Source organism: Kluyvera sp. Awk 3 (assembly GCF_028069715.1).
Classification (GTDB): Bacteria; Pseudomonadota; Gammaproteobacteria; order Enterobacterales; family Enterobacteriaceae; genus Kluyvera; species Kluyvera georgiana_A.
In genome coordinates this window covers 1-57,671 of record NZ_JANEWH010000010.1, presented here as the reverse complement: position 1 = coordinate 57,671, position 57,671 = coordinate 1, and the positions used below count along the sequence as shown (strand labels likewise).

Annotated in this window: 48 protein-coding genes (1 of these 48 running past the window's edge); 16 read left to right on the top strand and 32 right to left on the bottom strand. The window is 56.2% G+C overall.

Annotated features, from left to right (window positions below; genetic code table 11):
- Together NNN71_RS04180 and rof are read left to right on the top strand one after the other, a co-directional pair.
- A protein-coding gene (locus tag NNN71_RS04180) for a YaeP family protein (RefSeq protein ID WP_064547602.1) crosses the window boundary here: on the top strand, positions 1-133 show its 3' portion. It extends 68 nt beyond the left edge of the window; 133 of the gene's 201 nt are visible here — the last part of the coding sequence; its start codon lies off the left edge, out of view; the stop codon is at positions 131-133.
- Positions 120-380 (top strand): Rho-binding antiterminator, encoded by a 261-nt coding sequence (gene rof, locus NNN71_RS04175; RefSeq protein WP_163447294.1) that lies wholly within the window; start codon positions 120-122, stop codon positions 378-380. The genes NNN71_RS04180 and rof overlap by 14 nt, the downstream gene beginning before the upstream one ends.
- A gap of 16 nt (positions 381-396) precedes the next feature.
- Here rof and tilS read toward each other — a convergent pair whose 3' ends face one another.
- The 21 genes from tilS to rpsB form a co-directional block, all read right to left on the bottom strand.
- The gene (gene tilS, locus NNN71_RS04170; RefSeq protein WP_271457935.1) at positions 397-1,704 is read right to left on the bottom strand and encodes a tRNA lysidine(34) synthetase TilS; all 1,308 of its coding nucleotides are present in this window, start codon (positions 1,702-1,704) and stop codon (positions 397-399) included.
- Positions 1,705-1,761: 57 nt separating this feature from the next.
- Positions 1,762-2,151, bottom strand: a complete 390-nt coding sequence (locus NNN71_RS04165; protein ID WP_271457931.1) for a VOC family protein — start codon at positions 2,149-2,151, stop codon at positions 1,762-1,764.
- Between the two features lie 62 nt (positions 2,152-2,213).
- Entirely contained in the window at positions 2,214-4,352 is a 2,139-nt protein-coding gene (locus NNN71_RS04160; protein ID WP_163447290.1) for a lysine decarboxylase LdcC, read from the bottom strand.
- Positions 4,353-4,429: 77 nt separating this feature from the next.
- Positions 4,430-6,199 carry a glycoside hydrolase family 19 protein gene (locus NNN71_RS04155; protein WP_271457930.1) on the bottom strand — a complete coding sequence of 590 codons (1,770 nt, stop codon included), beginning with the start codon at positions 6,197-6,199 and terminating at the stop codon, positions 4,430-4,432.
- A gap of 180 nt (positions 6,200-6,379) precedes the next feature.
- Positions 6,380-7,339, bottom strand: a complete 960-nt coding sequence (accA, locus tag NNN71_RS04150; RefSeq protein WP_163447286.1) for an acetyl-CoA carboxylase carboxyl transferase subunit alpha — start codon at positions 7,337-7,339, stop codon at positions 6,380-6,382.
- 12 nt (positions 7,340-7,351) lie between these two features.
- The gene (dnaE, locus tag NNN71_RS04145) at positions 7,352-10,834 is read right to left on the bottom strand and encodes a DNA polymerase III subunit alpha (RefSeq protein WP_163447284.1); all 3,483 of its coding nucleotides are present in this window, start codon (positions 10,832-10,834) and stop codon (positions 7,352-7,354) included.
- A gap of 36 nt (positions 10,835-10,870) precedes the next feature.
- Positions 10,871-11,467 (bottom strand): ribonuclease HII, encoded by a 597-nt coding sequence (gene rnhB / locus NNN71_RS04140; RefSeq protein ID WP_163447282.1) that lies wholly within the window; start codon positions 11,465-11,467, stop codon positions 10,871-10,873.
- The gene (gene lpxB, locus NNN71_RS04135; protein WP_271457929.1) at positions 11,464-12,612 is read right to left on the bottom strand and encodes a lipid-A-disaccharide synthase; all 1,149 of its coding nucleotides are present in this window, start codon (positions 12,610-12,612) and stop codon (positions 11,464-11,466) included. Before lpxB ends, rnhB begins: the two co-directional genes overlap by 4 nt.
- Positions 12,612-13,400 (bottom strand): acyl-ACP--UDP-N-acetylglucosamine O-acyltransferase, encoded by a 789-nt coding sequence (lpxA, locus tag NNN71_RS04130; protein ID WP_064547588.1) that lies wholly within the window; start codon positions 13,398-13,400, stop codon positions 12,612-12,614. Before lpxA ends, lpxB begins: the two co-directional genes overlap by 1 nt.
- Before the next feature lie 3 nt (positions 13,401-13,403).
- On the bottom strand, positions 13,404-13,859 hold the full coding sequence (gene fabZ / locus NNN71_RS04125) for a 3-hydroxyacyl-ACP dehydratase FabZ (RefSeq protein ID WP_052285413.1): 456 nt from the start codon (positions 13,857-13,859) through the stop codon (positions 13,404-13,406).
- A 103-nt stretch (positions 13,860-13,962) separates the two neighbouring features.
- Positions 13,963-14,988 (bottom strand): UDP-3-O-(3-hydroxymyristoyl)glucosamine N-acyltransferase, encoded by a 1,026-nt coding sequence (gene lpxD / locus NNN71_RS04120; RefSeq protein ID WP_064547586.1) that lies wholly within the window; start codon positions 14,986-14,988, stop codon positions 13,963-13,965.
- Positions 14,989-14,991: 3 nt separating this feature from the next.
- Positions 14,992-15,477, bottom strand: coding sequence for a molecular chaperone Skp (gene skp / locus NNN71_RS04115; protein ID WP_065356564.1), 486 nt, complete (start codon positions 15,475-15,477; stop codon positions 14,992-14,994).
- Positions 15,478-15,601: 124 nt separating this feature from the next.
- Complete coding sequence (gene bamA, locus NNN71_RS04110) at positions 15,602-18,013, bottom strand: outer membrane protein assembly factor BamA (RefSeq protein WP_065356563.1); 2,412 nt, start codon at positions 18,011-18,013, stop codon at positions 15,602-15,604.
- A gap of 31 nt (positions 18,014-18,044) precedes the next feature.
- Positions 18,045-19,397: a sigma E protease regulator RseP gene (gene rseP, locus NNN71_RS04105; protein WP_163447278.1), complete on the bottom strand. Its 1,353-nt coding sequence runs from the start codon at positions 19,395-19,397 to the stop codon at positions 18,045-18,047.
- An 11-nt stretch (positions 19,398-19,408) separates the two neighbouring features.
- The gene (cdsA, locus tag NNN71_RS04100; RefSeq protein ID WP_271457928.1) at positions 19,409-20,266 is read right to left on the bottom strand and encodes a phosphatidate cytidylyltransferase; all 858 of its coding nucleotides are present in this window, start codon (positions 20,264-20,266) and stop codon (positions 19,409-19,411) included.
- A 12-nt stretch (positions 20,267-20,278) separates the two neighbouring features.
- The gene (ispU, locus tag NNN71_RS04095) at positions 20,279-21,037 is read right to left on the bottom strand and encodes a (2E,6E)-farnesyl-diphosphate-specific ditrans,polycis-undecaprenyl-diphosphate synthase (protein WP_163447274.1); all 759 of its coding nucleotides are present in this window, start codon (positions 21,035-21,037) and stop codon (positions 20,279-20,281) included.
- Between the two features lie 237 nt (positions 21,038-21,274).
- The gene (gene ispC / locus NNN71_RS04090) at positions 21,275-22,471 is read right to left on the bottom strand and encodes a 1-deoxy-D-xylulose-5-phosphate reductoisomerase (RefSeq protein ID WP_223803279.1); all 1,197 of its coding nucleotides are present in this window, start codon (positions 22,469-22,471) and stop codon (positions 21,275-21,277) included.
- An 88-nt stretch (positions 22,472-22,559) separates the two neighbouring features.
- Positions 22,560-23,117 (bottom strand): ribosome recycling factor, encoded by a 558-nt coding sequence (gene frr / locus NNN71_RS04085; protein WP_163447270.1) that lies wholly within the window; start codon positions 23,115-23,117, stop codon positions 22,560-22,562.
- Positions 23,118-23,268: 151 nt separating this feature from the next.
- Positions 23,269-23,994 (bottom strand): UMP kinase, encoded by a 726-nt coding sequence (pyrH, locus tag NNN71_RS04080; RefSeq protein ID WP_000224567.1) that lies wholly within the window; start codon positions 23,992-23,994, stop codon positions 23,269-23,271.
- A gap of 169 nt (positions 23,995-24,163) precedes the next feature.
- Positions 24,164-25,015 (bottom strand): translation elongation factor Ts, encoded by an 852-nt coding sequence (gene tsf, locus NNN71_RS04075; RefSeq protein WP_064547572.1) that lies wholly within the window; start codon positions 25,013-25,015, stop codon positions 24,164-24,166.
- Between the two features lie 135 nt (positions 25,016-25,150).
- A complete protein-coding gene (gene rpsB / locus NNN71_RS04070) occupies positions 25,151-25,876 on the bottom strand; it encodes a 30S ribosomal protein S2 (RefSeq protein WP_064547569.1) in 726 nt (241 codons plus the stop codon).
- A gap of 332 nt (positions 25,877-26,208) precedes the next feature.
- Between rpsB and map the strand changes: the two genes are divergently transcribed.
- From map to NNN71_RS04050, 4 genes are all read left to right on the top strand, one after another.
- Positions 26,209-27,003, top strand: a complete 795-nt coding sequence (gene map, locus NNN71_RS04065; protein ID WP_163447268.1) for a type I methionyl aminopeptidase — start codon at positions 26,209-26,211, stop codon at positions 27,001-27,003.
- Positions 27,004-27,062: 59 nt separating this feature from the next.
- Entirely contained in the window at positions 27,063-29,735 is a 2,673-nt protein-coding gene (glnD, locus tag NNN71_RS04060) for a bifunctional uridylyltransferase/uridylyl-removing protein GlnD (RefSeq protein ID WP_167576713.1), read from the top strand.
- Between the two features lie 33 nt (positions 29,736-29,768).
- Positions 29,769-30,593, top strand: a complete 825-nt coding sequence (dapD, locus tag NNN71_RS04055) for a 2,3,4,5-tetrahydropyridine-2,6-dicarboxylate N-succinyltransferase (protein WP_052285401.1) — start codon at positions 29,769-29,771, stop codon at positions 30,591-30,593.
- A 108-nt stretch (positions 30,594-30,701) separates the two neighbouring features.
- Positions 30,702-31,082: a DUF3461 family protein gene (locus NNN71_RS04050; protein ID WP_065356560.1), complete on the top strand. Its 381-nt coding sequence runs from the start codon at positions 30,702-30,704 to the stop codon at positions 31,080-31,082.
- 110 nt (positions 31,083-31,192) lie between these two features.
- Here NNN71_RS04050 and cdaR read toward each other — a convergent pair whose 3' ends face one another.
- From cdaR to dgt, 3 genes are all read right to left on the bottom strand, one after another.
- Complete coding sequence (gene cdaR / locus NNN71_RS04045) at positions 31,193-32,350, bottom strand: DNA-binding transcriptional regulator CdaR (protein ID WP_163447264.1); 1,158 nt, start codon at positions 32,348-32,350, stop codon at positions 31,193-31,195.
- Positions 32,351-32,509: 159 nt separating this feature from the next.
- Complete coding sequence (degP, locus tag NNN71_RS04040; RefSeq protein WP_163447262.1) at positions 32,510-33,955, bottom strand: serine endoprotease DegP; 1,446 nt, start codon at positions 33,953-33,955, stop codon at positions 32,510-32,512.
- A gap of 135 nt (positions 33,956-34,090) precedes the next feature.
- The gene (gene dgt, locus NNN71_RS04035) at positions 34,091-35,605 is read right to left on the bottom strand and encodes a dGTPase (protein WP_167576717.1); all 1,515 of its coding nucleotides are present in this window, start codon (positions 35,603-35,605) and stop codon (positions 34,091-34,093) included.
- An 83-nt stretch (positions 35,606-35,688) separates the two neighbouring features.
- On the opposite strand from dgt, the gene mtnN reads away from it, so the two are divergent.
- The 3 genes from mtnN to NNN71_RS04020 are packed head-to-tail and all read left to right on the top strand — an operon-like array spanning position 35,689 to position 37,818.
- A complete protein-coding gene (gene mtnN, locus NNN71_RS04030) occupies positions 35,689-36,387 on the top strand; it encodes a 5'-methylthioadenosine/S-adenosylhomocysteine nucleosidase (protein WP_065356557.1) in 699 nt (232 codons plus the stop codon).
- Positions 36,380-37,180 (top strand): vitamin B12 ABC transporter substrate-binding protein BtuF, encoded by an 801-nt coding sequence (gene btuF, locus NNN71_RS04025; RefSeq protein WP_271457927.1) that lies wholly within the window; start codon positions 36,380-36,382, stop codon positions 37,178-37,180. The genes mtnN and btuF overlap by 8 nt, the downstream gene beginning before the upstream one ends.
- A gap of 14 nt (positions 37,181-37,194) precedes the next feature.
- Positions 37,195-37,818, top strand: coding sequence for a TRIC cation channel family protein (locus NNN71_RS04020; RefSeq protein ID WP_064547555.1), 624 nt, complete (start codon positions 37,195-37,197; stop codon positions 37,816-37,818).
- A 57-nt stretch (positions 37,819-37,875) separates the two neighbouring features.
- Here the strand turns inward: NNN71_RS04020 and erpA are convergent, their stop codons facing one another.
- Both erpA and clcA read right to left on the bottom strand, forming a co-directional pair.
- A complete protein-coding gene (erpA, locus tag NNN71_RS04015; RefSeq protein WP_064547553.1) occupies positions 37,876-38,220 on the bottom strand; it encodes an iron-sulfur cluster insertion protein ErpA in 345 nt (114 codons plus the stop codon).
- A gap of 82 nt (positions 38,221-38,302) precedes the next feature.
- A complete protein-coding gene (gene clcA / locus NNN71_RS04010) occupies positions 38,303-39,721 on the bottom strand; it encodes a H(+)/Cl(-) exchange transporter ClcA (RefSeq protein ID WP_249022297.1) in 1,419 nt (472 codons plus the stop codon).
- 181 nt (positions 39,722-39,902) lie between these two features.
- Between clcA and hemL the strand changes: the two genes are divergently transcribed.
- On the top strand, positions 39,903-41,183 hold the full coding sequence (gene hemL / locus NNN71_RS04005) for a glutamate-1-semialdehyde 2,1-aminomutase (RefSeq protein ID WP_163447253.1): 1,281 nt from the start codon (positions 39,903-39,905) through the stop codon (positions 41,181-41,183).
- A 157-nt stretch (positions 41,184-41,340) separates the two neighbouring features.
- Here the strand turns inward: hemL and fhuB are convergent, their stop codons facing one another.
- From fhuB to hrpB, 6 genes are all read right to left on the bottom strand, one after another.
- Entirely contained in the window at positions 41,341-43,323 is a 1,983-nt protein-coding gene (gene fhuB / locus NNN71_RS04000; RefSeq protein ID WP_271457926.1) for a Fe(3+)-hydroxamate ABC transporter permease FhuB, read from the bottom strand.
- Positions 43,320-44,210: a Fe(3+)-hydroxamate ABC transporter substrate-binding protein FhuD gene (gene fhuD / locus NNN71_RS03995; RefSeq protein WP_271457925.1), complete on the bottom strand. Its 891-nt coding sequence runs from the start codon at positions 44,208-44,210 to the stop codon at positions 43,320-43,322. Before fhuD ends, fhuB begins: the two co-directional genes overlap by 4 nt.
- Positions 44,210-45,007 carry a Fe3+-hydroxamate ABC transporter ATP-binding protein FhuC gene (fhuC, locus tag NNN71_RS03990; protein WP_223803286.1) on the bottom strand — a complete coding sequence of 266 codons (798 nt, stop codon included), beginning with the start codon at positions 45,005-45,007 and terminating at the stop codon, positions 44,210-44,212. Before fhuC ends, fhuD begins: the two co-directional genes overlap by 1 nt.
- Positions 45,008-45,055: 48 nt before the next feature.
- Positions 45,056-47,299: a ferrichrome porin FhuA gene (gene fhuA / locus NNN71_RS03985; RefSeq protein WP_271457924.1), complete on the bottom strand. Its 2,244-nt coding sequence runs from the start codon at positions 47,297-47,299 to the stop codon at positions 45,056-45,058.
- Between the two features lie 226 nt (positions 47,300-47,525).
- Positions 47,526-50,060 carry a bifunctional glycosyl transferase/transpeptidase gene (gene mrcB / locus NNN71_RS03980; RefSeq protein ID WP_167576724.1) on the bottom strand — a complete coding sequence of 845 codons (2,535 nt, stop codon included), beginning with the start codon at positions 50,058-50,060 and terminating at the stop codon, positions 47,526-47,528.
- 162 nt (positions 50,061-50,222) lie between these two features.
- Positions 50,223-52,655 (bottom strand): ATP-dependent helicase HrpB, encoded by a 2,433-nt coding sequence (hrpB, locus tag NNN71_RS03975; RefSeq protein ID WP_271457923.1) that lies wholly within the window; start codon positions 52,653-52,655, stop codon positions 50,223-50,225.
- 73 nt (positions 52,656-52,728) lie between these two features.
- On the opposite strand from hrpB, the gene thpR reads away from it, so the two are divergent.
- The 6 genes from thpR (at position 52,729) to folK (ending at position 57,513) form a co-directional block, all read left to right on the top strand.
- Positions 52,729-53,259, top strand: coding sequence for an RNA 2',3'-cyclic phosphodiesterase (gene thpR / locus NNN71_RS03970; RefSeq protein ID WP_271457922.1), 531 nt, complete (start codon positions 52,729-52,731; stop codon positions 53,257-53,259).
- A gap of 13 nt (positions 53,260-53,272) precedes the next feature.
- Positions 53,273-53,995 carry a DNA/RNA nuclease SfsA gene (gene sfsA, locus NNN71_RS03965; RefSeq protein WP_271457921.1) on the top strand — a complete coding sequence of 241 codons (723 nt, stop codon included), beginning with the start codon at positions 53,273-53,275 and terminating at the stop codon, positions 53,993-53,995.
- Positions 53,996-54,151: 156 nt separating this feature from the next.
- Positions 54,152-54,607, top strand: coding sequence for an RNA polymerase-binding protein DksA (gene dksA / locus NNN71_RS03960; protein ID WP_001155227.1), 456 nt, complete (start codon positions 54,152-54,154; stop codon positions 54,605-54,607).
- 68 nt (positions 54,608-54,675) lie between these two features.
- On the top strand, positions 54,676-55,572 hold the full coding sequence (gluQRS, locus tag NNN71_RS03955; RefSeq protein ID WP_271457920.1) for a tRNA glutamyl-Q(34) synthetase GluQRS: 897 nt from the start codon (positions 54,676-54,678) through the stop codon (positions 55,570-55,572).
- Positions 55,573-55,627: 55 nt separating this feature from the next.
- Positions 55,628-57,025, top strand: a complete 1,398-nt coding sequence (gene pcnB, locus NNN71_RS03950) for a polynucleotide adenylyltransferase PcnB (RefSeq protein ID WP_271457934.1) — start codon at positions 55,628-55,630, stop codon at positions 57,023-57,025.
- Complete coding sequence (gene folK, locus NNN71_RS03945) at positions 57,022-57,513, top strand: 2-amino-4-hydroxy-6-hydroxymethyldihydropteridine diphosphokinase (RefSeq protein WP_271457919.1); 492 nt, start codon at positions 57,022-57,024, stop codon at positions 57,511-57,513. The genes pcnB and folK overlap by 4 nt, the downstream gene beginning before the upstream one ends.
- The last annotated feature ends 158 nt before the right edge of the window (positions 57,514-57,671 follow it).

The window sequence follows — 57,671 nt, the reverse complement described above, 5'->3', positions numbered from 1 at the left end:
CCCGGATGCGCTAGGCTGTGTACTGAAAGTTTTGAACGAAGTTGCGGCGGATGACGCCATTTCTGAGTCAGTCAGGGAAAAAGCCGCGTATGCGGCGGCAAACTTACTGGTGAGCGATTATGTCAATGAATGATACTTATCAACCCATCAACTGTGATGACTATGACAATCTTGAGCTTGCCTGCCAGCACCACCTCGTCCTCTCGCTGGAGCTGAAAGATGGCGAAGTGCTGCAAGCCAAAGCTCACGACCTGTTATCACGCAAGAACGTGGAATATCTGGTTGTCGACAGCGCGGGCGATCTGCGCGAGCTACGTCTTGATCGGATAACCAGCTTCAGCCACCCGCAAATCGGCACCGTGGTGGTCAGTGAATCATAATTAAGAAACGGGCAGCTTAGCTGCCCGTTTTCTGCCAGCCCAGACGTACCCCTTCTCCCGCTTCACAGCTACCATCTCGTGTGACAAATCGCCCTGCGGCGGCAATCAGCGTATCGCCGTAAAACAGCAGCGGTGTGGTATCACGCAGCCAGGGGGGCACGCCCAGCTCCTGCCAGATTTTCTTCAGCTTGCGTCCGCCGTGACGGCCTACGATATGCAGCATCCCCGGCGCTTTAAAACGAATCGTAACCGGTTCGCCGGCATGCGGTGGACGAATATCGCCGCCCGGCGACAAAAAGACCTGCCCAAGACCGTCCGGTAATACCAGCGGCGCGCGTAAATTTTGCCACACGATTTCGCTATCCGTTTGCCCTGGCAGTGCTTTAACCCACCACAAACGTTGCTGAAAGCGACGAACGTCAAAATCGCCGAGACGCAGGCACGGCGAGGCATCTTCACGCGCAAGTGCCACCTCCTGCCACAGCCGAGTCAGCATTTCCCGCGACGGCATCGTTGCCCCCAGCCCGGCCAACCAGCGGCGCAGCAGCGCGGCGCGTTTCGGCCCACTCATGCTGACCAGAGGGTCAATCGCCAGCGAGCCGTTTTCGTCAAGCAGCCGCGACAGCTCGTCGGCCAGCAGCTCATCCAGCAGTTGTTCCTGCTCCCCGCACAGCGCCGCGCTGCGCGCTGCCGCTTCGGCAAAGTGCGGCCAGCGGGCGTTAAGCAGCGGCAAGACGCGTAGACGCAGGAAGTTGCGGTCGTAGGCGTCGTCCTGATTGCTCTCATCTTCAATCCAGCGCAGTCCGTAACGCTGTGCCCACAGCAGCAGCGTGGCGCGAGTTTCATGCAACAAAGGGCGGATCAGCTGTGTATCGGCAAACGTCGCGCTCACCGGCATCGCCGATAGTCCGGCAGGCCCGCTACCGCGCTTAAGCGCCAGCAGCAACGTCTCGCTCTGGTCATCGAGGTGCTGCGCCGTCAGCAGTACTTCTCCGGGCAACAGCGCTTCACGGAAAGCCTGATAGCGCGCCGCTCGGGCCTCGGCTTCGAGCCCTGCGCCACTCTGCCTCAGCGTGACGCGTTCGACCACCAGCGGCACCTGCCACTCTGCGCACAGCTGCTGGCAGTGCTCAACCCAGCTGTCGGCATTCTGGCTGATGCCATGATGAATGTGGATAGCCCGTAGGGAAATGCCCGGCTCCTGTCGCCGCCAGCAAACCAGTTGATGCAACAGCACCGTCGAGTCGAGACCGCCGCTGAACGCGACCAGAAACTGGCGATGCGGAGAGAGTTGCTGCACAAGGGAAGAAGGCGTCATTGTCATATCATCGTGAAAAGTATCGCCCGGCACGTTACCGGGCCGGGCGGCTGATGACAAGCCTTACTGCTGGTAAAGCTCCAGCGGCAGGCCGTCAGGATCGTTGAAAAAGGTGAATCGCTTGTCGGTGTACGGATCGATGCGAATCGCCTCACAGGCAACGCCGTGGGCTTCCAGATGCGCCACAGCGGCATCGATATCCTCTACGCTGAACGCCAGGTGGCGCAATCCACACGCCTCCGGGCGACTTGGGCGCTTGGGGGGAAACGGGAAGGAAAACAGTTCAATCACATACTGGCCATTCAGCGCCAGGTCACCTTTCCACGAATCGCGCGCGTCACGATAGACCTCGCTTTGCAGCGTAAAGCCAAGGATGTCGCAGTAGAAGGCCTTACTCTTCGCGTAGTCGGTGGCGATGATAGCAATATGGTGAATCTGTTTTAATCCCAGCATGGTTTTACTCCGTTAACCGTTTCTCAGCACGTTACCCGCGCAGGACGTTATCATGCAAGCCCTCAGCCGTTTTTTAGGACTCTAACGCGGTAGACGCCGTTTTCATCGCGTTTTGCACCGTGGATATCGGTTTCAAAGCCCGGATAATGTCGTCCAATGGAACAAAGCATCAGCAGGAAATCGAGCACGGAACGGCTCTCCTCGGTGATCATTTCCCCCGGCATCAGCAGCGGCACGCCCGGTGGATACGGCAGAATCATGTTCGCCGAAACGCGCCCAACCAGCTCTTCCAGCGCCACCGTTTCCACCTCGCCTTTAATTTGTTGTTGCCATGCGCGATGTGGCGTCAGCTTCATCTCCGGCAGCACGTCAAAAGCCCGCAGCATCAATCGCGGAAGATCGTGCTGGCGAATCAGGCGGTGGATCCCTTGCGCCAGATCCTGAATGCGCATATGGCGGTAGAAGTCAGGATCCTCAGCATAGAGATCCGGCAGCATGTTCTTCACCCGTAGGTTCAAATCGTAGGCGCGCTTAAACTCCGTGAGCCCACGCAGCAGCCCCATCGCTCGGGTTTTATCAATACCGATGCTGAACAAGAACAACAGGTTATACGGCCCGGTTTTCTCCACCACTACACCATGCTCGTCGAGGTATTTTGCCACCAGCGCCGCCGGGATCCCTTCGTCGCTCATATTGCCCTGCTCGTCCATGCCTGGCGTGAGGATCGTCACCTTCACCGGATCGAGGAACATATGATCGGTATCGGCGTCGCTGAAACCGTGCCAGTCCTCTCCTGGCGACACCGGCCAGCACTCAGCTTCATCAATCTCTTCCGGCTGCCAGATATCAAAGAACCAGCTGTCCGACTCTTCTCGTAGCCGCTGTACCTCTTTACGGAAGTGCAGCGCGCGTTCGACCGAGCGATTGATCAGTCGACGTCCGGGATTACCGCGCAGCATGGCCGCGGCGGTCTCGATTGACGCCACGATCGGATAGCTCGGTGACGTCGAGGTGTGCATCATAAAGGCTTCGTTGAAGGTGTCTTCATCATAGTCGCCCTTAATGTGGATTAATGATGCCTGCGACAGCGCCGCCAGCATCTTGTGGGTCGACTGAGTTTCAAAGAACACTTTTCCCGGCACGCGCTCGCCGCTCATGCCGCTTTTCCCCTGGTAAATGGGGTGGAAGTGGGTATAGGGCACCCAGGCGGAATCAAAGTGAATCGACGGAACATCGAGCGTCTGTTTAATCCAGTTGGTGTTATACAGCAGGCCGTCATAGGTGGAGTTAGTGATCACCGCATGCACCGGCCACTGCGCACCGTCGGTGGCATCCACCTTCCGCTGGAGGCTGTCGCGAGTAAACTCCCGTTTCGGGATCCCGCCGAGAATACCCAGCGCATTACGCGTCGGCTTGAGCCACAGCGGCACAACATCGCTCATCATCAGCAGGTGCGCCAACGACTTATGGCAGTTGCGGTCAATCAGTAACGTGCTGCCGCCAGGCGCCGCATACATACCAATAATTTTATTCGAGGTAGAGGTACCATTAGTCACCATATAGCTCTGCTCGGCGCCAAAGGTGCGGGCGATATACTCTTCCGCCTCAAGATGCGGGCCGCTATGGTCAAGCAACGACCCCAGTTCAGTCACCGAAATAGACACATCGGCCTTTAGCGTATTGGCCCCGAAGAAATCATAAAACAGGCAGCCTACCGGGCTTTTCTGATAGGCCGTACCGCCCATATGCCCCGGCGTACAAAAGGTATACTTTCCCTCATTCACATAGGTAAATAACGCTTTGGTGAACGGCGGCGTAATGTTATCGAGGTATTCATCTGTGTATTGACGGATGCGAGTTGCAATATCGCTGGCCTGCCCCAACGCATACTCGAAAAACCACAGCGCCATGCGCATGTCATGCGCGCTGACGTCCATCGTCGAGTGGTTATTGATAAAAGCGTAAAGCGGCAGATATTCATTGAGCTGGTTTATCTCTCCGCAGAGATCGACGCTGTATTCGTCCCAGTCAAAAATAACCCCGCAGATGCGCGGGTTGTGCTCGATAAACTTCAGCAGGTCGGCACTGTTTTGCGGCCAGATAATTTTGAAGCCCTGCGCCTGTAGCGCACTCTCCAGTTCCTTGATTGGCTCGTCTTTGTAATAGACGCCGTGCGGGCCCATAATCGCGATGATATTCATGCTTCCCTCCTGGACAATCCAGGTAAAAGCATAACAGCAATCATGCCAGCGCACCGCACTGGCATGATTTCTTCATTTTACAGCGCTTTCCACGCATCGCCCCATGCTAAACCGGCACCCGGCTCGTAGTAGGTCGGAGAATTGTTGCACCACGCGCCTTCCGGCAGCGGTTTACACTGATAGAGCGCACCGTGGTTATTAACGATCTCGCCCGCCTTCCAGGTCTGGGTTGCGCTCCAGGCTGGGTAATCAGTCGTCTTACCCTCATCCCCTTCCGCAGCTTTCGCCTTCACGTTCAGGGTGTAGGTCGTGGTGCTGGACAGGCTACCGTCGCTCACCGTCAGGCTAACCACATACTGCGCATCCTGATCCTTAACCGGTGCGGCAAAGGTGACGACCGACTTATCCTGACCGCTTAACGTCTGCCCATCCTGCGACATCCAGGTATAGCTGAGCTTATCACCGTTGGCGTCACTGGAACCTTCCGCGCTTAACGAAACCTGGCTGCCCGCATCCACCGCGCCAACCGGCCCGGCGATACGCGCCACCGGAGCGACGTTAGCGGCAGGAGCCGGTGTGGTATCGTCGGTGGTGTCAGACGGTTCATCGGCCTGGCCGCTGTCATCAACGATATTCACGTTAAAGTGCTTCTGCACGCACTTCGCATAGTCACCTTCTTTAAAGGCGCTGTACGGCGTCTGATAGCCCACTAACTGACAGGCGTTGGTTTTACCATCGGCGGTTTCCGCGCTCCATCCCCAATCCATTTCCCAGTAGATCGGCAGAGCCCCAGCGCCACCTTCATCAAACTGCTTCATCTTTTTACAACCGAGGACTTCATCGTCAGCAATCGGCACTTTCAGATAGTTAGCAAACTCTTTGTAGTAAGCAATACGGTTCAGCGACTGCGCATTTTCATCCGCACCGCCACACTCTACGCCACCGTTGATAATCTGAATGGTTACGCCAAACCCTTCAACGAGGCCGTTCGCTTTATCATGGTCGTTAGGCTGCCATGTGCCATCGATAACATGCAGCATGGAAGGTTTCGGCGGTTGCGGGTAAACAAAGAAGAAGACGGCGCTGGCCAGGTTCATCCAGGTATCGGCCACCAGCTCCGGTTTGTCCAGCAGCGGGCGCACATCGCCGTCATACATCGCATCAGAGAACGGGCCATAGTTGTAGTTATAGGAAAGCTGCTTGGCCCCGCGACCGAAATAGCTCAGGTAATCACCATCTTTATCCTTCCCGCACGGCCAGGTTTGCCCCTGCCAGATGTTCGGATCACATTCGCCGTTGTAGCCGCCTTTCTGGCCTTCAACCCAGCCCACTTCACGCAGATAAACCAGCGCCTGGCGCCATTCAGGAATATCGCGCCAGCTTTCATGGCCGCCAGTCTCCTGGGCAAAGTGAGCAAACATCGTAGCCAACGATTTCCGACAAATCGCATCGCTGTCGCGCCCATCGGTATAAGTGCCGCAAACGGCAGGAAATTTACCAATCGCTTTCAGAAAATTCGAATAGGTATATTCCGGCGCACGCATGGGAAACAGATAGTCCCAATCTTGCTCGGTCAGGATGCTCTCGACTCGTTTAACGTTTTCCGGGTTTGCCGCCCGGCCCGGTGCGATTTTTTCGACTTCGTTGTTAGCGAGCGTTTTAATGGACGATTTTACCGAGTTCATCAGCGGAAAATCGGTTAACGCTTTTTCTTTTGCCGCAAGATCGCTCGCCTTGATGGTTGTCGCTTCTGTCGCGCTCAGCAACGGCGCCGCATGAGCAGCCCCCAGACTTAACATGATCCCTGCGGCCACGGCGCTTAATGTAACAGTTTTAGATGAAGCCATAGTTGTTCTCCTTTTCTCCTTGTAGGCTGCCCGTAGTGGCTTAATGCCTGGCAGTGGCCTCAGTTTTGCCGCAGGAGCGCCTCATCCACTAATCACATTCCCTCTTTTGCACATCATCAAATAACACATAAAAAAAGGGCCGGAAAATCCGGCCCTTAGAAAAGAAAGTGAGGTCTGTAATCAGGCGTAACCGTAGCTCATCAGGCGCTGATAGCGACGGTTGAGCAGATCTTCTTTGCTCAGTACGTCGAGATCGGCCAGGTCAGCCAGCAGCTGCGCTTTCAGCGATGCCGCCATGGCTTCCGGATTACGATGGGCGCCGCCTAGCGGTTCTGGAATGATGGAATCAATCAGCTTCAGCTCTTTCAGACGCGGCGCGATGATGCCCATGGCTTCAGCCGCCAGCGGCGCTTTGTCGGCGCTCTTCCACAGAATAGAGGCACACCCTTCCGGAGAGATAACGGAATAGGTGCTGTACTGCAGCATATTCACTTTATCGCCCACGCCGATCGCCAGCGCGCCGCCGGAGCCGCCTTCGCCGATAACGGTGCAGATGACCGGTACGTTCAGACGAGACATCTCACGCAGGTTACGCGCGATGGCTTCAGACTGGCCACGCTCTTCCGCGCCCACGCCAGGGTATGCGCCCGGGGTGTCGATGAAGGTGATAATCGGCATGTTGAAGCGCTCAGCCATCTCCATCAGACGCAGGGCTTTGCGGTAACCTTCCGGCGCCGGCATACCGAAGTTGCGGCGAATCTTCTCTTTGGTTTCGCGACCTTTCTGGTGACCAATGATCATCACCGGGCGACCGTCCAGACGAGCGATACCGCCGACGATAGCTTTATCGTCGGCATAGGCGCGATCGCCTGCCAGTTCGTCAAATTCATCAAACGCCAGACGGACATAATCCAGGGTGTACGGGCGCTGCGGATGGCGCGCCAGTTGGGCTACCTGCCATGCGCCGAGATCGGCAAAGATTTTGCGCGTCAGTTCTACGCTTTTTTCACGCAGACGATGCACTTCTTCGTCGATATTAATATCCAGTTTCTCATCCTGACGGCTAACCGCAGTCAGAGAATCGATTTTCGCTTCCAGCTCTGCGATCGGCTGTTCAAAATCAAGGAAATTCAGACTCATAGTATTCCTGTATTAGTCAAACTCCAGTTCCACCTGCTCCGAACCGATGAGGCCACGCAGATCGTTAAGTAAACGATCGCTCGGAGAGACACGCCAGGTTGCACCGAAACGCAACCGCGCACGTGCATCCGCCCTCTGATAGTAGAGATGTACTGGAATGGTTCCCGAACGATGGGGTTCCAGAGACTGACGGAGTCGGTTTAAAAGCTGGTCATCAATTTGCCTGTCCGTCAGCGAGATAGCAAGCCCGCGAGCATATTTTTCCCGGGCTTCGTCAATGTCCATCACTTCGCGGGCCATCATTTTAAGGCCGCCGCTGAAGTCATCAAAGCTGACCTGTCCGCTGACGATAAGTATGCGGTCTTTTTCCAGCAGATGCTGGTATTTTTCCAGCGCCTCGGAGAACAACATCACCTCCAGGCGTCCGGAACGGTCATCCAGCGTACAGATGCCGATACGATTGCCGCGCTTGGTGACCATAACCCGCGCCGCAATCACGAGCCCCGCGGCCGTGGTCACTTTACCACGTTCCGTCGGATGCATGTCTTTGAGTCGATACCCGCCGACATAGCGCTCAATTTCTTTTATATACTGGTTGATCGGGTGCCCCGTCAGGTACAGACCTAACGTTTCGCGCTCCCCATCCAATACCACCTGCTCCGGCCACGGCAGACAGTTGGCATACGATTGTTCTATTTGCTCCGGCTCTTCCGCCAGCACGCCGAACATATCGGCCTGGCCAATGGCTTCGGCTTTCGCGTGCTGATCCGCCGCCTTCAGCGCGTCGCCCAGCGAATTCATCAGCGCGGCGCGGTGCGGGCCAAGGCGGTCGAACGCCCCGGACATAATCAGCTTTTCCAGCACCCGGCGGTTCAGCTTTTTGGTATCGGTACGGGCGCACAGGTCGAACAGCTCACGGAAATAACCGCCGTTATTACGCGCTTCGATGATCGCTTCAATCGGGCCTTCGCCGACGCCCTTAATGGCGCCGATACCATACACGATTTCCCCGTCATGATTCACGTGGAAATGATATAAACCGGAATTGATATCTGGCGGCAATATTTTCAGCCCCATGCGCCAGCATTCATCCACCAGGCCCACCACCTTCTCGGTGTTGTCCATATCGGCGGTCATCACCGCCGCCATAAACTCGGCCGGATAGTGCGCCTTCAGCCACAGCGTCTGGTAAGAGACCAGCGCATAGGCCGCGGAGTGCGATTTGTTAAACCCGTAACCGGCGAATTTTTCCACCAGGTCAAAGATTTTCATCGCCAGTTCGCCGTCGATGCCGTTCTTTTTCGCCCCTTCCTCGAACGCACCGCGCTGCTTGGCCATCTCTTCCGGCTTTTTCTTACCCATTGCACGACGCAGCATATCCGCGCCGCCGAGGGTGTAGCCAGAAAGCACCTGGGCAATCTGCATAACCTGTTCCTGGTACAGGATGATGCCGTAGGTCGGTTCCAGTACGGGTTTCAGGCTTTCGTGCTGCCACTGCACGTCAGGATACGAGATCTCTTCACGTCCGTGCTTACGGTCGATAAAGTTATCTACCATCCCCGATTGCAGCGGGCCCGGACGGAACAGGGCCACCAGCGCGATCATATCTTCGAAGCAGTCAGGCTGCAGGCGTTTAATCAGGTCTTTCATGCCGCGGGATTCAAGCTGGAAGACCGCGGTGGTCTCCGAACGCTGCAGCATGTCGAAGCTTTTCTTATCGTCGAGCGGGATGGCCGCGATATCCAGCGGCGGCTCGCCGTTGCGCTCGCGGCGGGCGTTGATCATCTCCAGCGCCCAGTTGATGATGGTGAGCGTACGCAGGCCAAGGAAGTCGAACTTCACCAGCCCCGCGTATTCCACGTCGTTCTTATCGAACTGGGTTACCGGATGCAGCCCCTGCTCATCGCAATAAAGCGGGGCAAAGTCAGTAATTTTGGTTGGCGCGATCACCACGCCACCGGCGTGTTTACCGGCGTTACGCGTCACACCTTCCAGTTTGCGCGCCATATCGATTAGCGCGCGCACCTCTTCATCCGCCTCGTAAATTTCCGGCAGCTGCGGTTCCGCTTCAAACGCTTTCGCCAGCGTCATGCCCGGATCGGGCGGCACCAGCTTAGAGATACGGTCCACGAAGCCGTACGGGTGCCCCAGTACGCGGCCTACGTCGCGGATAACCGCTTTTGCCGCCATGGTACCGAAGGTAATAATCTGCGATACCGCATCGCGGCCATACATCTCGGCCACATGCTCGATAACCTGGTCGCGTTTCTCCATGCAGAAATCGACGTCGAAGTCGGGCATCGAGACACGTTCCGGGTTAAGGAAACGTTCGAACAGCAGGTCAAGTTCCAGCGGATCGAGATCGGTAATTTTTAGCGCATACGCCACCAGCGAACCTGCACCGGAACCACGGCCCGGCCCTACCGGCACGCCGTTATCCTTGGACCACTGGATAAACTCCATCACGATCAGGAAGTAGCCGGGGAAGCCCATCTGGTTGATAACCTGAAGTTCCACATCCAGACGCTCATCATATTCCGGACGACGCTTAGCGCGCACTTCCGGATCCGGGAACAGGAATTCAAGACGCTCTTCCAGCCCTTCTTTCGATTTCGCTACGAGGAAGTCCTCGGTGGTCATATCGCCAGTCGGGAACTGCGGCAGGAAATATTCGCCAAGGCGCACCGTGACGTTACAGCGCTTGGCGATCTCAACGGTATTTTCCAGTGCTTCCGGGATATCGGAAAACAGCTCGCACATCTCGTCTTCGCTGCGCATGTACTGCTGCGCGGAATAGTTGCGCGGGCGTTTCGGGTCGTCGAGGGTAAAACCATCATGAATGGCGACGCGAATCTCGTGGGCGTCGAAGTCTCCCGGTTCGAGGAAACGCACGTCGTTGGTCGCGACCACAGGAAGACCACGTCTTTCCGCCAGCTCTACCGCCGCATGTAGGTACGATTCTTCATCCTGACGGCCGGTACGAATCAGCTCAAGAAAATAGCAGTTCGGAAAGTGTTGTTCATAAAAATCAACGCACTGATCCACCAGCGCCATATTCCCGCGCAGCAAGCTACGGCCCACATCCCCCATACGCCCGCCGGAGAGCAGGATCAAGCCCTCTTTCAGCTCAATCAGCCAGTCGCGGTCGATAATGGGGCCCGCAGCGCCATAACCGCGCTGATAAGCTTTGGAGATCAGTAGCGTCAGGTTCTGGTAGCCCTGGTTGTTCGCTGCCAGCACCGTTAAATGGGTGAGTTCTTCGCCGAGCAGATCGCTCTGCACATGGAAATCGGCGCCGACAATCGGTTTAATCCCGGCACCGTGGCCCGCCCCGTAGAACTTCACCAGACCACAAAGGTTGGTAAAATCGGTGATCGCCAGCGCAGGCATGCCCAAAGAGGCCGCCTTTTTCACCAGCGGCCCGGTTTTCGCCAGCCCATCAATCATGGAGTAGTCGCTATGCACCCGCAGGTGCACAAAACGTGGTTCAGCCATCTTTAGATTCCGGTTAACTTATTCTCGACACAAGAATCAGGACGCCAGTCCCAGTGCGCGTTTGACGGGAGCAAAGCTGCGTCGGTGATGTTCGGTTGCGCCGTATTGCGCTAACTTTTCCAGATGAAAAGCGGTTGGGTAGCCCTTGTGCTGGGCAAAACCGTATTGTGGAAACACCGTGTCCAGCTCCGCCATTTCCGCATCGCGCGTGACTTTAGCGAGAATAGACGCGGCGCTGATTTCTGCCACCCGGCTATCACCCTTCACCACCGCCATCGACGGCATCGGCAGCTTGGGACAGCGATTGCCGTCAATCAGCACGTATTCCGGTACGATAGCCAGCCCGGCCACCGCGCGCTGCATCGCCAACATGGTGGCATGCAGAATATTGAGCTCGTCAATTTCATGCGGCTCGGCGCGGCCAAGGCTCCAGCACAGCGCTTTCTCTTTGATTTCGTCAAACAGCGCCAGGCGGCGCTTTTCGCTCAGTTTTTTAGAGTCGTTGAGCCCGACAATCGGACGGGCAGGATCGAGGATCACCGCCGCCGTGACGACCGCGCCGACCAGCGGGCCACGCCCGACTTCATCCACACCCGCCACAAGATGGGTATGGGGATATTCAAATTCAATCATTGTGCTAGCTCCAGCACCGCGTCTGCCGCCTGTTCATCCGCATTACAGCGAATTTGCAGATGCAGCTCACGGAAGGTATCGTGCATCGCGTGGCTGGTTTTACCGTTGGCCAGCAGCGGCTGTAGCGCCTCGGCCAGCCGCTGCGGCTCACACTCATCCTGCAGCAGCTCTTTGACCAGTTCGCGGCCAGCCAGCAGGTTCGGCAGCGAAACATACTCGGTCTTCACCAACCGCTTCGCCAGCCAGAAGGTGAACGGTTTCATGCGATAGCCCACCACCATCGGACATTTGGCCAGCATGCACTCCAGCGCAGCCGTGCCTGAGGCCAGCAGCGCCGCGTCGCTGGCGATCATCGCCTCGCGCGCCATGCCGTCGAGCATGTGCACGTGGAGCTCGGGCGCCACTTCCGCTTTGATACGTTCGAACTGCTCGCGACGCTTCGCGTTAACCAGCGGCACCACCACTTCAAGGTCGGGGTACTGCTGGCGCAACAGCTGCGCGGTTTTTAAAAAGTCGGCGCTGAGCATCTCCACTTCGGCACCACGGCTGCCCGGCAGCATCGCCAGACAGTGGACATCGTGGGCAATACCCAGCGTATCCCGCGCGGCGTTTTTATCCGGATCCAACGGCATGGCATCAGCCATGGTGTGGCCGATAAAGCGGCACGGGACGTTAAATTTGTCATAAAACGCTTTTTCAAAAGGCAGGAAAGCCAACACCATATTGGTGGATCTGCCAATTTTGAAGACGCGTTTTTGTCGCCAGGCCCACACGGACGGGCTGACGTAGTGGATCGTTTTGATCCCCTGCTTCTTGAGGTTGCCTTCCAGCGTGATGTTGAAATCGGGGGCATCAATGCCAACAAAGACATCGGGCTTGAGTTCAGTGAAGCGTTGGGTGAGATCGGCGCGAATGTGCAGCAGGCGACGCAGACGCCCCAGCACTTCCACGATCCCCATCACCGCCAACTCTTCCATCTCGTACCAGGCTTCGCAGCCTTCGGCCTGCATACGCGGACCGGCCACGCCGACAAAGCGCGCGTCAGGGACTCGCGCCTTGAGAGCGCGAATGAGGCCTGCACCAAGAATATCGCCGGAGGTTTCTCCGGCGACCAGGGCAATCGTCAGGGGACGCTGTTCAGCCATTAACGAATCAGGCCGCGCGTTGAGCGGGCAAAGAAATCGCTAAAGGGCTGAACTTCCGGATACTGCTTCGCCAGCTCGGCAATTTCCGGCTTCACTTCTTCCAGCGTTTTGCCGCTGCGGTACAACGCTTTATAAGCATTGCGAATCGCGGTGATCGCTTCGCGGCTAAAGCCACGGCGCTTCAGACCTTCGATGTTGACGCCAAACGGCGTCGCGTGGTTGCCCTGAGCAATAACGTACGGCGGAACGTCCTGAGCAACGCCAGAACAACCGCCTACCATCACGTGCGCACCGATGATGCAGAACTGGTGCACCGCGGTCATGCCGCCGATGATAACGAAATCATCCAGCGAAACGTGTCCGGCAAGGGTAGCGTTATTGGCAAGGATGCAGCGATCGCCCACCGTACAATCGTGCGCCACGTGGGCGTTGATCATCAGCAGGTTATCGCTGCCCACCTTCGTCAATCCACCGCCCTGTACTGTGCCACGGTGAATGGTGACGCTTTCGCGAATGCGGTTGCGATCGCCAATTTCCACACGAGTCGGCTCACCAGCGTATTTCAGATCCTGGTTAACTTCCCCGATAGAGGCGAACTGATAGATCTCGTTATCACGACCAATTTTGGTATGGCCGTTAACCACAACGTGAGACTTCAGTACGGTACCTTCGCCAATTTCGACGTTAGGTCCCACAATACAAAACGGGCCAATGTGGGCGTTAGCACCGATAACGGCACCGTCTTCCACAATGGCGGTAGGATGGATAAAGGCGGTTTTATCAATCACGGATCAGGACTCCCGGCTACGCGCACACATCATTGTTGCTTCGCAAACCACTTTACCATCGACCAGCGCAACGCCTTTAAAGCGAGTCAGGCCACGGCGGGTTTTCTCGAAGGTAACTTCCATAATCATCTGATCGCCAGGCACGACAGGACGCTTGAAGCGCGCTTCATCAATGCCTGCAAAATAGTACAGCTCGCCTGGCTCCAGTTTACCGACGCTTTTAAACGCCAGAATACCCGTGGCCTGCGCCATCGCTTCCAGAATCAGCACGCCCGGTAAAATCGGCTTGCCAGGGAAGTGGCCCTGGAAAAACGGCTCATTTACGGAAACATTTTTCACTGCGCGCAGAAAACGACCTTCTTCAAAATCCAGCACGCGGTCTACCAGTAAGAACGGGTAACGGTGCGGCAGAAGTTCTAAAATCTCTTCAATGTGCAGAGTATGAGTGTCAGTTGTCAAAATACTCTTCCTGTCAAAATATACTAAGGGGCAATAATAACACGGCCTGCCGGATTACAAGAATGCCGACAGGCCGGAAAGTATCATGCGATACCGATGAAAATTAGTCTTGATTATCAAGCTTGCGTTCAACAGCTTTGAGACGCTTGCTCATTTCATCAATATTCATCACCAGTGCAGCCGTTTTGCGCCAGGTCTTGTTAGGCTGGAGCGGAATACCGGACGAGTATACGCCAGGTTCGGTAATCGGGCGCATAACCATGCCCATACCGGTTACGGTGACTTTATCGCAGATTTCCATGTGGCCGTTAATCACGCTGGCACCGCCAATCATGCAGTAACGCCCAATTTTCAGGCTACCGGCCATAATCACGCCGCCTGCGACCGCGGTATTGTCGCCAATCACCACGTTGTGCGCAATCTGGCACTGGTTATCAATGATAACACCGTTGCCGATCTGCGTATCGTCAAGCGCGCCGCGGTCGATCGTCGTACAGGCGCCGATCTCCACGCGATCGCCAATAATCACGCGACCCAACTGAGGGATCTTCACCCAGTTGCCGCGATCGTTGGCATAACCAAAGCCGTCAGAACCGATGACGGTGCTGGACTGGATCAGGCAATTCTCACCGATCTCGACTTCGTGGTAAATGGTTACATTCGCCCACAGGCGAGAACCGGCGCCAATTTTCGTTTTTTTACCAACGAAACACCCCGCCCCAATCACAACGTTATCGCCAAGCACAACGTCAGACTCAATCACCGCGTTCGCGCCGATGGAGACGTTGTTGCCGAGGGTCGCGGTCGGGCTAATGACCGCGCTCGGGGCGATATCCTGCGCCGGCTGTGGCGTGGTATCTAAAATTTGAGCCATGCGTGCGTAGGTCAGGTAGGGATTCTTCACTACCAGCGCGGCGCCTTTGGCAAAAGGCAGTAAATCTTGCGTCAGGACAATCGCTGACGCTTCGCAAGCGGACAGGTGTTCACGATACTTGGGGTTAACCAGGAATGTGATATGACCCGCCTTAGCGGATTGCATGGACGCGACAGCGGTGATGACGATATCGCCATCACCGTGTAATTCCGCATCCAACTGCTGAGCTAAATCAGCCAGTCGAATTGAAGGCATTACTTATTTAACCTGTTTCAGTACATCAGCGGTGATGTCTTTAACATCGCTGCTGTTGAATGCAACGGCGTTAGCGTCAACCACCAGGTCGATGCTCTGGCTTGCAGCAACGGATTTCACAGCGGTCTGGATACGAGTAACCAGTTTGCCACGTTCTTCGTTGGTGCGACGCTGACGGTCTTGTTCAAAGGACTGCGCTTTCTGGGAGAAAGTCTGACGCTGTGCAGAGATGTCTTTTTCCAGTTTAGTGCGATCGCTACCTGCTTTCATAGACTGCAGACGCTGCATTTTAGACTGCAGGTCACCTTCCATGCGCTGAAGTTCGCTAGCACGGCCTTTAAATTCGTTTTCCAGGGTGCTGGAAACGCCAGTTTTCTGTGCAACTTGCTGGAACAGGCTACCCATGTTAACAATTGCAATCTTGTCTGCTGCCTGAGCAGACGCCGCCATTGCTAAACCCAGACCTGCAGCGACTAACCACTTTTTCACAATAATACTCCTTACCATCCCATACGTACCCGAAGGTACTGTTCTTTTGGTGGCCGAAGCCACCTGACGCTATCGCCTAATGCCAGCAAACTACACTGAACCCGCATTCCTTTGCAAAGAGCAATTACCAGGTTTTACCAATGTTAAACTGGAACTGCTCGGACTTGTCTCCATCGTATTTCTTGTACGGTTGGGCGTAGGAGAAGACCAACGGCCCCAATGGTGACATCCATTGTAATGCGATGCCCGCGGACATACGGATATTGCTCGGGTCGCTGTAGTCAGGAACGCCAGCAGCCTTCATTGCCGCCGTATTCTCCCAGTTGGTATCCCAAACGGTACCCATATCCCAGAAGAACGACGTACGGACCGAGTTCGCGTACTTATCGCTGATAAACGGCGTCGGAACAATCAGCTCAAGGCTGGCCACGCCCATGGCGTTACCGCCGACGGCGTCGTCAGACTTACAGTAGCCGCCAGCCTGGTCGCAGTTATCCAGACCTGATGAACCATAGTAGACCGCTTTCGGGCCGATGGTATTGGACTGGAAGCCACGCACGGTGCTGGAACCACCGGCATAGAAGTTCTCATAGAACGGCAGCTCTTTACCGCCCAGGCCGTCACCGTAACCCCACTTGGTACGACCCAGCACCACCCACTGATGGTCTTCATCAAGCGGGAAGTAGGACGCCGTATCCAGCGTGATTTTGTAGAACTCGTTATCAGAGCCCGGAATCGTCACTTTACCGTTCAGGTTGACACGTGAACCGTCCGTCGGGAAGTAGCCGCGGTCGAGTTTGTTATATGTCCAACCGTAGTTGAAGGTGAAGTCGTTAGCCGAGAAGCCGTTGTCATCACTGGTGGTGCCCGCAGTCTGGCCGATAGAGTCCAGATAACGCCACATCGCCACCTGCGGTTCCATATTGGACAGGTCGTTGTGGACGTAGCCCAGACCCGCACGCAGTGAGTTGTATTCGTTAATCGGGAAGCCCAGCGTACCATCTACACCATAACTTTTGTTGGTGTAGGACGACAGGTCAGCATCATCCGCTTTAAAGTCATTGTAGAAGACACGACCGCCAAGGCTAACGCCATCCACCGTAAAGTACGGGTTGGTCACAGAAAGCTCGGTATAGGTCTGGTAGTCGTTCTTGGTACCGTTGATACCGACAGAGTAACCGGTACCTAACCAGTTATCCTGCTGAACGCCCGCCTGGAAGCTCACGCCGCTTTCTGTACCGTAGCCGATACCGAAGTTGAAGCTACCGGTGTTACGCTCTTTGACTTTGTAGACTACGTCTACCTGGTCCGGGCTGCCCGGTACGCGCTGCGTTTCCGTATCGACCGTTTCGAAAAAGCCCAGACGGTTCAGACGATCTTTACCCTGGTCAACCAGGTCGCCGCCCAGCCATGCCCCTTCCATCTGACGCATTTCACGGCGCAGAACGGAATCTTTCGACGTATCGTTACCGACAAAGCGGATGTTACGCACGTAGAAACGGTTACCAGCATCCACGTTGATGTGCAGCTTAACGGTTTTATCGGTGTCGTTAATTTCCGGCTGAGACTGTACGCGCGGGTACGCATAGCCGTAGCGACCAAGAAGTTTCTTAATGTTATCTTCCATTTTGGTCACTTTCGCGCCGTTATACAGCTCGCCCGGCTCAATTTTGGTCAGGCTCTCGATTTCAGCCGAATGACCTGCCAGGTTACCGGTCACCTGGACGCCAGACAGTTTGTACTGGTCGCCTTCGGTGATGTTAATGGTGATATAGATACCTTTTTTATCCGGCGTCAAGCTCACCTGAGTGGAGTCAATGTTGAAACGCGCATAGCCGCGATCCAGATAGTAGCTGCGCAGGGTTTCAAGGTCGCCCGACAGCTTCTGTTTCTGGTATTTACGATCGCCAACCACGTTCCACCACGGCACTTCATCACGCAGCTGGAAAGTGGAGATCAGATCTTCGGTCTTGAACGCATGGTTACCGACGATGTTGATCTGCTGGATCTTTGCAGAGACCCCTTCCTGGAAGACCAGCTTCAGGTCGACACGGTTACGCGGCAGAGGGGTGACAACCGCCTTCACGCTCGCGCTGTACTTACCGACGCTGTAGTAGAAATCTTCCAGCCCTTTCTCGATATCGGAGAGGGTGGTACGGTCGAGAGATTCACCGACGCGAACGCCAGAGGCTTCCAGGTTTTGCTTGAGCATGTCATCTTTCACCGACTTGTTGCCGGAGAAAGTGATGCTCGCAATGGTTGGACGCTCTTTGACCTGCACCAGCAACACATCGCCGTCTCTCAGGACGCGAACGTCCTCAAAGTTGCCCGTCGCAAACAGGGCGCGAATGGTGTTACTGATGTCGTCATCAGTGACGGTATCGCCAGGACGTACTGGCATACTGAGAAGGGCCGCACCAACAGCGACACGCTGCAAGCCTTCGAAATGAATGTCCTTCACCACGAACCCGTCAGCACCGTATACGGTCGCGCTGCTAAACAGCAGCGACGCTATAAGCAACTTTTTCATCGCCATCGTTATTATGCGTTCTTCCTAACTAACTCTCTTACAACCGAGAGAAATCATTGAAAAGTGCAAGCCCCATTAACATCATCAGCAAAATCGAGCCGATGCGGTAACTAAAGTCTTGAACTCGCTCGGATACCGGGCCGCCTTTCAGCTTCTCAATCGCCAAAAACAGCAAATGTCCCCCATCTAATACGGGGAGCGGGAACAGGTTGATTATGCCTAAATTCACGCTGATGAGTGCAAGAAACATCAGGTAGTAAATCAGCCCATACTCCGCAGACATCCCAGCCCCCTGGGCGATTGAAATCGGCCCACTGAGGTTGTTCAGTTTGACGTCACCGGTGATCAATTTTCCCAGCATACTGACCGTCAGCTTCATCAACTGCCCGGTTTTCTCCGTAGCTTCGACGATGGCGCTGAATGGCCCATACTGGCGCACTGTTTTATATTCCTCAGGCAGCGGGATAATCTTCGGTACTACCCCTGCAAACCCTTCCGCCTTTCCGCTACCGTGTTTTGTATCCGGTATCAGAGTTAAAGACAAGAGACTGCCCTGCCTTTCGATCTCTAGCTGTAACGCTTTGCCTGGGTTATCACGCACCAGCGTAACAAACGTCATCCATTGCGTCAGCGGTTGACCGTTGACTGTAACGATCCGATCCCCTGCTTGTAAACCGGCTTTACGCGCCGCAGAGTCAGATTGCACTTCTGCCAGCACCGGTTCAATTTGCGCGCCGCGCGGACGTATACCGAGCGAAGTGACCGGATCTTCTTTATCCGGCTCGAACGCCCAGTGCCGCAGGTCGAGGATTTTATCCTGACGCTGCTCGCTGCCGAAAGGGGCCACGGTGAGAGTGGTGCTTTCATCACCAATTTTGGCCACCAGCGCCATGCGCACAGCATCCCAGTCAGGCGTTTCGATACCATCTACGGCTTTTAGTTCCGTGCCTGGTGCAATTTGTGCTGTCGCGGCGATGGAATTGGCGGTTATTTCACCAACAACCGGACGAATACCAGGGACACCAATGATAAACACCAGCCAATAGGCGAAGATGGCGAAAAGGAAGTTGGCGATGGGGCCCGCAGCGATAACGGCGGCGCGCTGGCCAACCGTTTTATTGTTAAACGCCATGTGGCGCAGCTCTGGCGCCACTGCGTCAACGCGCTCATCAAGCATTTTGACGTAGCCGCCCAGCGGGATAAGGGCGACAACAAATTCGGTGCCGCGTTTATCGACGCGGCGCCACAGCGCTTTACCAAAGCCAATAGAAAAGCGCTCTACACGGATACCACAGCGCCGAGCAACCCAGAAATGACCAAATTCGTGTACGGTGATCAATACCCCTAGCGCAATAATAAACGCGGCCAGGTTCCAGAGAATGCTCAGCATAAGTCCATCCGTTAAATCGTCCTGAAAACCAGCAGCAGCAGGCAGGCAAAGACCGGTACCGCCGCCGTCAGGCTGTCGATTCGGTCAAGGATCCCACCGTGGCCGGGAATCAAATGACCACTGTCTTTAATACCCGCTTCACGCTTGAACATACTCTCAGTGAGATCGCCCAGAACGGAAGCCAGCGCTGCCACGATGGAACAGGTTAGCAGCACGGATGGTGCGACGTCCAGATTTGCCCATAAACCGTAAGCCCAGGAGATAATCGCCGCCGTCACCAGACCGCCGATAAACCCTTGCCAGGTTTTACCCGGAGAAACCTTCGGCGCCAGCTTATGCTTACCAAACAGCTTGCCGAATATATAAGCGCCGGAATCTGCACCCCAGACCAGGATCATGACGTAAAGCAGCCACAGCGCGCCGCTATAGTGATTTTCATCATAGTGCCAGGCACGCAGCGCCAGCATGCCCCAGAAAAACGGTACTATGGTCACGATACCGAAAATCAAGCGCAACGTCTTTGACTGACGCCAGAACCCGGCGGAAGCTGGATAAAAGAGGACTAAAACCAGCGCCACAAGCCACCAGACCACCGAGGCCCATAGCGATGTCTCCACCACGGGTTGGTGAATATTATGGTGATACTCCGGGATCATAAAGAGCATCAGTGCCAGCAACAGGCCACACAGTACCGCCAGCCACACGCGTTGGGTGCGCGAGGTGAAACCGCTTAATTGCCCCCATTCCCACGCCGCCAGCATACAGACGACCAGCGTAACAATCGCGAAGCCGCTAGGTGGCAGCAAAAACAGGGCTGCAATGACAACCGGTATTAAAATTAATGCAGAAATCAGGCGATACTTCAGCAAAAGCTACCCCCATCAGGCCTTGTCGCCACCAGGCTCGGTGCCACCGAAACGCCGTTCACGATTGGCAAACGCATGCAGTGCACCCTCAAAGTCTTGTTCATCGAAATCGGGCCAAAGAACATCGGTAAAGTAAAGTTCAGCATAGGCGATTTGCCAGATAAGAAAATTACTGATTCGATGCTCTCCCCCGGTCCTAATAACTAAATCTACGGGAGCCAGTTCATGCATGCAGACCTGCTGACTGAGCAGTTCTTCATTGATTTGATCGGGGCGGAGTTCCCCTTCCTGAACCTGTTCGGCTAAGCGCTGAACTCCCTGAACAATATCCCATCGACCGCCGTAGTTAGCGGCAATGTTCAATGTTAACCCCGTGTTATTTTCCGTCAGCGCTTCCGCTTTACGGATCCGCTCTTGCAGGCGTGAGTTAAACCGACGGGTATCGCCAATAATCCGCAGCCGAACGTTATGCCGGTGCAGACTTTTTACTTCGCTATCCAGCGCCCAGACGAACAGCTCCATCAGAGCACTCACCTCTTGCTCAGGGCGATTCCAGTTTTCACTGCTGAACGCGTATAGCGTCAATGCTTCAATACCGTTATTCGCGGCATAGGCAACGGCACGACGCACAGATTTCGCCCCGGCTTTGTGCCCAAAGGCGCGAATCTTACCTTGCTTCTTCGCCCAGCGGCCGTTGCCATCCATAATAATTGCCACATGGCGGCAACCGTGGGCTGGCAAATTCTCGCTGGTTGGTTGATTAGCAGACAACATAACGCGTTTATAATCCATGAAAAGGGATGAGCGGTACCCCGGAATACAGCTATACACTTTATCGCTCAGGCAAGCCCGATTGATTTTACGTGTCTTTGTCTCGCAAAAAAGCCGTGCTAAATCACGGCTCTCCCTATCGCCCAGCCAAAACGCACAGCGATAGGGTGGCGCAGACTATATCACTGAAGCCAGATGCTAACAAATGCCATGACGGCTCGTATGCTGATTCTGCTCTCATTACCTGACGAAATATTTCGTCTGCAAGGTTGCCGCTTCGCGTGCGCTGGCATCAATAATCAACACCTCATCCACGTTCTGTGGTTCCCTGAGGTCGAGATGTTCCAGCACCGCCAGATTGAGCGCCGCAATGTCGGTAAAGCGGATCTGGCCGTCGAGGAATGCCGCCACGGAGATCTCGTTAGCCGCATTCAGCGCGGTGGTCGCCGCCTGCCCTTGCTCGAAGGCGTCCATCGCCAGCTTCAGACAAGGGTAGCGCGCATAATCCGGCTCAGAGAAGCTCAGTGCGCCCATCTTGCAGAAATCCAGCGGCTTCGCTCCGGATACGACGCGTTGCGGCCAGGCCATGGTATTGGCAATCGGCGTCCGCATATCAGGCTCACCCAGTTGCGCCAGCACGCTACCGTCCTGATAACGCACCATCGAGTGAATCACCGACTGCGGATGAATCAGTACTTCCATCTGCTTAGCTGAAGCATTGAACAGCCAGCGGGCTTCGATGTATTCCAGACCTTTATTCATCATAGTGGCCGAATCGACGGAAATTTTGCGTCCCATCGACCAGTTCGGGTGACGACACGCCTGATCCGGCGTCATTGCGCTCAGCTCAGCAATCGGCGTCTCCCGGAACGGGCCACCTGATCCGGTAAGCAGAATGGAGGAGACTCCATGCTGCGACAGCTCAGCGTACCCTAAGTCGGACTGAAAACTTTGCGGTAAACTCTGAAAGATAGCGTTATGTTCACTGTCGACCGGGAGAAGCTGCGCGCCGTGCTGCTTTACTGCTTCCAGGAATAGCCGACCGCAGGTCACCAGCGACTCTTTGTTCGCCAGCAGAATGGTTTTCCCCGCGCGGATGGCCGCCAGCGTCGGTACCAGACCTGCCGCGCCGACGATGGCCGCCATAACCTGATCCACCTCGTCGAGCGCCGCGACGTCACACGCCGCTTGTTGCCCGCTCAACACTTCGGTACGACTCCCATGCTCACGCAACGCCAGCATCAGCGCATTGGCGCTTTTCGCGTCGTCCATCACCGCATAGCGAGGAGAAAACTCCAGGCACTGTTCGATCATTCGATCGACATTTTTGCCCGCAACCAGCGCTGTAACCGCAAAACTTTCGGGGTTATGGCGTACCACATCCAGCGTGTTGCAGCCAATCGAGCCTGTTGAGCCCAGAACAGTTAATCGCTTCATGAGAGATCCAGGATTGATAAAATGCAAAACGCCGCCAGCGAAGCTGCGACGCTTCCTGTACGGCGTTAATAGCACAACTTACACAGTCTTAGAACTGCATCAGTTCCGCTTCTTTCTCTGCCAGCGCCGCTTCCACTTTCTTGATAGCAGCATCGGTCAGTTTCTGTACTTCTTCCTGAGAGCGGCGATCGTCATCTTCGCTGATCTCTTTGTCTTTCAGCAGCGCCTTCACTTTGTCGTTCGCATCACGACGAACGTTACGCACGGAAACGCGCGCTTGTTCTGCTTCGCCACGAACGATTTTGGTCAGGTCTTTACGACGTTCTTCGGTCAGCGGAGGCAGCGGAACGCGGATATCGGTACCCGCGGAGCTTGGGTTCAGACCGAGGTCAGACGCCATGATCGCTTTTTCAACGGCCGGGCCCATAGAACGGTCAAACACGTTGATTTTCAGGGTACGGGTATCTTCTACGGTCACGCTTGCCAGCTGACGCAGCGGCGTCGGGGTGCCGTAATATTCAACGATAATGCCATCCAGCAGGCTGGGAGAAGCACGACCCGTGCGAATTTTGCTGATTTGGTTTTTGAATGCTTCTACGCATTTATCCATGCGTACTTCGGCATCTTTTCTGATATCGCTAATCACGTTACGAATCCTTGAAAACTAGTCTCAGTCGACCAGACAATGGCACATTGCAGTGAATGCGCTAAGTATAGTCTCGTTTAAATCATGCCACAGAATTATGTCATTCTGCCGGGTAAAGGCGAATCTTACCCGGAAATGGCCGTGACGGAAATTATTCCGTAATCAAAGTGCCTTCTTTTTCGCCCATCACCACGCGGCGCAGCGCGCCCGGTTTGTTCATGTTGAATACGCGAATCGGCAGTTTGTGGTCACGGGCCAGCGTAAAGGCCGCCAGATCCATGACTTTCAGTTCTTTATCCAGTACTTCGCTGTAGGTCAGCTGATCGTACATGGTGGCAGACGGATCTTTCGCCGGATCAGCGGTGAAGACGCCGTCAACTTTGGTTGCTTTCAGTACCACGTCGGCTTCGATTTCGATACCGCGCAGGCAGGCTGCGGAGTCGGTGGTAAAGAACGGGTTGCCGGTACCGGCGGACAGAATCACGACGCGGTTATTACGCAGCAGGCTGATCGCCTCTGCCCAGCTGTAGTTGTCGCAAACGCCGTTCAGCGGAATTGCCGACATCAGGCGGGCGTTCACATAGGCGCGATGCAGTGCGTCACGCATTGCCAGGCCGTTCATTACCGTAGCCAGCATGCCCATGTGGTCGCCCACAACGCGGTTCATACCGGCTTTTGCCAGACCCGCACCACGGAACAGGTTGCCACCACCAATAACGACACCCACCTGGATGCCCAGCTCAACAAGTTCTTTAATCTCTTGCGCCATACGGTCAAGAATACTTGCGTCAATACCGAAGCCTTCAGTGCCCTGCAAGGCTTCGCCGCTAAGCTTGAGCAGAATACGTTTGTAGACAGGTTTTGCGTTGGTAGCCATTTTCTTTCCTGAGGTGTCACGAATGGGATGGTTTAATTCAAGTGACATCATGCGTTCCTTGCCACCTGAACCCTATAGGAGCTGGCTGATTTCCACATGACGATGTTCTTTACTACACGTGCTTTACTACACAAAAGAGAGCCGCCCTCAGGCGGCTCCTTTACTGCAATTAAGACTGCTTGGACATGGCAGCAACTTCTGCTGCGAAGTCAGTCTCAACTTTCTCGATGCCTTCGCCCACTTCGAAGCGGATGAAGCCAGTCACGTCAGCGTTGTGCTCTTTCAGCAGCTGGCCAACAGACTTGCTCGGATCCATAACGAACGGCTGACCGGTCAGAGAAACTTCGCCGGTGAATTTCTTCATGCGGCCTTCAACCATTTTCTCTGCGATTTCTTTCGGCTTACCGGACTGCATCGCGATATCCAGCTGTACCTGGTATTCTTTTTCTACCACTTCAGCGGAAACGTCTTCCGGCTTAACGAATTCCGGCTTGCTTGCAGCAACGTGCATTGCCAGCTGTTTAACCAGCTCTTCGTCAGCGCCAGTAGCAGCAACCAGAACACCGATGCGCGCACCGTGCTGGTAGTTGCCCAGTACTTCGCCTTCCAGGGAAGCCACGCGACGGATGTTGATGTTCTCACCGATTTTAGCAACCAGCGCAACGCGTTCTTCTTCGAACTGTGCTTTCAGAACTTCAACGTCGGTGATGTTGCCAGCAACGGCAGCGTCCAGAACTTTGTCAGCGAAAGCCTGGAAACCAGCATCTTTAGCAACGAAGTCAGTCTGGCAGTTAACTTCCAGAATGAAGGCGATGTTGCCGTTGATTTTGGTTTTGATCACGCCGTCAGCAGCAACGTTGCCTGCTTTTTTCGCCGCTTTGATCGCGCCAGATTTACGCATGTTTTCGATTGCCAGCTCGATGTCGCCATTAGCTTCAGTCAGGGCTTTTTTGCAATCCATCATGCCTGCGCCAGTACGTTCACGCAGCTCTTTTACCAGGGAAGCGGTAATTTCAGCCATTCTAAAATCCTCGGAAGATTTGATCTGCCCGGCCAAAACCGTACAGATTTAAAAGTGAAAAAGGGGGCCATAAACAGGCCCCCTAACCAAACGTGTTACTACCTGGTTTATAAGGGCTCTAACGAGCGTGCCTTATTACTCAGCTTCTACGAAGCTTTCTTCCGCCTGGGAAGCCAGATCGGAAGAACGGCCTTCACGAACGGTAGCAGCTACAGCGCTCAGGTACAGGGTCACAGCACGGATTGCATCGTCGTTACCCGGGATAACGAAATCAACGCCATCTGGATCAGAGTTGGTATCAACGATAGAGAATACCGGGATACCCAGGTTGTTCGCTTCTTTGATAGCAATGTGCTCGTGGTCAGCATCGATAACGAACAGTGCGTCCGGCAGGCCGCCCATGTCTTTGATACCGCCCAGGCTGTTTTCCAGTTTCTCAAGCTCACGAGTACGCATCAGCGCTTCTTTCTTGGTCAGCTTGTCGAAAGTACCGTCCTGAGACTGAGTTTCCAGATCTTTCAGACGTTTGATGGACTGACGAACGGTTTTCCAGTTAGTCAGCATACCGCCCAGCCAGCGATGGTTCACGAAGAACTGGTCGCAGCTCAGAGCAGCTTCTTTCACAGCTTCGCTTGCAGCGCGTTTAGTACCAACGAAAAGGATTTTGCCTTTACGAGAAGAGATCTTGTTCAGTTCAGCCAGAGCTTCGTTGAACATCGGTACAGTTTTCTCAAGGTTGATGATGTGAACTTTGTTACGTGCGCCGAAGATGAAAGGCTTCATTTTCGGGTTCCAGTAACGGGTCTGGTGACCGAAGTGAACACCAGCCTTGAGCATGTCGCGCATGGAAACAGTTGCCATGGTTTAAAACCTCTATAGATAAAGTTGGGGTTATGCCTCCACGTATCCCATATTACCGACCCCAAAGGGCACCCCGGAATATGTGCCGATACGTGTGTGTTATTTACACAAAGTGAGATTTGTCGCTTCCGGACAAAACAATGAGCGGAAGTTCGGCGCGCTTTATACCATAAAACCGACGCAGATACCAACAGTTGTTATCGCCGACGCAGGGCACGAAAGGCGAAGTTCAGAATGATTCTCAATTTGGCAGGGGGTACTCCTGGCTGTTAACATTGACATCACTAATACTCAATTATTGTCGAAAAAATCGACACTGATGGACATATTCCATGGCTATTTCTATTAAGACTCCAGAAGATATTGAAAAAATGCGCGTTGCTGGCCGTCTGGCCGCAGAAGTGCTGGAAATGATCGCCCCGCACGTCAAGCCTGGCGTGACCACCGGCGAGCTGGATCGCATTTGCAACGACTATATTGTCAACGAACAGAAAGCAATCTCCGCCTGCCTCGGCTACCACGGATATCCGAAATCGGTCTGCATCTCTATCAATGAAGTGGTGTGCCACGGCATCCCGGATGACGAAAAACATCTGAAAGATGGCGATATCGTCAACATCGACGTGACTGTGATTAAAGATGAGTTCCACGGCGATACGTCGAAAATGTTCATCGTTGGCAAACCGACCATTCTCGGCGAACGTCTGTGCCGCGTTACCCAGGAGAGCCTGTACCTGGCGCTCAAAATGGTGAAACCAGGCGTGAACCTGCGCGAAATTGGCGCGGCGATTCAAAAGTTCGTTGAAGCGGAAGGCTTCTCCGTGGTGCGTGAATACTGCGGTCACGGCATTGGCCGCGGCTTCCACGAAGAACCGCAGGTGCTGCACTATGACTCTCGTGAAACCGACGTGGTCCTGAAACAAGGCATGACCTTCACCATCGAACCGATGGTCAACGCCGGGAAGAAAGAGATTCGTACCATGAAGGACGGCTGGACGGTAAAAACCAAAGACCGGAGCTTGTCTGCGCAGTACGAGCATACTATTGTGGTGACAGACAACGGCTGCGAAATACTGACGTTACGCTCGGATGACACCATCCCGGCGATAATCTCGCACAACGAATAATGAAAAGCCGGCAAATGCCGGCTTTTTTTTGGTAATCGTTTTTTCTTATGGGTGGCGCAATGAGTAACTCCATACCTGAACTGGCTTGTACCCCCCTCCCCACTCTGCCCGGCCAGCCGGACAACCCGGTACACTGGCCCGAAGACAGCCTGAACTGCGCCGATATCAAAAGCCGGCTGGAAGCCTTCCAGCGCTGGCTCGGCGTCGCGTTCGACGAAGGCGTCAGCGCGGAACAGCTCATCGAGGCGCGCACCGAATTTATCGACCAGATGCTCCAGCGCCTGTGGCTGCACTACGGTTTTGGCGAGGTTGAGGACGCTGCGCTGGTCGCCGTCGGCGGCTACGGTCGCGGCGAGCTGCATCCGCTTTCGGACGTCGACCTGCTGATCCTCAGCCGCAAAAAGCTGCCCGACGAGCAGGCGCAGAAAATCGGCGAACTGCTGACGCTGCTGTGGGATATCAAGCTGGAAGTCGGCCACAGCGTGCGCACGCTGGAAGAGTGCCTGCTGGAAGGGTTATCCGATTTAACCGTCGCCACCAACCTGATTGAATCGCGCCTGCTGATCGGCGACGTCGCGCTGTTCCTTGAGCTGCAAAAACACATCTTCAGCGAAGGCTTCTGGCCGTCGGAAAACTTTTTCCCGGCGAAAGTCGCCGAGCAGGAGGCGCGCCACCAGCGCTACCACGGCACCAGCTACAATCTGGAACCGGACATTAAAAGCAGCCCCGGCGGCCTGCGCGACATCCACACCATTCAGTGGGTCGCCCGCCGCCACTTTGGCGCCACCTCTCTTGACGAGATGGTCAGCTTTGGCTTCCTCACCGAGGCCGAACGCAACGAGCTTAACGAGTGTCTGCATCTGCTGTGGCGCATTCGCTTTGCCCTGCACCTTGAACTTAATCGCTACGACAACCGTCTGCTGTTCGATCGTCAGCTCAGCGTCGCCCAGCGGCTGAAATATGCCGGCGAAGGCAATCAGCCGATCGAACACATGATGAAAGACTTCTATCGCGTCACCCGTCGCGTGGGCGAGCTGAACCACATGCTATTGCAGTTGTTCGATGAAGCGATTCTCGCCCTGACGGAAGATGAAAAACCGCGCGCCATCGACGATGACTTCCAGCTGCGCGGGACGCTGATCGATCTGCGCGACGATACGCTGTTTATCCGCGAGCCGCAGGCTATTTTGCGGATGTTCTACATGATGGTGCGCAACAGCAACATCACCGGCATCTATTCCACCACGCTGCGCCACCTGCGCCACGCGCGACGTCATCTGACCGAGCCGCTGTGCTATATCCCGGAGGCGCGTTCCCTGTTCCTCAATATGCTGCGTCACCCCGGCGCGGTGAGCCGCGGCCTGCTGCCGATGCACCGCCACAGCGTGCTGTGGGCTTATATGCCGCAGTGGTCGTATATCGTCGGCCAGATGCAGTTCGACCTGTTCCACGCCTATACCGTCGACGAGCACACCATCCGCGTGCTGCTGAAGCTGGAGAGTTTTGCCAATGAGGAGACCCGTTCGCGCCATCCGCTTTGCGTCGACCTCTGGCCGCGGCTCAACCATCCGGAACTGATTCTGATTGCCGCCCTGTTCCACGATATCGCCAAAGGGCGCGGCGGCGACCACTCGATCCTCGGCGCGCAGGACGTGCTGAAATTCGCCGAATTGCATGGTCTGAATTCGCGTGAAACCCAGTTGGTCGCCTGGCTTGTACGCCAGCATCTGCTGATGTCGGTCACCGCCCAGCGCCGCGATATTCAGGATCCGGAAGTCATTAAGCAGTTCGCCGAAGAGGTGCAGACCGAACACCGTCTGCGCTTCCTGGTATGCCTGACGGTCGCCGATATTTGCGCGACCAACGAAACCTTGTGGAACAGCTGGAAACAGAGCCTGCTGCGCGAGCTGTACTTCGCCACTGAAAAACAGCTGCGTCGTGGGATGCAGAACACGCCGGATATGCGTGAACGCGTGCGTCATCACCAGATGCAGGCGCTGGCGCTGCTGCGCATGGATAACATCAATGAAGAAGCGCTGCACCAGATCTGGAACCGCTGCCGCGCCAACTACTTTGTTCGCCACACGCCGAACCAGCTGGCGTGGCACGCTCGTCACCTGCTTAAACACGATCTCAGTCAGCCCATGATCCTGCTGAGCCCGCAGGCAACGCGCGGCGGCACCGAGATCTTTATCTGGAGTCCGGATCGCCCGTACCTGTTCGCCGCCGTCTGCGCCGAACTGGACCGTCGCAACCTGAGCGTCCACGACGCACAGATCTTTACCACCCGCGACGGTATGGCGATGGACTCCTTTATCGTGCTTGAACCGGACGGCAGCCCGCTCTCAAGCGATCGCCACGAAGCTATCCGCTTAGGGCTGGAGCAAGCGATAACCCAGCGTAGCTGGCAGCCGCCGCAGCCGCGTCGCCAGGCCGCCAAACTGCGCCACTTCTCCGTCGATACTGAGGTCAATTTCCTGCCGACCCATACCGACCGCCGCTCATTCCTTGAGCTAATCGCCCTTGACCAGCCAGGCCTGCTTGCCCGCGTCGGCCAGGTGTTTGCCGACCTCGGTATTTCGCTACACGGGGCCAGAATTACGACAATTGGTGAACGAGTAGAAGATTTATTTATAATCGCCACCGCCGACCGGCGTGCCCTTAATAATGAGCTGCAACAAGAAGTGCAACAACGGTTGACAGCGGCCCTCAATCCAAACGATAAAGGGTGACGTATTTTTATTAGTGAATGGAAAGAGTAAACAATGCAGCAATTACAGAACGTTATTGAGTCCGCTTTTGAGCGTCGCGCCGACATCACGCCGGCAAATGTGGATACCGTAACCCGCGAAGCGGTTAACCAGGTGATTTCCCTGCTGGATTCCGGCGCGCTGCGTGTCGCTGAAAAGATCGACGGCCAGTGGGTCACTCACCAGTGGCTGAAGAAAGCGGTTCTGCTCTCTTTCCGTATTAACGATAACCAGGTTATCGACGGTGCGGAAAGCCGCTACTTCGATAAAGTACCGATGAAATTCGCTGATTACGACGAAGCGCGTTTCCAGAAAGAAGGTTTCCGCGTGGTGCCGCCGGCTGCCGTTCGTCAGGGTGCCTATATCGCCCGCAACACCGTGCTGATGCCGTCCTATGTGAACATCGGCGCCTACGTTGACGAAGGTTCCATGGTGGATACCTGGGCGACCGTAGGTTCCTGCGCGCAGATTGGTAAAAACGTGCACCTGTCCGGCGGCGTCGGCATCGGTGGCGTACTGGAGCCGCTGCAGGCGAACCCGACCATCATCGAAGACAACTGCTTCATCGGCGCGCGTTCTGAAGTGGTTGAAGGTGTGATCGTAGAAGAAGGCTCCGTGATCTCGATGGGCGTCTACCTCGGTCAGAGCACCAAAATCTACGATCGCGAAACCGGCGAAGTGTTCTACGGCCGCGTTCCGGCAGGCTCCGTTGTCGTCTCCGGCAACCTGCCTTCTAAAGACGGTAAGTACAGCCTGTACTGCGCGGTTATCGTGAAGAAGGTCGACGCGAAAACCCGCGGTAAAGTCGGTATCAACGAACTACTGCGTACTATCGATTAATAAGATGCGAAAAAGCGGGGGCAACCCCGCTTTTTTTTATTCTTACGCTGGCGGAGTTTGATTTTTTCGTTAATTATTCAATAGTTAAATTAGATCAGGGGTACCGCTATGTACGATAATTTGAAAAGCCTGGGGATTACCAATCCCGATGAAATCGATCGTTACAGCCTCCGGCAGGAAGCCAACAACGATATCCTGAAAATCTATTTCCAGAAGGATAAGGGTGAATTTTTCGCTAAGAGCGTGAAGTTCAAATATCCGCGTCAGCGTAAAACCATCGCTGGTGATGGTCAGGGTTTCAAAGAAGTGCAGGAGATCAGCCCGAATCTGCGCTACGTGATTGACGAGCTGGACCAGATTTGCCAGCGCGATCGCAGTGAAGTCGACCTGAAGCGTAAGATCCTTGACGATCTGCGTCATCTGGAAAGCGTCGTGACCAATAAGATCAGTGAAATTGAAGCCGATCTTGAGAAGTTGACGCGTAAATAGCAGCATGTGGATGTATTTGTAGGCCGGGTAAGGCGAAGCCGCCACCCGGCGTTTTGCCTGATGGCGCTACGCTTATCAGGCTTACACAGACCGCACACTCTACGGTTTTATCATCGCTGCTCATCCAATTGCAGCGCAATATACAGCAGCAGCCTGTCGTCAAAATTCCCCAAATCCAGCCCGGTTAGCTCCGAGATACGGTTCAGTCTATATTCCAGCGTATTGCGGTGAATAAACAGTGCCTTTGAGGTAGCCAGCGGCTGAACATTATTGCGAAACCATGCTGTCAGGGTACGACGCAGCAGACCGTTGTTATCCATTGCTTTCAGGCGCATCAACGGGCGCGAAAGCTCGTTGGCCTGCCAGCCACCGCGCAGGCTGTCGAGCAGCACCGGCAGCATCAAATCCTGATAAAAATAGCTGCGGCTCTCGGGCATGCGCTGTTTGCCCACCATCATGGTGGTACGGGCAGTACGGTACGAGCGGGCAATGCTGCCCGGCCCGGTAAAGTAGTTGCCCAGCGCCACGCGAAAACGCAAATGGCCGTTCTCTTTCATGCGTGAAATCAGCTGCTCAACGCGCTTCTGGTGGTCTTCAGCATCCCAGCGGCCAAACTGATTGAGTGCCGGTTTCAGCACCACCATTTCAGTCAAAGAGACGATAGCAATCAGGTTGTTGCGCTCCGGCGTGGTCAGCGCGTTTTGCAACTGCTGTAACTCTGCCATGGCGCTGTCGACGCCAAGCTGCCCGCTGTCGACTTCAACGACCGCCGCCACGCGCGGCTGGTTAAGGTCGATTCCCAAACGCTGCGCCCATTCGGTCAACGCAGGGGTATTCTCCTCGGCCTGAATCAGATTCATGACCAGCTCTTCACGCAGACGGCTGTCCTGCGCCAGCAGATGCATCAGCCGCGACTGCTCGAGCATCATCTCCGCCGTCATGCACACCAGCTCGCCATATTTACGCAGCGTCTCCGGTTCGCCGGTCAGGCCGATAACACCGACGATTTCCCCCTCCAGACGCAGCGGCAGGTTGATCCCTTGACGCACGCCATGCAGATGACGCGCCACCGCATCATCGATGTCTACGACCCTGCCCTGTGACAGCACCAGCAGCGCACCTTCGTGCAATTCCCCAATACGCTCGCGATCGCCGCTGCCGATAATGCGTCCACGGGCATCCATCACGTTAATATTGGTATCGATGATGCGCATGGTGCGCGCCACAATATCCTGCGCCATTTTAGTATCGAGATGCCAGCCAGCCATGAACCCCTCCTGTGAGCAGGTTACATGATAAGAAAGACAGGGGAACCGCGCACTGTGCAAATGCACAAAGCACAGCCGAGATCTATGGAGTTGTGGGGAGCTTCACATTACGAAAGGAAGAAACCCTTTCCCCTGATGGGGAAAGGGTTGAGGTCATGATTACTGCATCAGCAGGTAGATAGAGCTATCACCACGCTGAATGTTCAGCGCCAGAACGGACGGCTTGCTGTCGAGGATTTTGCGCAGCTCGGCGATGTTTTTCACCACCTGCTGGTTCGCGCCCACGATAATGTCGCCTTTCTTCAGACCGATCTGCGCGGCCGGGGTCCCGGCTTTCACCGTATTAACCACCACGCCTTTATCCTGGCCTTTGTTGCTCATTTCCGCACCTTCAATCCCGTTGAAAATGCTGCTGGACTCTACCTGAGTCTGGCTGCTCTGCTGCAGTTCCAGGTTCACCGTCACCGGTTTGCCATCGCGCAGCAGGCCGAGGGTGATTTTGCTGCCCACCGGCATAGTGCCCACCTGGGCGCGCAGCGCCGCGAAGCTGCTGATTGGCTTACCGTTCAGCGCGGTAATCACGTCACCGGCTTTGATGCCCGCTTTCGCCGCAGAGGAGTTCGGCATGACCTGGCTGACGAAAGCGCCGCGCTGAGCGTCAACTTTCATTGCTTTCGCCAGTTCAGAGTTCAGCTCGGTGCCCATAATGCCCAGTTCACCGCGTTTTACCTGGCCAAATTTCACCATCTGATCGGTCAGGTTTTTCACCATGTTGCTTGGAATAGCGAAGCCGATACCGATGTTGCCACCGTCCGGCGCAAGGATCGCGGTATTGATACCAATCAGCTCGCCGTTCAGGTTCACCAGCGCGCCGCCGGAGTTACCGCGGTTGATCGCCGCATCGGTCTGAATAAAGTTTTCGTAGTTTTCGACGTTCAGGCCGCTACGACCCAACGCGGAGACGATACCGGAAGTGACGGTTTCGCCCAGACCGAACGGGTTACCAATCGCTACGGTGTAGTCGCCGACGCGCAGAGCATCGGAATCCGCCAGCTTAATTGCCGTCAGGTTTTTCGGATCCTGAATCTGAATCAGCGCGATATCCGAGCGCGGGTCTTTACCGACCACTTTAGCGTCGAACTTACGTCCATCACTCAGCTGTACTTTAATCACGTTGGCGTTATCAACCACGTGGTTGTTGGTGACGACGTAGCCTTTGGCGGCGTCAATCACCACACCGGAGCCGAGGGCCATAAATTTCTGTTGCTGCTGCGGCTGGGCGCCACCGTTACCGCCGTTCGGGCCAGCGCCCTGACAGAAAGGTGAGCTCTGGAACGGTGAACCGTCCTGGCAGAACGGCGAGTTGTCGCCGAAGAACTGCTGGAAGTTACGGCCCATACGCGGCGTGTTTACCGTTGTGCTGCCCTCAACATTAATGCTGACGACAGACGGCATCACTTTTTCCAGCATCGGCGCCAGGCTAGGCATAGGCTGGGCAGCGGATGCGGTAGAAGATGCCGTCTCGGCCGCGCTAGCGGACAACGGAGACAGAGCCAGACTTAAACTAAGAGCCAGAGCACTCATTGCTAACGTGGTTTTTTTCATGTGTTTCAATCTCAATATCAGATTACGCAAAATTGCTGTGTTCGTGACTATCAGATTCGCTTTATGACACTAAGTTCCATTCAACTGCACGTGGGAAAAGTAAAAATTTATTGAGCGTCTTTACAAAACTTCTGATTATTCTACTGCCATCAGTCGTCGATATTCATCCCACGCGTAGAGGTCGGTCATTCCGCTGATATAATCCTGAAGCAGACGACAACGGTAATAATATTCCATCACCGGAAATTCAAGGGCGTCGCGTGAAATTTTATTCACAGCCTCAACATAAGCTAAACGATGTCGCGTTGAGAGCTTGCAAAAAAGGCGCGACTCAATGGGTAATCGACGAACCCGCTCGTGTTCCACCAGTTCACTGAAATCGCTTAAGGATAATTTAAGCAACGGCGCGTAAATATCCAGCAAGCCGCCAATAACACGGTAACCCTGCAATTCCAGCTGTTCAACTTCGTGATGGCTAAACACATGTTTTATAGCTACATTCTTATAAAGATTCAGCAACTGACTATAGCTGCTTTCATCTTCCAGTAGTGCGTGATTAAAGTCACCAGCATAAATCTGTGGCAGATTTTCAATAAACCGCTGCGCCGCATAGGGCACCAGTTTATTTAATGTGTTCACCCGTAAATACATAAAGAACTGGTCTTCAGTACTGCGGCTTAATGAATTAGCACGAGATTTATCCCAGGCATTTTCCACCACCTGTGCGAACAGTGAGCCTTTTGTATGCTCCGGCCAGGAATCGTATAAATGCTGATACAGCTGCTCAACGCTGAAGATTCGTTTTTCAACGGCATCCTCAAGGTCCGCAACACAATAAGAAATATCATCGGCCGCTTCCATAATCCAGGTTAATGGGAAGCGATTGTAAGGTGCTAAATCCAGTTCTTTACGTAAGCGCGAAATATAACCTTCTTCGGCCAGGTAGTAGCCCGGTTTTTTCATTAAATAGCTGTGGGTCGCTGGCGTCTCACCCACCCACCAGGCCGGGCGCGTATATTTCAGGATACACCCCACCTGCGCCCAGGTCAGGTTCATACGCATTAGCGTATGCACCAGTCGAACCCCCTGCGCGTTGCCTTCAAAGTGACACAGATCCTGACGCACCTTACGGCGCAACTCATTCAGCGTCTCTTCACCTTCGCGCAGCTGGAGGCTCACAACTTCACAGCGGTCATGGCTCAGCGGCTGGCGCAGCGCATCTTTCGGCGCCAGACGCTGGCTGAACCAATCGTTGATTGCCGCTTCGCCAAAATGGCCAAACGGCGGATTGCCGATATCATGCATCAGGCAAGCCATCTCAACGATGCTTTCAAAAGGCCCGGTCAACTCGTCCAGACCGTAGGCCACCAGCAGCTTTTTCTCTTTCAGGCGGCTTAAAATCTCTTTGGCGATATAGCGCCCTACCTGCTGGACCTCCATCGAGTGAGTGAGGCGCGTGCGAACGGCGGCATTACGCTCCAGCGGGAAGACCTGGGTTTTCTGCTGCAAACGGCGAATCGCCGGCGAGTTGATGATGCGCCCACGGTCACTTTCAAAAATGCGCAGGATCTCATGCTCCGAGCTGACGCCTTGCGGTGAACGATAGCGCCGACGCCAGTTAATTTTGTTACGAAAATCAATCTTAGCCATAGCCTCTCCGTCGCGAGAAATGCGCTTCCCCTGAACCGCATGATAGACTATGCCTTTAAACATGGCACATCGCGAGTAAATCTATGAAAATCGGCATTATTGGCGCAATGGAAGAAGAAGTTACGCTGCTGCGTGACAAAATCGAAAATCGTCAGACTATCACCCTCGGCGGCAGTGAAATCTACACCGGCCAGTTGAACGGCGTGGACGTTGCTCTGCTGAAGTCCGGCATTGGTAAAGTCGCGGCCGCGATGGGCGCAGCCCTGCTGCTGGAGCGCTGCCAGCCGGACGTTATCATCAACACCGGTTCCGCGGGCGGTCTGGCGCCGACGCTGAAAGTGGGTGATATCGTGGTCTCCGATGAAGCGCGCTATCACGATGCCGACGTTACCGCATTCGGCTACGAAATCGGCCAGATGGCCGGCTGCCCGGCGGCGTTCAAAGCCGACGATAAACTGATTGCCGCCGCCGAAACCTGCATCAAGGCGCTGGATCTGAATGCGGTACGCGGCCTGATCGTCAGCGGCGACGCTTTCATTAACGGCGCCGAAGGGCTGGCGAAAATTCGTCGCAACTTCCCGCAGGCCATTGCCGTTGAGATGGAAGCTACCGCCATTGCCCACGTTTGCCACAGCTTTGCCGTGCCGTTCGTGGTGGTGCGCGCCATCTCCGACGTTGCCGACAAAGAGTCCCACCTGAGCTTTGACGAATTCCTGGCGGTTGCCGCGAAGCAATCGACGCTGATGGTTGAAACGCTGGTGCAGAAACTCGCACATGGCTAAGCGCTTGATGACAGGGCTGCTGGCCCTGCTGTTTAGCGCCCCGGCGTGGCTCTATGCCGCGCCGCGGGTTATCTCCCTCTCCCCTGCCAATACCGAACTGGCCTTTGCCGCCGGGATCACCCCCGTTGGCGTCAGCGCGTGGTCTGACTACCCCGCCGCGGCCAAAACGATCGAACAGGTCGCCTCCTGGCAAGGCATCAACCTGGAGCGCATCGTGGCGCTGCATCCGGACGTCGTGCTGGCGTGGAAGGAAGGCAACGCCGAGCGCCCGGTCAATCAGTTGCAGTCGCTCGGCATTACCGTGCTGTGGATTGACTCACACAGTATTGAAGACATCGCCGCCGCGCTACGTAAGCTGGCACAGTGGAGCCCGCAGCCGGAAAAAGCCGAGCAGGCCGCCGCCGCGCTGATGCGCGACTACACTCAACTGAAGGCGCAGTACGCCAATGCGCCGAAAAAGCGCGTGTTTATGCAGTTCGGTTTCAACCCTATCTTCACCAGTAACAAAAGCGCGATTCAGAACCAGGTGCTGGAGATTTGCGGCGGTCAGAACATCTTTGCCGACAGCCGCGTCGCCTGGCCGCAGGTGAGCCGTGAGCAGGTACTGACGCGTCAGCCGCAGGCCATTGTCGCCGCCGGTGACGAAAGTCAGATTCCGAAAATTCAGCGCTACTGGGCCAGTCAGCTCACAATCCCGGTTATTCCCCTTAATAGTGACTGGTTTGAACGGGCAAGCCCACGTATTATCCTCGCCGCAAAACAACTCTGTACTGCGCTGTCGCAGGTTCATTAATTGGGTAATTGGTCATGCTTGTCTACTGGCTTGATATTGTTGGCACCATTGTTTTCGCCGTCTCCGGCGTACTGCTGGCGGGGAAACTGCGCATGGATCCGTTCGGCGTGCTGGTTCTGGGCGTCGTTACCGCCGTCGGTGGCGGAACGATTCGCGATATGGCGCTCGCCAACGGCCCTGTATTCTGGGTAAAAGACCCGACCGACCTGGTCGTGGCAATGGTGACCTGTATGCTGACCATCGTACTGGTGCGCCAACCGCGTCGCCTGCCGAAGTGGGTGCTGCCGGTGCTCGACGCCGTCGGGCTGGCGGTGTTCGTCGGCATCGGCGTCAATAAAGCGTTTATCGCGCACTCCGGGCCGCTGGTCGCGGTCTGTATGGGGGTGGTGACCGGCGTCGGCGGCGGGATTATCCGTGACGTGCTGGCGCGCGAAGTGCCGATGATTCTGCGCACCGAAATCTACGCTACCGCCTGTATTATTGGCGGGATCGTCCACGCGACAGCCTATTACACCTTCAAAGTGCCGCTGGAAAACGCCAGTATGATGGGGATGGTGGTGACGCTGGCCATTCGTCTGGCCGCCATTCGCTGGCATCTGAAGCTGCCGACCTTTGCGCTGGACGACAACGGGCGCTAACCCTGCTTGCAAACAAAATTGCCCGCGGCTAAGCGGGCAATTTTAGACATTTGATCATCAAATGCTGAAGGAAGAACCGCAGCCGCAGGTGCTGGTCGCGTTCGGGTTGGTCACGATAAAACGTGAACCTTCCAGACCTTCGGTATAGTCAACGGAACCGCCTACCAGATACTGCAAGCTCATTGGATCAACCACCAGGCCAACGCCCTGTTTTTCGATGGTCATATCGCCTTCGTTGACCTGATCGTCAAAGGTAAAACCGTACTGGAAGCCGCTGCAGCCGCCGCCCGTGATGTACACACGCAGCTTCAGGTTTGGATTCTCTTCATCCGCAATCAGGACTTTTACTTTTTTGGCTGCGGCGTCGGTAAACTCCAGCGGCAGCGCTACGTCATCACTCATTTTATGCTCCCATTACTACAGCTAGTCTGGGCAAATAGTAACCCGACTCTTTGGGTCATTATCTAATACCCTGGTAAATCGTTCAAGTATTCTCCCCGGCAACCTGCCGGGCTTTTGCCTCTTGCTCGGCTTCCTGCTTGGCCAGCGTACGCGCCAGGATAGTGGCATAAAGCGGTTGTCCGCCGAGGAACTGCGCTAATAGCGTGGCACCGAGCCCGGTGATAATCATTGGCAAAATGAGCTGATAGTTATCGGTCATCTCCAGTACCAGCACGATACCGGTCAACGGGGCGCGAACGGAAGCCGCCAGCAGCGCGCCCATTCCGGCGATGGCGAAAGTGCCAGCGTCCAGATGATAAGCCGGAAACAGACTCGCCGCCGCCGTGCCAAACGCGGTCCCCAGCAACGTGCCCAACGCCAGCATCGGTGCGAAAATCCCGCCTGGCGCGCCGGAGGAGAAGCACAGCAGCGTGGTCACGACGCGAACAATGAACAAACACAGCAGCGCGCCGATGGTGTAGTTACCCGCCGCCGCAATCGGGATCAGGGTAAAGCCGCCGCCCGATGCCGCCGGTTGAATCAGCCCCAGTACGCCGCAGCAACCGCCGATCAGACCGCCAATCAGTACCCATTTTTTAATATTGCCACCGTGGATGCGGAAAAACATATCCTGGGTCTTCAGCACCATCGTGTTGAACAGCGGCCCAAAGCAGCCGAACACAATGCCCAGCACCATATACAGCCACAGCGTATTGACCGGCGCGTTGCTCAGTTTACCGACCTCAATCACCGGTGTTTCGCCGTTGAAGATGCGGAACACAATGCTCGACATGATAACGCCGGTAAACACCGCTTTAATTGAAATCAGGCTGTAGCGGAACTGCGGTCGCATCTCTTCAATAATGAACAGTATGCCCGCCAGCGGCGCGTTAAAGGCCGCCGACAAGCCCGCCGCCGCGCCCGTTGCCAGCAGGGTGTGGCGCGCTTCTTCGCCGCGCTGGCGGAAGATATCGCTCACCATGCGCCCTACGTTGCCGCCGATCTGCACCGTCGGCCCTTCGCGTCCCAGCACCATACCGGCACCGAGCGTGCCCATGCCGCCGATAAATTTCACCGGCAACACGCGCCACCAGCGCACCGGACGTAACTCTTCCAGCGCGCCTTCAATTTCCGGGATCCCCGAGCCACCGGCCTCCTGCGCAAACCGACGCACCAGCCAGTAACCTACCATCGCCAGCAGCGCCGACAGAATAAAGGCCAGCGGCCAGACGATAAACCAATGGTCCGCAACCTGAGCCAACGTGCCAATACGCGCGTTCATCACCCAGTTCACCGCATGCTCAAACGCCACGCCGACTAAACCCACCAGCGCGCCAACCACGGCGGCCATCAGGAGCACCATCAGCGGCGTTTTATCGCGATTCAACAATTTACGCACCACGTCACGGCGGCGTAAACGGACAATCCGTTGTGCCTCTAAAGGGGGTATTTCAGCTTTCATACCGTCATCACTAATTGGTAATACAAATAGGAAGGGGGAGCATTTTACCCACACCTGTGCGCTACGTCGCGAAAAAATTGCTTCAGGAGGGCTTTGTTGCAATCAGGCAAAAATTTCATAACCTCTACGGAATAATTTAGAATAGCGGACAAAACATTTTTCACGAACCAGGATCCTGGCAATGAGCAAATCTGAAAACCTCTATAGCGCAGCGCGTGAACTCATCCCTGGCGGCGTTAACTCGCCGGTACGCGCCTTCACCGGCGTTGGCGGCACGCCGCTGTTTATCGAACGCGCAGATGGCGCCTACCTGTACGACGTCGATGGTAAAGCCTATATCGATTACGTCGGCTCCTGGGGGCCAATGGTGCTGGGACATAACCATCCGGCTATCCGCAACGCGGTCATTGAAGCGGCCGAGCGCGGCCTGAGCTTCGGCGCGCCGACCGAAATGGAAGTGACCATGGCGAAGCTGGTGACCGAACTGGTGCCTACCATGGATATGGTCCGTATGGTCAACTCCGGTACCGAAGCCACCATGAGCGCCATTCGCCTGGCCCGCGGCTTCACGGGCCGCGACAAAATCATCAAGTTTGAAGGCTGCTACCATGGCCATGCCGACTGCCTGCTGGTGAAAGCCGGTTCCGGCGCGCTGACCCTCGGCCAGCCAAATTCACCGGGTGTCCCGGCAGACTTCGCCAAACATACCCTCACCTGCACCTATAACGATCTGGCGTCCGTGCGCGCGGCGTTCGAGCAGTATCCGCAGGAGATCGCCTGCATTATCGTTGAACCGGTCGCCGGCAACATGAACTGCATTCCGCCACAGCCGGAGTTCCTGCCGGGCCTGCGCGCCCTGTGCGACGAGTTTGGCGCGCTGCTGATTATCGATGAAGTAATGACCGGCTTCCGCGTGGCGCTGGCGGGCGCACAGTCCTACTACGACGTGGTGCCGGACCTGACCTGTCTGGGCAAAATCATCGGCGGCGGGATGCCGGTAGGGGCGTTCGGCGGCCGTCGTGACGTGATGGACGCGCTGGCGCCAACCGGCCCGGTTTACCAGGCGGGTACGCTCTCCGGTAACCCGATTGCGATGGCAGCGGGTTACGCTTGCCTGACCGAAGTGGCGCAGCCGGGCGTCCACGAGACGCTGACCGAGCTGACCAACCAGCTGGCGCAAGGCTTGCTGGATGCCGCACAAGACGCTGGTATCCCGCTGGTCGTCAACAACGTGGGCGGCATGTTCGGTATTTTCTTCACCGATGCCAAAGAAGTCACCTGCTATCAGGATGTGCTGAAGTGCGACGTTGAGCGCTTCAAGCGCTTCTTCCATCTGATGCTGGAAGAAGGGGTATATCTGGCGCCGTCGGCCTTTGAGGCGGGCTTTATGTCGGTTGCCCATAGCGAAGAAGATATTGATAACACCATCGATGCGGCGCGTCGGGTGTTTGCCCAGCTGTAAGGGATATACGCGCAGTTCCCCCTCACCCTAGCCCTCTCCCCATCGGGGAGAGGGAACCGTTCGGAACAGCCTTCACCTACGGCACCAGCTCGCTTTTCCCCCTCGCCCCTTTGGGGAGAGGGTCGGGGTGAGGGGGGACGTTCCCTCACCCTTTCATCTAGCGGCTCTGCTTCCTCAGCAAATAGATAAAGTACGGCGCGCCGATAAAGGTCGACAGCAGCCCCGCGGGCACCTGATACGGAAACATCAGCATTCGTCCGCACCAATCCGCAAACACCAGCAGCAGGCCGCCAACCAGGGCGGAAATCACCATATGCGGCATCGTCCGCCGGAACCCCATCATCCGCGCGATATGCGGCGCCATCAAACCGACAAAGCTCAACGGCCCGATGGTTAGCGTCGCCGCCGCCGTCAGGCTCGCCGCCAACAGCAGCAGCGCAATGCGGGTCGGCGCCAGCGCCATACCGATCGACCGCGCCGTTACACCGCCAAGCGGCAGAATGGTGAGCCAGCGACGGCACAGCGGCACCAGCAGCAGTAGAACCACCATCGCGGCCGCCGACTGCATCACCTGCTTGCCTGTGGCGTTGTAGGTCGAGCCGGAAATCCACGTCAAAATCTGCGCCATACGCGGGTCGCCGCTGGCCTGTAGCATCATCAGCAACATGGTGAATGCGGTGCTCAACGCCATCCCCGCCAGCAGCATGCGGTGCGGCGAGAAGCCGCCGCGCCCGGCTGCAATCAGGATAATCAGCAGCGTGACCGCTGCGCCGACACTCCCGGCAGGCAGCAGCCAGCCAAAGGCGTTGCCCGGCACGATAAACAGCATCAGCACCACGCCGAACGCCGCACCGGAGCTAATTCCCAGCACTTCCGGGCTGGCCATCGGGTTGCCGGTCAGACGCTGAATAATGCAGCCCGCGACCGCCAGCATCATCCCGGCGATCAGCGCGGAGGCGATACGCGGCCAGCGCCACTGGAGCAGTTGATCCAGCAGCGAACCGCTGGCCCAGTGCCAGCCGTAAGCGTCACGCCCCAGCGACAACGCCGCAAATACGGCAATCAACAGGATGGCTAACCCGCCCAGCGCAAACCACGCAACGTTCTGCCGTTCGCGGGCAACGCTGTCGCTGGCGTTCATTGCAGGCGCGCTCATGCTGCGCAAACGCGGTAGCAGCCACAGCAGCAACGGTGCGCCAATTAGCGCGGTGACGGAGCCGGTAGAGACCTCCATCCAGACTCGCGACAGCCACAGAATCAGTTGATCGGAGAGCCACAGAATCAACGCGCCAATCAACGGCGCCAGCAGCAGTCGGGAGAGCAAACGCCGCGCCCCCAGCATTTTCGCCAGCAGCGGCGCAAACAGGCCGATAAAACCAATAATCCCCACCGCGTTAACCAGTAAGGCGCTGATGACGATCGCCAGCGTTAGCGCCCCCAGTCGAGCCAGCGACAGCGCCAGCCCGAGGTTACGGGCCACGCCGTCATCCAGCCCCATCAGCGTCAGCGGACGCAGCAGCAGCAACGTCAACATCACGCCGCCCAGCAGTTGCGGCCACAAACGCTGCACCACGCTCCAGTCGGTCTGCGTCAGCGTGCCGGTGCTCCACAGGAACATGCTTTGCAGTTGATCGTGGTGGAAAATCACCAGCAATTGGTTGATGGCGCCGCAGTAGAGGCTCACCACCAGACCGGCGAGAATCAGCGTGACCGGCGAAAGCCGTTTACCCCACGCGACGCCAAACACCAGCGCCCCGACGATGCAGGCCCCCGCCAGCGCGGCAAATTGTGCCGCCAGCACCCCCGGTATCGCCCACAGAGTGGTAATGGTCATACCGAGCTGCGCGCCAGTGGCCACGCCAAGTGTCGTCGGTTCTGCCAGTGGGTTACGCAAAACCTGCTGGAACAGCACGCCGACCAGCCCCAGCCCAGCCCCAACCAGCAGCGCAATCGCCAGGCGCGGCAGCAGGCTGTAGTGGAAAATCATCTGGTCAATGGCGTCGATATTCGGCTGACGCATCGCCTGCAACCAGAGTGAACCCGGCAGCGCGGTGTTGAAGTTAAACCAGGTCAGCGCCAACGCAGCAATAAACAGCAGCCCCAGCAACAGCGCAGCAAAGGGAGAGAAGGTCGTTTTCACGCATTGCCTCCCAACGAATTATCCAGGATACGGGCGAAATTCATCGCCGATAGCGTGGCGCCATAGAACCAGACCGCCGGTACGACCTGCATGCGGCCAGCGCGTACGAATGGCATCGCCTGCCATAACGGGGTGGCCGACAAGCTGCGCATTTCCGCAGCGTTACCGTGGTCGAAACAAATCACATCGACGTCTTTATAGGCCGCCAGCCGGTCAATCCCCACGACCGTGCTGCCCCAGAAGTTGGTTTCACCCTGCCAGGCGTTTTTAACCCCCAGACGGTCGAGAACTTCCTGGAACAGGCAGTTCGGGCCGAACACCAGCACATGACGCGAATCGAGCAGCGACATCATCAGCAGTGGGCGCTCCCCACGCTGACGGAAACGCGGCTTCAGTCCATCGATAAAGGCATCAAATTCCGCCAGATGGCGATGTGCGGCCGCTTGTTTACCCAGCAGGTCCGCCATTTCCATCAACGAGCGTCGCGCCTGCGCCAGCGGCTGTTTCCCGTCGCTGAACGCGAAGCCACGCCCCGGCGCGATGCGCGCCAGCACCTCCGGCGAAGGGCCATAGCCTGCCGACCATACCAGCATCGACGGCTTCATTTGCGTCAGTAGCTCCAGATTGGGCTCCGTGCGCAAGCCAACGTCAATCACCGAATCCGGCAGCACCGGTTCGTTGACCCACATACGGTAGTTGGGAATATCCGCGACGCCGTATGGCGTGACGCCCAGCGCCAGCATCAGCTCAACGGGTAACCATTCGAGCGCCACAATACGCTCGTTGTTCATCGGCGCGGCCTGCGCCGTTTGCATCCGCCACAACAGCGGCGACAGCGCCATCGCCGTCAGTAACCGACGGCGGCTAATCAGGTTTACGTCAGCCATCAATAGACAAAACTTACCGGTGCAGCACCGGCCGGGTGTGGCAGGATCCCCATCGGGATACCATAAATACGTTCCAGCGTGTCGCTGCGCATCAGTTCATCCGGCGTCCCCTGGGCAATCATTTCGCCACCGCGCAGGGCCACCAGATAGTCGCAGTAACGCGCCGCCATATTGATATCGTGCAGCACCGCTACCACGGTCAGGCCGCGCTGCTGGCTCAGGCGATGTACTAACGCCAGCACATCGACCTGATGAGCAATATCCAGCGCGGACGTCGGTTCATCAAGCAGCAAGCAACGGCTATCCTGCGCCACCAGCATGGCGATCCATGCACGCTGACGCTCACCGCCGGACAGGCTGTCAACCAGGCGCTGGGCCAGCGGCTTCAGCCCCACCAGCGCAATCGCCTCGTCCACCTTTTCACGGTCGGCAACGCCAAAACGCCCTAGCGCCCCGTGCCATGGGTAGCGGCCAATCGCCACCAGTTCACGCACCGTCATCCCTTCAGCGGGCGGCAGTTGCTGTGGCAAATAGGCCACCTTGCGGGCAAACGCTTTGCTGTTCCAGCTGTCGAGCGGCTGACCGTCAAGCAGGATCTCCCCTTCCGACGGCGGCTGATGGCGGCCCAACATTTTCAACAGGGTCGATTTGCCCGAACCGTTGTGGCCGATGAGCCCGGTCACTTTGCCCGCAGGAAAGGTTAAAGAGAGAGGATGAAGCAGCGTACGGCCCGGAACGCGAAAAACGACCTGTTCGAGAGAAAAGGTCGTATCTGAATGAGTTGTGTTGTCCTGCATAACCGTCAACATGTTAAAGGGCGCGGAAAATCCGCGCCCTGGAGGTGGTTAGAAACGGAACGTTGCGGTCGCAACAACCTGACGTTCTGCGCCCCAGAAGCAGCCATAGGTATTGAAGCAACTGGCGACGTATTCACGATCGAATAGGTTATTCACATGAAGCGCAACGTTGGAACCGGCCATACCTACGCGAGCCAGGTCATAGCGTACTAACGCATCGACAACGGTGTAACTGCCCACTTTGAAGGAGTTAGCCGGATCGCCATAGCTGGAACCCGTTAAACGAGCCCCTGTACCCAACGTCAAGCCAGACAGCGCGCCATCATAGAAGGTGTAATCACCCCACAGAGATGCCATGTGTTTTGGAACCTGCGCAGGCGTGTTGCCTTTGTAAGTGGTGTCCGTCGTGTATTCTGCATCGGTATAGGTGTAAGAACCGACCACGTTAACGCTCGCCGACAGCGCCGCTTTCGCTTCGATTTCTACGCCGCGAGCGCGAATTTCACCGCCCTCAACCGAGTAGAACGACCCATTCGGATCGGCCATCAGGTTATTAGATTTGGTCAGCTGATAAACCGCGCCGGTCACAACGATCGGGCGATCGTTCGGGACATATTTTACGCCCGCTTCGTATTGCTTACCTTTAGAGGGCGCGAAGACTTTACCGCCTTCGCCGGTCTGTGAAGCAGGTTCAAACGATTCACTGTAGCTGAAGTACGGAGTCACGCCGTTATCGAACAGATAGTTAACGCCGCCACGCCAGGTGAACTGCTTATCATCACGTTCGGAGGTCACACCGGTATCGCGGTTGAATGCGCTCTGGTTCGCCCAGTCATAACGACCACCCAACGTAACCAGCACTTTATCCCACTGCGCTTGATCCTGAACATACAGCCCGGTTTGCTTCTGCTTGTTCAGAATACGATACGGACCGGAAGTGTCCGGATCTTTAGAGTTGAAATCGAAGTTGCCGTAGGACGGGTTATAGAGGTCCATCAGCGGTACGGAATCGTCATAGCCAAACCAGGAGTTGATATCATTGCGCATACGCATGAAATCAACCCCGGTCAGCAGAATGTGATCAACCTGGCCGGTAGCAAACTTGCTCTGCAATTGGGTATCAACGGTGAAGTTTTGCAACTTCTCATCATCAACGACGTACTTACGCGCCAGATAATGGCCTTTGTCAGCAGACGACAATGCCGCACACTGTTTGTTACCCGCATTTGATGCATCAGAGCAGACACCATAGCCGTAAACGCTATTCTGCGAGACTTTGTTTTCCGCATAACGCAGGTTCTGACGCACGGTAAAGGTGTCATTGAATTCATGGTCGAAGCTATAGCCAACCATTTTTTCATTACGGGTGTAGGTATTATTTTTCGCGCCTTCGTTGAAATCAGTCGGCAGGCGATGGCCATTTGGCAATGGCTCAACCGTCCCCTCTTTCGGTAACCAGCCGTAGTAGCCCGTTTCCGGCTCATTCTGGAAGTAAGAGAGGAAGGTAAAGTTAGTTTTGTCATCCGGACGCCATGTGAAAGCCGGCGCGATAGCATAGCGCTGCTCACCAGCACGATCCTGCTGTGCATTGGCAGAACGCGCCAGGCCCGTCAGACGATAGGAATAGACACCGTCTTCATCCAGCGCATCGCTGAAATCGAAACCGGTCTGGAACAGGCTATCGGTGCCCATTTTAAACTGGACTTCTTTTAACGGGTCGGTAGTCGGGCGCTTACTGACCATATTCAGTAAACCACCTGGGCTACTCTTTCCGTAAAGAACAGAGCTCGGCCCGCGCAGGATTTCAGCACGCTCCAGCATATAGGGGTCAATTACCGCATCGTTATAGAAGTTGCCCTGCATCTTCATACCGTTGAGGTAGTTATTCTGGCTCTGACCATCGGCAGCAAAACCACGAATGATCAGGTAGTCATATGTATTAGATGCACCGCGCGTCCCTACCGCAACACCAGGCGTATAGCTCAGCGCTTCTTTCACTGATTTCGGCTGATGTAACGCCATCTCTTCGCTAGTCACCACAGAAATAGACTGTGGCGTCTTTTCGATAGGAGTATCCGTTTTAGTTGCCGTTGCAGAGTGTCGTGCAGCAATCGTGGCTGCCGGACCCCAGGCGCTCTCTTGAGGAGCCGGAGCGGCGGTGACGGTGATGGTTTCTTCTTTCGGTTTATCTGCTGCCTGTGCATAAACAGACATGCCGCTAACCGCTGTGGCTACTACGACTGCGATTTTACGCAGCGAGAGACTTGGCTGAGCAGTTTTAAGACGCGCCATTGGTATTTCTCTGATGAAGTGAATGATAACGTAAACGAGAATTATTATTATAACGAGCAGCATGATAGGCGAAAAATTGCGTCGATAGCAAGCAATACGCGCCCCTACAAAAACTAAGGGGTTAAGAAACAAACAGATGAAATAATGAGGTTAAAAAAAAGAAAAAACCTGGATATAAAAAGGCCTCTGTCAGAGACAGAGGCCTTTTAGTGGGTGCATTACGCGATTAATTCCCGCCGAACATATCCTTGATCCAGCCGGCTACGCCGTCGCTCTCTTTCTTCTCTTGCTGCGGCTGCTGCTGTTGTTGCTGCTGCGGCTGTGAAGAGGACGAGTCAAACGGGTTCGTCGACTGCTGCTGCTCTATCTGCTGCTGGCTTTGCTGGCACAGCGCATCCGGGTCGGTCGTCCAGACCGGCAGCATACGCATGCCGCCACCGCCGCAGATAAAGTTACCGCCTTCATCCACGCCCATATTGACCACGTCTTCTGGCGGCGTCAGATCCAGCGCAATCGGCGACTCGCTTGCCAGGTAACGCTGATAGATAGACATCGCACCACTCGCGCCGTATAGCTTGGTCGGCTGGTTATTATCGCGACCTACCCAGGTGATCACCACTTCACGGCCATCGATACCAGCAAACCAGGTATCGACGTTGTTGTTGGTGGTCCCGGTTTTCCCTGCCAGATGCAGGTTCGGGTATTTCGCGCCCAGCTGACGACCGGTACCGCGTTGAACCACCTGCTGCATGGTCCACAGCGTCATGTACGCCGCCTGTGCCGGCACCGCACGCTCGGCCTGCGGGAAGCTCTGATACAGCACGGTACCGTCTTCCGCAATCACCGAACGCAGCGCCGACAGAGTCGCGCGGTTACCGCCGCTGGCAATGGTCTGGAATGCCTGCGCCACTTCAATCGGCGTCAGGTTCAGTGCCCCAAGCAGCATCGCCGGTACGGCGTTGAGCTGGTCTTTCGGCACGCCCAGCTTCAGCCAGGTATCGGTGACGGCGGGCAGGCCCAGCGCCATACCGAGGTTAACCGTCGGCACGTTCATTGAACGCGTCAGCGCATCCACCAGCATTACCTGACCGCTGTAGCGGCGGTCATCGTTCTGCGGCGACCACACCTGGCCATTCGGCTGACGCAGCGAAATCGGCGCATCGGCGATCCAGGTGTTCAGGCGATACTGATTCGGCTGGCTCAGCGCGGTCAGGTAGGTTGCCGGCTTCGCCAGAGAACCGATGGAACGACGCGCCTGCATGGCGCGGTTGTAGCCGGCAAACTGCGGCTCTGCGCCGCCGACCATCGCACGCACTTCACCGCTGAAGCGGTCAACGACCACCATCGCGGTTTCCAGATCGCTCAGCTTACGCTGCTTCTTCAGCGCCGGGATGCCTTCGGTGGCCGCTTTTTCAGCCGCATCCTGCGCCACGGAGTCAAAGGTGGTGAAAATCTTCACGCCGGAGAGATCTTTCACCTTATCGCCCAGCTTCGCCTGCAGCTCCTGACGCACCATCTGCATAAACGCCGGCTGTGGTGAAATCACCCCGCCGCGCGGCTGCACGCCCAGCGGACGCGCGCTCAGCATGTCGTACAGCTCCTGGTCGATCACGTTCTGCTGCTGCAGCAGACGCAGCACCAGGTTACGACGTTCCAGCGCCAGTTTCGGGTTACGCCACGGGTTATAAATCGACGCCCCTTTTACCATGCCCACCAGCAGCGCCTGCTGGTCAAGGCTCAGCTCTTCCACCGGACGGCCAAAGTAGTAGAGGCTCGCCAGCGGGAAGCCGCGAATTTCGTTGTCACCGCTCTGACCGAGGTACACCTCGTTCATATACAGCTCAAGAATGCGGTCTTTGCTGTAGCGGGCGTCCATAATCAGCGCCATGTAGGCTTCGTTGGCCTTACGCCAGTAGGAACGCTCGCTGGACAGGAACAGGTTCTTCACCAGCTGCTGGGTCAGCGTACTCGCCCCCTGCACCGTCCGCCCGGCAGTCAGGTTCGCCAGCACCGCACGACCCATGGAGTAGAAGCTGATGCCATCATGCTCGTAGAAGTGGCGGTCCTCGGTCGCAATCAAGGTATCGATCAACAAGTCCGGGAAGCCGCTGCGCGGCACAAACAGACGCTGTTCGCCGTTCGGCGAGGACATCATGGTAATCAACCGCGGATCGAGTCGGAAATAACCGAACTGACGGTTGTTATCCATGTTTTCGATGCTATCGAGACGCGCGCCGTCGAAGGTCAGACGCGCGCGCACCTGCCCCTCTTTGCTGTCCGGGAAATCGAACGGACGACGGATCATCTCGATGCTGTTGGCCTGCACGGTGAATTCACCGGGGCGCGTCATCGCCGTCACCTGACGATACTGGGTCGCCGTCAGCAGTTGAATCATCTCGTTCTTGCTGATGGCCATATCCGGCTCGAGGCTAACCATGCGGCCATACACCGCCGCCGGCAGCTGCCAGACTTTACCGTCAATGCGGCTACGGATTTTTTGATCCAGATAGACGCCATAGATAGCAATCAGTACCGCGAAGACGATCCCCAGTTTGACCAGGAACCAGAACCAGCGGCGTTTGCCGCGCGGTTTTTTCCCCTTGCCGCCTTTACGCGCACGTGGTTTTTCGTCGTCGTAGCCATCATCATCATAATCGTCGTCATACTCATCATCTCTGAGCTGTCGACGGCTTACCTTTTGTTTTGCCGGACGTGCAGGCTTGCCCTTCCGTCCAATCGGCTCGCGGTCATTCCCCGCCATGCTTTTTCTCCGCAACATTCAGGCATAAAGGCCTGATTCTCAATTCTTCTGTCACAGGACAGAAGAAGATATCTCTCAATTTTACGCTGTGTTTATGCCGGATGGCGGCTTCGCCTTATGCGGCCTACTCGCTTAAACGTAGGCCTGATAAGCGTAGCGCCATCAGGCAGAATACTTCTTCGTCCGCCGCGTTGGCGCGGTATTCGCCGGATCGTCCGGCCAGACGTGTTTCGGATAACGCCCTTTCATCTCTTTTTGCACCTCGCGGTACGCCCCCTGCCAGAACGCGCTTAAATCACGCGTAATTTGCAGCGGCCGCTGCGCCGGTGACAGCAGCTCCAGCACCAGCGCTACACGCCCCTCGGCGATAGTCGGCGTACTGGCTTCGCCAAACATCTCCTGCATACGTACGGCAAGCGCAGGCGGATTATCTTCGTGGTAGCGAATCGCAATACGGCTTCCCGTGGGCACAGTGTAATGAGTTGGCAGCGAACTCACCAGACGTTGTCGTAATGACCACGGCAACCAGTCGAGTAGCGCCTGGTGAATATCCAGCGATTTCAGGCCACGCAGCGAATGTATGCCGCTCATCTGCGGCAACAGCCAACTCTCCAGTTCCGCCAGCAGTGACGCGTCATCCACCGCGGGCCATGCCTCTTCCGGCAGCCACTGCGCCGCGCATTGTAACCGCAAGCGTAGCTGTTCCGCTTCGTTCGTCCAGTTCAACACGCTTAATCCTTTCTCGCGAATACCGGTAAGCATCGCCTGATGCAATTCACTTTCGGACGGCTTGGCCAACGGGCGTACACTCAACGTCAGTTGGCCAATTTGACTACGCCGCAGCGCTTTCAGCGTGCCCTGCACATCATCCCACTCAATGGTGTCGGATTGTTGAAGCAACGGCGGGCAGCGGCTGACCAGCGCGTCAATATCCACCGCGCAGGCCTGCAAAATACGCGCGTCCGGCGAGGCGCTGCCCTGCAACAGCAGCGGCGCAATCAACCACTCGTGACGGCCTAACGCATCGTCAGCATCCAGCATTGCCCCCATACCATTCGCCAACTGATAGCGGCCTTCCTGGCCGCGGCGGCGGGCAATACGGTCAGGGAACCCCTGCGCCAGCAGCGGCGCAATGGCGTCCACATCCGGCTGCCCGGCGCGACGATTCAATCGTTTGCAAAGCTGCTGGCTGCGCTGCTGCCATGGCCCATGAGCGCGGGAAAACGCCTGGAGCAGGTCGCTATTGCCACCGCGCGGCGGTTCTTCAAGGATTGCCGCCAATCGGGCTGCCGTCGCCACCTCGTCGTCGCTTTGCGCCGCCAGCAGCATCGCCGCCAGACGCGGTTCGATGCCAAGCGCCGCCATCTTTTGCCCTTTCACCGTCAGGCGTTCGCCCTCCAGCGCCTGAAGCTGCGTCAGCAGCCGACGGGCCGCCGCCAGGTTCACCGCAGGCGGCTGATCGAGCCAGCTCAGTTGCGATGGGTCGGCACAGCCCCACTGCATCAGATCCAGCAGCAGCGAGGAGAGATCGCTTTGTAAAATCTCCGCATCGCTCTGCGCCGCCGCGCGCTCGGCCTGTTCCTTCGCCAGCAGATGCACGCACACGCCCGGCTCCAGACGTCCGGCACGCCCCGCGCGCTGGGTCATCGAGGCCTGGCTGACACGCTGAGTGAGCAGACGCGTTAACCCGGTGCGCACGTCAAAACGCGCCACCCGCTCCTGGGCGCTGTCCACCACCAGACGAATGCCTTCAATGGTCAAACTGGTTTCAGCAATATTGGTCGCCAGCACAACCTTACGCTTGCCGGCTGGCGCGGGCAGAATGGCCTGCCGCTGTTCGCTCAGCGGCAACGCGCCGTATAAAGGGCACAGCAGCACATCATCGGCCACGCGTTCAGCAAGGTGATTCTGCACCCGCTGAATTTCACCGACGCCGGGTAAGAACAGCAGCAGCGAGCCGTGCTCATGACGCAGAAGCTCGGCCGTCGCGATCGCCACGGCCTCATCAAAACGCTGATGCGCGGGCAATGATTGATAGCGGCGTTCGACGGGGTAAGCGCGCCCTTCGGAAACCACAGTAGGCGCGTCCGGCAGCAGGCGCTGTAGACGGTCGTTATCCAGCGTGGCCGACATGATCAGCAGCTTGAGATCGTCACGTAGCCCCTGCTGAACGTCAAGCAGCAGCGCCAGCGCCAGATCCGCCTGTAAACTGCGTTCGTGGAACTCATCGAGGATCACCAGCCCCACGCCCATAAGTTCGGGATCGTGCTGGATCATGCGGGTGAGGATCCCTTCGGTCACCACTTCTAAGCGGGTATTTGGCCCCACGCAGGTCTCTGCGCGCATCCGGTAGCCCACCGTCTCGCCCGGCTTCTCGCCGAGGAGCTCCGCCAGACGCTGCGCGACGTTACGCGCCGCTAGCCTGCGCGGCTCCAGCAGCAGGATGCGCCCATCGATTCCGCCCTCGCGCAAAATTTGCAGCGGCAGCCAGGTGGATTTACCCGCGCCCGTCGGCGCGTTCAGCAGCACCTGCGGGGCTTGCCGTAAGGCATGGAGAAGTTCAGGAAGGACGCTTGCGACCGGCAACAGGGACACGAATGGCTCCAGAGGGTTAACATTAAACGGCGGACATTGTAGCATCGCCTCAATTCATAACCGAGTCCCCACCATGTCTGAGTCAAAAAGACTGTTTTTCGCCATTGCGATTCCGCCGAAAATCCAGAAGCAACTGGTGCAGTGGCGCGCGGATCATTTTCCCGCCGATGCGGGCGTGCCGGTGGCGGCAGCCAATATGCATCTGACGCTGGCTTTTCTGGGCGAAGTCAGTGCGGAAAAACAGCGCGCGCTGGCGGCCATGGCGGGGCGCATCCGTCAGCCAGGCTTTACGCTACATCTTGACGACGCCGGTCAGTGGCTGCGCTCGCGCGTGGTCTGGCTTGGCACGCGCCAGCCGCCGCGCGGTCTGCTTCAGTTGGCCAACATGCTGCGCGCCCAGGCCGCACGCAGCGGCTGTTATCAAAGCCCACAGCCGTTTCACCCGCATCTCACGCTACTGCGCAACGCCGGACAGGCGGTGCCGATTCCCGCGCCCGGTTTTTACTGGGAAATCCCGGTCACCGAGTTTGCGCTGTACGAATCGCGCTTCACCGGCGGTCGTACGCGATATACCTCATTGCAGCGCTGGACGCTCAGCGAATAACGAAGGAAATCCGATGCAGTTTATCCCCGCGCTTCAGTCCGCGACGCTTATCAAGCGTTACAAACGCTTTCTCGCCGATGTCATTACGCCAGAAGGCGAAACCTTTACCCTGCACTGCCCTAACACCGGCGCGATGACCGGCTGCGCAACGCCAGGGGACACCGTGTGGTATTCCACATCAGAAAATACTAAGCGTAAATATCCCCACACATGGGAATTAACCCAGACGCAAAACGGGGATTTTATTTGTGTGAACACGTTACGCGCAAATACCCTGGCCAAAGACGCGATTCTGACAGGCTGTATTCCCGAACTTGCCGGCTACAACACCCTGAAAAGCGAAGTGAAATATGGTGAGGAAAATAGTCGAATTGACCTCATGTTACAGGCAGATGATCGCCCCAACTGCTATATTGAAGTGAAGTCGGTCACACTCGCGGAAAATGAGTTCGGCTATTTTCCCGATGCCGTCACCGTGCGCGGACAGAAGCATTTGCGCGAGCTGATGGGCGTTGTGGCCAGCGGCGAACGCGCCGTTTTGCTGTTTGCAATATTGCACTCAGCCATTGAATATTTCTCTCCAGCACACCATATTGATGCTAAATACGCACAGTTGTTGCAAGAAGCGCAAAAACAGGGGGTGGAAATTTTGGCTTATAAAGCGGAACTTTCTGCCGATAATATGACTCTGATATCGCCGTTACCCGTTGCGTTAACGCGGGGTGGAGTTGAATAGAAAGTGTTCGGGCTGCGGCGCAAATACGCTTTTCCTCACAGCATTGTCAAGTGTTACGTTTAGATAATTGCCATCCGGAAAAGCATCTGCTATTTATAGCGGCCTGATTTTTCCCCCGAACACGGGGATCGATAGTGCGTGTTAAGGAGAAGCAACATGCAAGAAGGGCAAAACCGTAAAACATCGTCCCTGAGTATTCTCGCCATCGCTGGGGTGGAGCCGTACCAAGAGAAGCCAGGCGAAGAGTATATGAACGAAGCCCAGCTGGCGCACTTCAGACGTATTCTTGAAGCATGGCGTAATCAACTTAGGGATGAAGTCGATCGCACCGTTACACATATGCAGGACGAAGCTGCAAACTTCCCGGATCCGGTAGACCGTGCCGCACAGGAAGAAGAGTTCAGCCTCGAATTGCGTAACCGCGATCGTGAACGCAAGTTGATCAAAAAGATCGAGAAGACGTTGAAGAAAGTCGAAGACGAAGATTTCGGCTACTGCGAGTCCTGCGGTGTTGAAATTGGTATTCGTCGTCTGGAAGCGCGTCCAACGGCTGACCTGTGTATTGACTGCAAAACGCTGGCAGAAATCCGCGAAAAGCAGATGGCAGGTTAAGAGAACGCTAACACTCTATCTTCAAGGCGGGAATCTCTCCCGCCTTGTTGTTTTTTATTGCACTAAACATGTCAACACAACCTTATATCGGGCGCTTTGCCCCTTCTCCTTCCGGTGAGCTACATTTCGGCTCGTTGATTGCCGCCCTTGGCAGCTATCTCCAGGCCCGCGCTCAGCAGGGTATCTGGCGCGTGCGCATTGAAGATATCGACCCCCCTCGTGAAGTTCCCGGTGCTGCAACCACCATTTTGCATCAGCTGGAACATTACGGCCTGCACTGGGACGGCGACGTGCTGTGGCAGTCGCAGCGCCACGATGCCTATCGTGAAGCGCTGGCTTGGCTGAAAAGCCAGGATCTGTGCTACTACTGCACCTGCACGCGCGCGCGCATTCAGAGCATTGGCGGTACCTATGACGGCCACTGTCGCGATCTCAGAAACGGCCCGCAAAATGCCGCCCTGCGTCTGCGTCAGACATATCCTGTGACCGAATTCACTGACCTGCTGCGCGGCACAATCAAGGCCGACGAACGCCTGGCCCGCGAAGATTTCATTATTCATCGCCGTGATGGATTATTTGCTTATAATCTCGCCGTGGTGGTCGACGACCATTTTCAGGGGGTGACGGAAATTGTCCGTGGAGCCGATTTGATCGAGCCAACCGTCCGCCAGATCTCGCTGTACCAGCAGTTTGGCTGGCCAGCGCCTGACTATATTCACCTGCCGCTGGCATTGAATGAAGAAGGTGCTAAACTTTCCAAGCAAAATCATGCACCTGCTCTTCCTGTTGGGGATCCACGCCCGGTACTTATTGAGGCGCTGCGCTTTTTAGGCCAGCCGGTTCCGACGCAATGGCAGGATGTCAGTACGGCGGATTTATTGCACAATGCGGTTGCTCAGTGGTCGCTGACGACGGTGCCTGAGACGGCGAAGATCAATCCGCCATTCTCAAATGCGTTGTGCTGAGCTATGATTAGCCGCTATTTTTTTGTCCTAAAGTCAGATACTACCGAGGTGCACCATTTTTACCCGAGTCGCTAATTTTTGCCGCAAGGTGCTGAGCCGTGAGGAGAGCGAGGCTGAAAACGCCATCGCAAAACCTGCTATGACCGTCATTCCGCGCGAGCAGCACGCTATTTCCCGCAAAGATATCAGCGAAAACGCCCTCAAGGTTCTTTATCGTTTGAATAAAGCAGGCTACGAGGCTTACCTCGTTGGCGGCGGCGTTCGCGACCTGCTGCTTGGCAAAAAACCAAAAGATTTCGACGTGACCACCAGCGCCACACCCGATCAGGTGCGTAAGCTGTTCCGCAACTGCCGCCTGGTTGGTCGTCGCTTCCGCCTGGCCCACGTTATGTTTGGCCCGGAAATTATTGAAGTCGCCACTTTCCGTGGTCACCACGAAGATGGTCAGTCCGATCGCACCACCTCCCAGCGTGGGCAAAACGGCATGCTGCTGCGCGACAACATCTTCGGCTCTATTGAAGAAGACGCCCAGCGTCGCGACTTCACCATCAACAGCCTTTATTACAGCGTGGCGGACTTCACCGTACGCGACTACGTTGGCGGCATGCAGGATCTGTCAGACGGCGTCATCCGCCTGATCGGCGATCCGGAAACCCGCTACCGTGAAGATCCGGTACGTATGCTGCGCGCCGTGCGCTTTGCTGCCAAACTGGATATGCGCATCAACCCGGAAACCGCCGAGCCGATTCCGCGCCTGGCGACCTTAATGCACGACGTACCTCCGGCGCGCCTGTTTGAAGAATCGCTGAAGCTGCTACAGGCGGGCTACGGCTTTGAAACCTACAAGCTGCTGCGCGAATACAACCTGTTCCAGCCGCTGTTCCCGACCATCACTCGCTACTTCACCGAAGACGGCGACAGCCCGATGGAACGCATCATCGCCCAGGTGCTGAAGAACACCGACAACCGCATTCGTAACGATATGCGCGTTAACCCGGCGTTCCTGTTCGCCGCGATGTTCTGGTATCCGCTGCTGGAAATGGCGCAGAAAATCGCTCAGGAGAGCGGACTGGCCTATTACGACGCTTTCGCGCTGGCGATGAACGACGTGCTGGATGAAGCCTGCCGTTCACTGGCGATTCCAAAACGCATTACCACGCTGGTGCGCGATATCTGGCAGCTACAGCTGCGCATGTCCCGCCGTCAGGGTAAGCGCGCGTGGAAGCTGATGGAGCATCCGAAATTCCGCGCCGCCTACGACCTGCTGGCGCTGCGCGCCGAAGCCGAAAACAACCACGAATTGCAACGCCTGACCCAATGGTGGAGCGAATTCCAGGTGGTCGCGCCGCCGGCGCAAAAAGAGATGCTCAACGATCTGGGCGACGAGCCGGACACCCGCCGTCGCCATCGCCGCCCGCGTAAACGCGCACCGCGCCGTGAAGGTAGCGCGTGACCGTCGTTTATATCGCTATCGGCAGCAACCTCGCCTCTCCGCTGGAGCAGGTAAATGCTGCCATTGAGGCGCTCGGTGCCATCCCCGAAAGCCGCTTGCTGGCGGTATCGTCGTTTTACCGCACGCCGCCGTTAGGCCCACAGGACCAACCTGATTATCTGAACGCCGCCGTGGCCCTCGACACTGACTTGTCGCCTGAGGCGTTGCTGGATCATACCCAACGTATCGAGCTACAGCAGGGCCGTGTGCGTAAAGCCGAACGCTGGGGTCCGAGGACGCTGGATCTCGATATTATGTTGTTTGGCGATGCGGTGATTGATACGGAACGTCTGACGGTTCCGCACTACGATATGCACAACCGCAGCTTTATGCTGTGGCCGCTGTTTGAAATTGCGCCTGAGCTACGTTTCCCGGGAGACACCCCGCTTGGCGACTATCTGGCAGCTCGCTACCCTGAAAGCCCAGCCCTCTGGCACACCGCCCGCTAGACAACGCCCCGCAATGAGTGGGGAGTATCATGACAACAGCCTCTGACTCCGACAATATTCCCCTTTATCGCAATGATGTTACTTTATTTTCATAATACGATCGCTAGTGGAGATATTAATTAATATCAGAGGTTCAAATTTATTACATTGTATAAAAT

What these genes read in the sequence shown, in the direction of transcription:
- rof (WP_163447294.1), top strand. Translation starts at nt 120, where the DNA reads ATGTCAATGAATGATACTTATCAACCCATCAACTGTGATGACTATGAC.
- tilS (WP_271457935.1), bottom strand. Translation starts at nt 1,704, where the DNA reads ATGACAATGACGCCTTCTTCCCTTGTGCAGCAACTCTCTCCGCATCGC.
- NNN71_RS04165 (WP_271457931.1), bottom strand. Translation starts at nt 2,151, where the DNA reads ATGCTGGGATTAAAACAGATTCACCATATTGCTATCATCGCCACCGAC.
- NNN71_RS04160 (WP_163447290.1), bottom strand. Translation starts at nt 4,352, where the DNA reads ATGAATATCATCGCGATTATGGGCCCGCACGGCGTCTATTACAAAGAC.
- NNN71_RS04155 (WP_271457930.1), bottom strand. Translation starts at nt 6,199, where the DNA reads ATGGCTTCATCTAAAACTGTTACATTAAGCGCCGTGGCCGCAGGGATC.
- accA (WP_163447286.1), bottom strand. Translation starts at nt 7,339, where the DNA reads ATGAGTCTGAATTTCCTTGATTTTGAACAGCCGATCGCAGAGCTGGAA.
- dnaE (WP_163447284.1), bottom strand. Translation starts at nt 10,834, where the DNA reads ATGGCTGAACCACGTTTTGTGCACCTGCGGGTGCATAGCGACTACTCC.
- rnhB (WP_163447282.1), bottom strand. Translation starts at nt 11,467, where the DNA reads ATGATTGAATTTGAATATCCCCATACCCATCTTGTGGCGGGTGTGGAT.
- lpxB (WP_271457929.1), bottom strand. Translation starts at nt 12,612, where the DNA reads ATGGCTGAACAGCGTCCCCTGACGATTGCCCTGGTCGCCGGAGAAACC.
- lpxD (WP_064547586.1), bottom strand. Translation starts at nt 14,988, where the DNA reads ATGCCTTCAATTCGACTGGCTGATTTAGCTCAGCAGTTGGATGCGGAA.
- bamA (WP_065356563.1), bottom strand. Translation starts at nt 18,013, where the DNA reads ATGGCGATGAAAAAGTTGCTTATAGCGTCGCTGCTGTTTAGCAGCGCG.
- rseP (WP_163447278.1), bottom strand. Translation starts at nt 19,397, where the DNA reads ATGCTGAGCATTCTCTGGAACCTGGCCGCGTTTATTATTGCGCTAGGG.
- ispU (WP_163447274.1), bottom strand. Translation starts at nt 21,037, where the DNA reads ATGTTGTCTGCTAATCAACCAACCAGCGAGAATTTGCCAGCCCACGGT.
- ispC (WP_223803279.1), bottom strand. Translation starts at nt 22,471, where the DNA reads ATGAAGCGATTAACTGTTCTGGGCTCAACAGGCTCGATTGGCTGCAAC.
- pyrH (WP_000224567.1), bottom strand. Translation starts at nt 23,994, where the DNA reads ATGGCTACCAACGCAAAACCTGTCTACAAACGTATTCTGCTCAAGCTT.
- tsf (WP_064547572.1), bottom strand. Translation starts at nt 25,015, where the DNA reads ATGGCTGAAATTACCGCTTCCCTGGTAAAAGAGCTGCGTGAACGTACT.
- rpsB (WP_064547569.1), bottom strand. Translation starts at nt 25,876, where the DNA reads ATGGCAACTGTTTCCATGCGCGACATGCTCAAGGCTGGTGTTCACTTC.
- map (WP_163447268.1), top strand. Translation starts at nt 26,209, where the DNA reads ATGGCTATTTCTATTAAGACTCCAGAAGATATTGAAAAAATGCGCGTT.
- glnD (WP_167576713.1), top strand. Translation starts at nt 27,063, where the DNA reads ATGAGTAACTCCATACCTGAACTGGCTTGTACCCCCCTCCCCACTCTG.
- dapD (WP_052285401.1), top strand. Translation starts at nt 29,769, where the DNA reads ATGCAGCAATTACAGAACGTTATTGAGTCCGCTTTTGAGCGTCGCGCC.
- NNN71_RS04050 (WP_065356560.1), top strand. Translation starts at nt 30,702, where the DNA reads ATGTACGATAATTTGAAAAGCCTGGGGATTACCAATCCCGATGAAATC.
- cdaR (WP_163447264.1), bottom strand. Translation starts at nt 32,350, where the DNA reads ATGGCTGGCTGGCATCTCGATACTAAAATGGCGCAGGATATTGTGGCG.
- degP (WP_163447262.1), bottom strand. Translation starts at nt 33,955, where the DNA reads ATGAAAAAAACCACGTTAGCAATGAGTGCTCTGGCTCTTAGTTTAAGT.
- dgt (WP_167576717.1), bottom strand. Translation starts at nt 35,605, where the DNA reads ATGGCTAAGATTGATTTTCGTAACAAAATTAACTGGCGTCGGCGCTAT.
- mtnN (WP_065356557.1), top strand. Translation starts at nt 35,689, where the DNA reads ATGAAAATCGGCATTATTGGCGCAATGGAAGAAGAAGTTACGCTGCTG.
- btuF (WP_271457927.1), top strand. Translation starts at nt 36,380, where the DNA reads ATGGCTAAGCGCTTGATGACAGGGCTGCTGGCCCTGCTGTTTAGCGCC.
- NNN71_RS04020 (WP_064547555.1), top strand. Translation starts at nt 37,195, where the DNA reads ATGCTTGTCTACTGGCTTGATATTGTTGGCACCATTGTTTTCGCCGTC.
- erpA (WP_064547553.1), bottom strand. Translation starts at nt 38,220, where the DNA reads ATGAGTGATGACGTAGCGCTGCCGCTGGAGTTTACCGACGCCGCAGCC.
- clcA (WP_249022297.1), bottom strand. Translation starts at nt 39,721, where the DNA reads ATGAAAGCTGAAATACCCCCTTTAGAGGCACAACGGATTGTCCGTTTA.
- hemL (WP_163447253.1), top strand. Translation starts at nt 39,903, where the DNA reads ATGAGCAAATCTGAAAACCTCTATAGCGCAGCGCGTGAACTCATCCCT.
- fhuD (WP_271457925.1), bottom strand. Translation starts at nt 44,210, where the DNA reads ATGGCTGACGTAAACCTGATTAGCCGCCGTCGGTTACTGACGGCGATG.
- fhuC (WP_223803286.1), bottom strand. Translation starts at nt 45,007, where the DNA reads ATGCAGGACAACACAACTCATTCAGATACGACCTTTTCTCTCGAACAG.
- fhuA (WP_271457924.1), bottom strand. Translation starts at nt 47,299, where the DNA reads ATGGCGCGTCTTAAAACTGCTCAGCCAAGTCTCTCGCTGCGTAAAATC.
- mrcB (WP_167576724.1), bottom strand. Translation starts at nt 50,060, where the DNA reads ATGGCGGGGAATGACCGCGAGCCGATTGGACGGAAGGGCAAGCCTGCA.
- thpR (WP_271457922.1), top strand. Translation starts at nt 52,729, where the DNA reads ATGTCTGAGTCAAAAAGACTGTTTTTCGCCATTGCGATTCCGCCGAAA.
- sfsA (WP_271457921.1), top strand. Translation starts at nt 53,273, where the DNA reads ATGCAGTTTATCCCCGCGCTTCAGTCCGCGACGCTTATCAAGCGTTAC.
- dksA (WP_001155227.1), top strand. Translation starts at nt 54,152, where the DNA reads ATGCAAGAAGGGCAAAACCGTAAAACATCGTCCCTGAGTATTCTCGCC.
- gluQRS (WP_271457920.1), top strand. Translation starts at nt 54,676, where the DNA reads ATGTCAACACAACCTTATATCGGGCGCTTTGCCCCTTCTCCTTCCGGT.